General features: G+C 63.3%; 43 protein-coding genes. 37 read left to right on the top strand and 6 right to left on the bottom strand.

Annotation, left to right across the window (positions count from 1 at the left end):
• From ACIQ7H_RS14005 to ACIQ7H_RS13975, 7 genes are all read left to right on the top strand, one after another.
• On the top strand, nt 1-508 hold a 508-nt coding region (locus ACIQ7H_RS14005), incomplete at its 5' end, for an RNA-guided endonuclease InsQ/TnpB family protein (RefSeq protein WP_395792513.1).
• Nucleotides 509-531: 23 nt separating this feature from the next.
• A complete protein-coding gene (locus ACIQ7H_RS14000) occupies nt 532-990 on the top strand; it encodes a hypothetical protein (protein WP_395792511.1) in 459 nt (152 codons plus the stop codon).
• Nucleotides 991-1217: 227 nt separating this feature from the next.
• Nucleotides 1218-3059: a PRTRC system ParB family protein gene (locus tag ACIQ7H_RS13995; protein WP_395792509.1), complete on the top strand. Its 1842-nt coding sequence runs from the start codon at nt 1218-1220 to the stop codon at nt 3057-3059.
• Nucleotides 3060-3080: 21 nt separating this feature from the next.
• Nucleotides 3081-3611, top strand: a complete 531-nt coding sequence (locus tag ACIQ7H_RS13990; RefSeq protein WP_395792507.1) for a hypothetical protein — start codon at nt 3081-3083, stop codon at nt 3609-3611.
• A gap of 5 nt (nt 3612-3616) precedes the next feature.
• The gene (locus ACIQ7H_RS13985) at nt 3617-3847 is read left to right on the top strand and encodes a PRTRC system protein C (RefSeq protein ID WP_395792505.1); all 231 of its coding nucleotides are present in this window, start codon (nt 3617-3619) and stop codon (nt 3845-3847) included.
• On the top strand, nt 3844-4332 hold the full coding sequence (locus ACIQ7H_RS13980) for a hypothetical protein (RefSeq protein WP_395792503.1): 489 nt from the start codon (nt 3844-3846) through the stop codon (nt 4330-4332). Before ACIQ7H_RS13985 ends, ACIQ7H_RS13980 begins: the two co-directional genes overlap by 4 nt.
• Nucleotides 4333-4459: 127 nt before the next feature.
• On the top strand, nt 4460-5542 hold the full coding sequence (locus ACIQ7H_RS13975) for a WGR domain-containing protein (protein ID WP_395792501.1): 1083 nt from the start codon (nt 4460-4462) through the stop codon (nt 5540-5542).
• 287 nt (nt 5543-5829) lie between these two features.
• On the opposite strand, the gene ACIQ7H_RS13970 is transcribed toward ACIQ7H_RS13975, so the two are convergent.
• Together ACIQ7H_RS13970 and ACIQ7H_RS13965 are read right to left on the bottom strand one after the other, a co-directional pair.
• Complete coding sequence (locus ACIQ7H_RS13970) at nt 5830-6045, bottom strand: hypothetical protein (protein WP_395792499.1); 216 nt, start codon at nt 6043-6045, stop codon at nt 5830-5832.
• Between the two features lie 225 nt (nt 6046-6270).
• The gene (locus tag ACIQ7H_RS13965; protein ID WP_395792498.1) at nt 6271-6603 is read right to left on the bottom strand and encodes a hypothetical protein; all 333 of its coding nucleotides are present in this window, start codon (nt 6601-6603) and stop codon (nt 6271-6273) included.
• Nucleotides 6604-6748: 145 nt separating this feature from the next.
• On the opposite strand from ACIQ7H_RS13965, the gene ACIQ7H_RS13960 reads away from it, so the two are divergent.
• The 4 genes from ACIQ7H_RS13960 (at nt 6749) to ACIQ7H_RS13945 (ending at nt 9737) form a co-directional block, all read left to right on the top strand.
• Nucleotides 6749-7210 carry a hypothetical protein gene (locus tag ACIQ7H_RS13960; RefSeq protein WP_395792496.1) on the top strand — a complete coding sequence of 154 codons (462 nt, stop codon included), beginning with the start codon at nt 6749-6751 and terminating at the stop codon, nt 7208-7210.
• Between the two features lie 137 nt (nt 7211-7347).
• Nucleotides 7348-7548: a hypothetical protein gene (locus ACIQ7H_RS13955; RefSeq protein ID WP_395792494.1), complete on the top strand. Its 201-nt coding sequence runs from the start codon at nt 7348-7350 to the stop codon at nt 7546-7548.
• Nucleotides 7545-8861: a hypothetical protein gene (locus ACIQ7H_RS13950; RefSeq protein ID WP_395792492.1), complete on the top strand. Its 1317-nt coding sequence runs from the start codon at nt 7545-7547 to the stop codon at nt 8859-8861. The genes ACIQ7H_RS13955 and ACIQ7H_RS13950 overlap by 4 nt, the downstream gene beginning before the upstream one ends.
• Before the next feature lie 63 nt (nt 8862-8924).
• Nucleotides 8925-9737: a hypothetical protein gene (locus ACIQ7H_RS13945; RefSeq protein ID WP_395792490.1), complete on the top strand. Its 813-nt coding sequence runs from the start codon at nt 8925-8927 to the stop codon at nt 9735-9737.
• Nucleotide 9738: 1 nt separating this feature from the next.
• Here ACIQ7H_RS13945 and ACIQ7H_RS13940 read toward each other — a convergent pair whose 3' ends face one another.
• Entirely contained in the window at nt 9739-10677 is a 939-nt protein-coding gene (locus ACIQ7H_RS13940; RefSeq protein WP_395792488.1) for a replication protein RepA, read from the bottom strand.
• 514 nt (nt 10678-11191) lie between these two features.
• On the opposite strand from ACIQ7H_RS13940, the gene ACIQ7H_RS13935 reads away from it, so the two are divergent.
• The 18 genes from ACIQ7H_RS13935 to ACIQ7H_RS13850 all read left to right on the top strand — a co-directional run bounded on the left by ACIQ7H_RS13935 (nt 11192) and on the right by ACIQ7H_RS13850 (nt 32108).
• Nucleotides 11192-14296, top strand: coding sequence for a helicase-related protein (locus ACIQ7H_RS13935; RefSeq protein ID WP_395792486.1), 3105 nt, complete (start codon nt 11192-11194; stop codon nt 14294-14296).
• 4 nt (nt 14297-14300) lie between these two features.
• Nucleotides 14301-14597, top strand: a complete 297-nt coding sequence (locus tag ACIQ7H_RS13930) for a hypothetical protein (protein WP_395792484.1) — start codon at nt 14301-14303, stop codon at nt 14595-14597.
• Nucleotides 14598-14698: 101 nt separating this feature from the next.
• Complete coding sequence (locus ACIQ7H_RS13925; protein ID WP_395792482.1) at nt 14699-15835, top strand: AAA family ATPase; 1137 nt, start codon at nt 14699-14701, stop codon at nt 15833-15835.
• A gap of 152 nt (nt 15836-15987) precedes the next feature.
• The gene (locus tag ACIQ7H_RS13920) at nt 15988-16425 is read left to right on the top strand and encodes a hypothetical protein (protein WP_395792480.1); all 438 of its coding nucleotides are present in this window, start codon (nt 15988-15990) and stop codon (nt 16423-16425) included.
• Between the two features lie 87 nt (nt 16426-16512).
• A complete protein-coding gene (locus tag ACIQ7H_RS13915) occupies nt 16513-17346 on the top strand; it encodes a PRTRC system protein B (protein ID WP_395792478.1) in 834 nt (277 codons plus the stop codon).
• Nucleotides 17346-17966, top strand: a complete 621-nt coding sequence (locus ACIQ7H_RS13910; protein WP_395792476.1) for a PRTRC system protein A — start codon at nt 17346-17348, stop codon at nt 17964-17966. The genes ACIQ7H_RS13915 and ACIQ7H_RS13910 overlap by 1 nt, the downstream gene beginning before the upstream one ends.
• A complete protein-coding gene (locus tag ACIQ7H_RS13905; RefSeq protein ID WP_395792474.1) occupies nt 17966-18787 on the top strand; it encodes a PRTRC system ThiF family protein in 822 nt (273 codons plus the stop codon). The genes ACIQ7H_RS13910 and ACIQ7H_RS13905 overlap by 1 nt, the downstream gene beginning before the upstream one ends.
• A gap of 31 nt (nt 18788-18818) precedes the next feature.
• Nucleotides 18819-21383: a TerB N-terminal domain-containing protein gene (locus tag ACIQ7H_RS13900; RefSeq protein ID WP_395792472.1), complete on the top strand. Its 2565-nt coding sequence runs from the start codon at nt 18819-18821 to the stop codon at nt 21381-21383.
• 2 nt (nt 21384-21385) lie between these two features.
• Nucleotides 21386-22780, top strand: coding sequence for an ATP-binding protein (locus ACIQ7H_RS13895; RefSeq protein WP_395792470.1), 1395 nt, complete (start codon nt 21386-21388; stop codon nt 22778-22780).
• A gap of 6 nt (nt 22781-22786) precedes the next feature.
• Nucleotides 22787-25084, top strand: coding sequence for a DEAD/DEAH box helicase (locus ACIQ7H_RS13890; protein WP_395792467.1), 2298 nt, complete (start codon nt 22787-22789; stop codon nt 25082-25084).
• A complete protein-coding gene (locus tag ACIQ7H_RS13885) occupies nt 25063-25743 on the top strand; it encodes a uracil-DNA glycosylase (RefSeq protein ID WP_395792465.1) in 681 nt (226 codons plus the stop codon). The genes ACIQ7H_RS13890 and ACIQ7H_RS13885 overlap by 22 nt, the downstream gene beginning before the upstream one ends.
• Before the next feature lie 77 nt (nt 25744-25820).
• The gene (locus ACIQ7H_RS13880; protein WP_395792463.1) at nt 25821-26969 is read left to right on the top strand and encodes a hypothetical protein; all 1149 of its coding nucleotides are present in this window, start codon (nt 25821-25823) and stop codon (nt 26967-26969) included.
• Nucleotides 26970-26984: 15 nt separating this feature from the next.
• On the top strand, nt 26985-27620 hold the full coding sequence (locus ACIQ7H_RS13875; protein ID WP_395792461.1) for an RES family NAD+ phosphorylase: 636 nt from the start codon (nt 26985-26987) through the stop codon (nt 27618-27620).
• A 152-nt stretch (nt 27621-27772) separates the two neighbouring features.
• On the top strand, nt 27773-28414 hold the full coding sequence (tmk, locus tag ACIQ7H_RS13870) for a dTMP kinase (RefSeq protein WP_395792459.1): 642 nt from the start codon (nt 27773-27775) through the stop codon (nt 28412-28414).
• A gap of 131 nt (nt 28415-28545) precedes the next feature.
• On the top strand, nt 28546-30297 hold the full coding sequence (gene xseA / locus ACIQ7H_RS13865) for an exodeoxyribonuclease VII large subunit (RefSeq protein ID WP_395792457.1): 1752 nt from the start codon (nt 28546-28548) through the stop codon (nt 30295-30297).
• Between the two features lie 81 nt (nt 30298-30378).
• Nucleotides 30379-30591, top strand: coding sequence for a hypothetical protein (locus ACIQ7H_RS13860; protein ID WP_395792455.1), 213 nt, complete (start codon nt 30379-30381; stop codon nt 30589-30591).
• The gene (locus ACIQ7H_RS13855; RefSeq protein ID WP_395792453.1) at nt 30588-30782 is read left to right on the top strand and encodes a hypothetical protein; all 195 of its coding nucleotides are present in this window, start codon (nt 30588-30590) and stop codon (nt 30780-30782) included. Before ACIQ7H_RS13860 ends, ACIQ7H_RS13855 begins: the two co-directional genes overlap by 4 nt.
• Nucleotides 30783-30938: 156 nt before the next feature.
• Nucleotides 30939-32108, top strand: coding sequence for an ATPase, T2SS/T4P/T4SS family (locus tag ACIQ7H_RS13850; protein WP_395792451.1), 1170 nt, complete (start codon nt 30939-30941; stop codon nt 32106-32108).
• Between the two features lie 230 nt (nt 32109-32338).
• Here the strand turns inward: ACIQ7H_RS13850 and ACIQ7H_RS13845 are convergent, their stop codons facing one another.
• Nucleotides 32339-32560, bottom strand: a complete 222-nt coding sequence (locus ACIQ7H_RS13845; protein ID WP_395792449.1) for a hypothetical protein — start codon at nt 32558-32560, stop codon at nt 32339-32341.
• A gap of 434 nt (nt 32561-32994) precedes the next feature.
• Between ACIQ7H_RS13845 and ACIQ7H_RS13840 the strand changes: the two genes are divergently transcribed.
• From ACIQ7H_RS13840 to ACIQ7H_RS13810, 7 genes are all read left to right on the top strand, one after another.
• A complete protein-coding gene (locus tag ACIQ7H_RS13840; RefSeq protein WP_395792447.1) occupies nt 32995-33273 on the top strand; it encodes a DUF1778 domain-containing protein in 279 nt (92 codons plus the stop codon).
• Nucleotides 33274-33276: 3 nt separating this feature from the next.
• Complete coding sequence (locus ACIQ7H_RS13835) at nt 33277-33774, top strand: GNAT family N-acetyltransferase (RefSeq protein ID WP_395792445.1); 498 nt, start codon at nt 33277-33279, stop codon at nt 33772-33774.
• A gap of 146 nt (nt 33775-33920) precedes the next feature.
• Nucleotides 33921-35015 (top strand): bifunctional nicotinamide-nucleotide adenylyltransferase/Nudix hydroxylase, encoded by a 1095-nt coding sequence (locus ACIQ7H_RS13830; RefSeq protein ID WP_395792515.1) that lies wholly within the window; start codon nt 33921-33923, stop codon nt 35013-35015.
• A gap of 80 nt (nt 35016-35095) precedes the next feature.
• Entirely contained in the window at nt 35096-36526 is a 1431-nt protein-coding gene (locus tag ACIQ7H_RS13825; protein WP_395792443.1) for a nicotinate phosphoribosyltransferase, read from the top strand.
• A gap of 606 nt (nt 36527-37132) precedes the next feature.
• A complete protein-coding gene (locus tag ACIQ7H_RS13820) occupies nt 37133-37771 on the top strand; it encodes a hypothetical protein (RefSeq protein WP_395792441.1) in 639 nt (212 codons plus the stop codon).
• Nucleotides 37772-38254: 483 nt separating this feature from the next.
• Nucleotides 38255-39193 carry a hypothetical protein gene (locus ACIQ7H_RS13815; RefSeq protein WP_395792439.1) on the top strand — a complete coding sequence of 313 codons (939 nt, stop codon included), beginning with the start codon at nt 38255-38257 and terminating at the stop codon, nt 39191-39193.
• Nucleotides 39194-39534: 341 nt separating this feature from the next.
• Nucleotides 39535-40419: a prepilin peptidase gene (locus ACIQ7H_RS13810; RefSeq protein WP_395792437.1), complete on the top strand. Its 885-nt coding sequence runs from the start codon at nt 39535-39537 to the stop codon at nt 40417-40419.
• A gap of 885 nt (nt 40420-41304) precedes the next feature.
• On the opposite strand, the gene ACIQ7H_RS13805 is transcribed toward ACIQ7H_RS13810, so the two are convergent.
• Nucleotides 41305-41760: a hypothetical protein gene (locus ACIQ7H_RS13805; protein WP_395792435.1), complete on the bottom strand. Its 456-nt coding sequence runs from the start codon at nt 41758-41760 to the stop codon at nt 41305-41307.
• A 25-nt stretch (nt 41761-41785) separates the two neighbouring features.
• Nucleotides 41786-41989, bottom strand: coding sequence for a hypothetical protein (locus ACIQ7H_RS13800; protein ID WP_395792433.1), 204 nt, complete (start codon nt 41987-41989; stop codon nt 41786-41788).
• Between the two features lie 482 nt (nt 41990-42471).
• Here ACIQ7H_RS13800 and ACIQ7H_RS13795 point away from each other — a divergent pair.
• Nucleotides 42472-43207: RNA-guided endonuclease InsQ/TnpB family protein (locus ACIQ7H_RS13795; RefSeq protein ID WP_395792431.1), on the top strand; the 736-nt coding region annotated here is incomplete at its 3' end.

Here is a 43207-nt window from a genome sequence, read left to right as displayed (position 1 = left end):
GCAGCGGGCCGAGATCCTGATCCTCGAAGACTTGGCAGTTGCGGCCATGGGTCGCAGCCTGCACCGCGGTTTCCGCCGCGGCGTCGCCGACGCGGGCCTCGGAGAGCTGGGCCGCCAGCTGAACTACAAGGCGGCGTGGCAGGGCCGGGTCGTGGTCAAGGTCGATCGCTGGTTTCCGAGCAGCAAGACCTGCAGCGGATGTGGACACGTCCACGCCGGTCTTCGGCTGCAGGACAGTCGCTGGACCTGTCCGGCCTGCGGGTCGGAACACGATCGCGACTTCAACGCGGCGATCAACATTGAGCGTGAGGGCCTACGGCTGCTCGTGCCGAGTACCCCGAGGAGCGGGGGAACTGACGCGCAGGGAGAGTCCGCGAGCGCGGCCGGCAAGTCATCGCCGGTCGGACAGCCGAACTCGATGAACTGCGAACAACGCTATCGCGCCGCACCGCGGCGTCCCCGAGCCGGCGCGCGGGATGAACCGCGCGCGAAGGCTCGGGAGGGCTGAGACTCCGAGCTTCCAACCATGCGATGGAGTTGGTCGTCGGCAGCAACCACGACCACGCATGGTTCGACCTCGGCGCGCGCGGTCTGACAGCGCTGAAGCCGCCTGCAGAGACGTTTGGCCAAACGATGGCCCAAATGCTGACGAGCCACCCGGTCTGGCCCGGCCCTCAGGGCGAGCTCTACACCCTGCCGCAGCATGACTTGGCCTGGCGCCCCCGATACCTGCAGATGTCCAGGCTCCAGGCGCGATGCGGGGCGGGCGAATTCGATGCCAACGAGCTGCAACGCCTGATGGCCGCAGATCCAGGTTTGAACCGCATTCGCATGTGGGGCGCGCCAGATCCATGCTACCTGAGCTACCTCGCTGAGCTCGATCGTATGGGAGGCATCGAGATCGAAGGCCCCCGAACGACGGAAGAGCACAACGCCAGGGAAGCGCTCGCCACACGCTGCATCGTCGACGCCGGGTTGGTGCTGACCTGAACCCGCGCTCGTCCCACGAGCGCACGATGCACTGAACAGAAGTCAGGCGAAGGCTACGTCCGCCGCGAAGCACCGGACGCAATGCGACGCGCGCCCCATGCGTCCTAATGCGACGACGCCGTTGCGTTTGGCAACGCGAGAAGCGATCCCAGCCAGCCGATGACGCAAGTTGCCGACCGTCCAAAGCATGGCGGAATGGCATCACGCGAACACACTGGAAGTCAGTCATGAGCGAAAGCGTAAATACCGGCGCAGAGATCCTGCTGAACGGCCAATCTGATTCAACCAACCGCCCCGATGCCCGCATCATTCCCATCGCGGAAATCATGGTCGAGGCGGGACACAACCCACGCAAGCATTTCGCCGATGCCGAGTTCGCGCGGCTGGTGGAGTCCATCGCCGCAAACGGCCTCCTGATGCCCCTGCTGGTCCGACCCGCCGCCGACGGCGAGGGCTACCTGCTGGTCGCCGGCGAGCGCCGTCTGCGGGCTCTTCGGTCGCTCGGCATCACCGAGGCGGCAGTACTCGTGAGGCACCTGAGTGACCAGGAGGCCCGGCGAGCGGCCCTCCTCGAAAACACCGACCGCGCCGACCTCACGGTGCCCGAAGAGGCCATCGCCGCCGCCGAACACATCGCCGCGTTCGAGGGCGACTACGAGGCCGCTGCAAGGGCGCTCGGCTGGGGTGTCCAGAAGCTTCGTCACCGCGTCCGCTTGAACTGTGCGATCCCTGCAGTGATGGACGCCGTGATGCAGGGGACCATCCTGCTCGGGCACGCCGAGCTTCTCGCCACGCTGCCCGAAATCGATCAGGCCAAGGTCTTGGCGAACGTGATCACCAAGAACGCCACAGTCGTTGCGCTGCGCAGCGAGCTGAACAGTTACGCGACGCCTCTTGCGACAGCCTGCTTTGACCGCACAGAGGCCGGCTGCACCGGCTGCCCGTACAACAGCGAAGTGCAGCGGTCGCTGTTCGACGAGCACATCGACGACGCCAAATGCACCAACCGCGCGTGCTTTGGGGAGAACACCGCCAAAGCGATAGAAGCCATGAAGGTGGCGCTGATCGAGGACTTCCCAGTGGTTGCACTGGTCAGCGAGACGCCGACCCACGCCACGGTAGCGCTGGTCGAGACAGGGGAGCAGGGTGTCGGCAGCATGCAGTACGCGGCGTGCCGGGGCTGCGCGTTCCGGGGCGCGCTGATTGATGACCGCCCCGGCGCCACCACAGGTCGCGTGGAGCAGCCACGCTGTTTCAATACCACCTGCAACGCTGAGAAACGCACAGCCTACGCAGCCTTACGGACCGCGCCTGCCAGCGGTAGTTCTGGAGGCACCCACGAAGCTGATCTTGAAGGTTCGGATGCTGCCGATGCCTCAGCCTCGACACCGCGGAAGCCGGTCGCTTCGCGCAAGGGGGCAGAGGGCGCGGCAGCAGTCCGGGCCATGCCGGGTGCCGTTATGGAGCAGCATGCCGCCGTGCTGCGCCGCGCTGCGGTCAGTGAGATCAAGCAGAACGGGCAGGTCGTTCTTGGGCTCGCGCTGTATGCACTCACTCGGCTGATCGCCGCCGAGAGCGGTGGCTCAGTTGGCGAGATCAGCAAGCTGCTGGGACTGAAGTTTCTCAAGCGCGGGCACGGCAAGGACACCGCCCAGCTTCCGGCCCTGATGGCGCTCGACGCCGCCGAGCAAAAGCGAGCCATCGTGGATGCCGCTGCCCTCCTGTTCGACAACGAGCCCACGCGCAGCGCACCCGGCGGACAACTCGACCGGCGCGCGCTGGCTGCGCTGCTGGTCGAACAGGGACAGGTGAACCTCATGCCACACGTTCGGATCGATGCGGAGTACCTCAAGACCTACACCCGAGCTGGCCTCGAAGCCCTGCTGGACGAGTCGGGTTTCACCGCGTGGCTGAAGGGCCAGGAAGAGGGTGAGAAGCGCCTGCGCAATTTGCTCGGCCAGAAGAAGGATGCCCTCATTGAGCAGGTGCTGGCAGCCGGTTTCGACTTCGCCGGTTTCGTCCCCTCGACCCTGCGTACGCAGGCCCGCGACTGGCGCAAGAGCGCCTAAGCGTTCCCAAGGAGCATTCGGATGAACTTTCTCGCGTCCCTCGTGCCGCTGCTTGGCGGCAGCAAAAGCGTGTCCCTGACCCTCTCCCGCGAACCCACGGGTGAACTCGCCGTCCTGATCGTAAGCACGCTCAGCACCTTCGACCCTGACGCTTCAGATCCTGCCGTTTCCACTCTGCAGGCTGCGCTCGCCAAGCCGTTGCGCGTGGTCCTCCCTGCCCAGGACCCGGATCGAGCGTTCGTTGAAGCTCTGACCGTCTACGCCGGTGCGCGCACGGGGGTGCTCACGGACCTGCAGGCTCAGCTGGACGCGCTGGCACAGGCGCAGCAGGCGGCGAAGGATGCCGCTACGAAGACACAAGCCGAAACCAAGGCCAAGGCCAAGAGTCCCAAGGCGACCAACACGCCAGCGACCGTAGAAGGCGGCGGCGCGACGGACGACAATGTGGGCGACGATGAGCGCGACGAAACACAGCTGGAGACGCGTCCCAACGCGCCGACTCCCGCCGCAGCTGTCCCTGCAGCCGCATCCTCCCTCAACCTGTTCGGATGATCGCGATGAATCCGCATTCAGTGACTACCCTGACCCGCAAATTCAAACTCGGCGCGACGGTGCTCGACGATCCTGCACCTCATCTGCCGCCGATGCAGGCACTGCATCTGTACCTGCCCAACTACCCGTTTCTTGCCGCCGCTACATTGAGCGATCCGCAGGTTGATGGCGACTGCCTTGTCTACACGGCGCGCAAGCCCGAGGTGCATACCAAGGGCAGCTGGGGCACGCCATGAGCGGCGGATCGCTGGACCGGTTCTTTGGACGGTTGGAGTACTTCGCCGAACGCGTGCGTGCGCTCGCCGAGAGGGATGGAGCCAGTCAGGCCGAGCAAGAGGCACTGCTGGGTGTCGCGTTGGACGCGGAAGCTTTGGCACCGCGAGCCAAAGCCGTCGAATGGTGGTGCGACAACTGCGTGGCCGCTGACCTTCTGGAGGTCTGCACGCCAGCTCGGCTGTGGCGGGCAGAGGGCGCACCCGCGCAGCACAGTCACGGGATGAGCGACACGCAGGACGCAATCCACCCGGCAGCCGAAGCACCCAGCTGGCAGGTTCAACCCGAGAACGGAATCGCGCAGCATGCCAAGGCGTGGTGGGAATCTTTCCGACCCACGGGATGGACTGTGGAGGAACACCTGCGAAACCCCACCATCAACACCTCTGGCGAGTCAGAGAAAGCGCTGGCAGCGGCCGTCGCGCGCTGGATCGAGGCGGATCGTTAGCCGGCAGTACCAAGCGTCGCGATCTGCGCGCACCCGCAGACTGGTGGCGGCTCCCGGCGGTCGCAACGAGCGCTGAGAACTTTCGACGGCAAGCGCGGGTTCTCAACAACTGGACGAGGACAGAACTATGCAGGAATCGATCACGCTCTTCTTTCGCGAGGGCGCGAGTGACAAGCAGTACCAGGCCCAACTGCTACAGGACGGCGACCAGTGGAGGGTCGAGTTCCAGTACGGTCGCCGGGGCTCAGCGCTGACGAGCGGCTCCAAGACCGTGACTCCCGTGCCCTATGCGCAAGCCAAGCGCATCTACGACAAGCTCGTCGCCGAGAAGCAGGGCAAGGGCTACACGCCGATGGAAGGCGGCGCGGCCTACACCGGCACCGAGCACGCGGGCCGCGCGAGCGGCTACCGGCCGCAGCTGCTGAATCCTGTCGAAAACGCTCCTGAACTGGAGTCGCTGCTCAGTGACCCCACGTGGGGACTGCAGGAGAAGTACGACGGCGAGCGCAGGCTTGTTGTCATTGAGGGCGATGTCGTCGTCGGCACAAATCGCAAAGGGCTGACGGTCGCGCTGCCCGCCAGCATCGAGCAAGCCGTTCGCACGAAGATCCACGCGCGCGGAGTCACCGTGATCGATGGCGAGCAGGTGGGAGAGTCATACCTGCCTTTCGATCTGCTGGTCTGCCATGGCGTCGACCTGCGTGATCGACCCTACGCTGAGCGCCTCGACGCACTCGAAGCACTGATCCTCAATATTCCGGGATGGCCGCGGCCCCTCACCTACAGCACCTACGAGCAGAAGCGCCGGGTTCTGGACGAGTTGCGCGCAGACCGCCGGGAAGGCGTGGTATTCAAGCGCATGGATGCGCCATACACACCGGATCGGCCGAACTCTGGCGGTGCTCAGCGCAAGTACAAGTTTGTGGAATCGGCGACGTGCCGCGTCCGTGCAGTCAACGTCGGCAAGCGCTCAGTGCAGCTGGAACTCCATGACCCGAGCACCGGGGCTTGGACCTACGTTGGCAACGTGTCCATCCCCGCGAATCGCGTTGTGCCGGAGATCGGCGAACTGGCCGAGGTCGCCTATCTCTACGCCTTCTCCGGCGGCAGCCTGTTCCAGCCGGTCTATCTGGGGCCGCGTCTCGATCTGGTGCCGGAGGATTGCAGCGTGGCCCAGCTGAAGTTCAAGCGCGAGTCCGAGGCGGCCTGAGCCCTTGCCAGCCGGAGCCGCTGCCCCGTGCAGGCGGTTTCCGGCCGCGGCGTTCCAAGTTGCGCTCGCTCGCTCGCCTGCTGAAATGGGTCCACCCACTTTCAGAGGAAGCCCGCCATGTCATCGCGCCGCGCGTGACCGGGACGGCCATGGCCTAGAGGCAACGACTATCCCTGGAAAGCCGATTGTGGTTCGAGGAATGTCGAAAAGCGAGTTGGCGATCGCCGGCAGGCGTCACGGTCAAAATGATTCGGTGGGCCGCGAGGTCGAGGGTCAACGCAAAACGGTCACCAGGCCTCGATGTTGGCCGCGTCTCCATTGCCGGATCGCATGCGTTTCACGGTGGTCACCGTGCCGCGAATGTCGCCGCGGGTGACCCAGACGGGCGACTCGGAACCATCATCGAAAGTGATCGCGAACGTAGCATCGCTGACAACAAGAGCGCGCCGGGCTGCGAGGGTCGATGGCAGCGTGATAAGGGCGGAAGTGTTCGGGGGCGTCATGGTCAAGCTCCTTCGGTGTGCGTGGTTGCCGCTGCCGTCGTCGGAGCGGATAGATCGGTCGAAGCCCCGCCCCGATCAGCTGCTATCCCACGCGCGCATACGAACCGCGGCAGCAGTGTTACACCACGGCGTAGCCCAACTACACCCCCAGCCGCACGTCTACCGGCCCCACGACGGTGTTGACGGACTTGCTCGTGAAGTGGACGCAGCGCTTGAGCGCTGCGATCAACCTGTCGGGCGGAATCGCGGCCAACATGCGAGGGGGATTGGCGTCCGGCCCAGCCCCTCATAGATCAGCGCAGTTCTGCGCGGCGGAGCGGCTGCCTCGTCGACACCCGGCCCGCGCCAGCGACCGCCGGGCGAGAGCGCCGCGGCCAGGTCGACGAACGATCGATCCGCGGCCAACAGCGCATCCGAACTCCCGGGCTGATCAAACAGCACGAGGTCCGAATAGACCGACGCCAATCCGACACGAACCCCCAGTTTCACGGCCTCATACTCCGTGCAGGTCGACAGCAGCCGGTTTCCATCCAGAGGTGCCAACTGCACGAACTGCATCGTGCTCGACAAACCGCACACGAAAGCCGCGCCCCTAGGCCGCTTCGCCCACCCCTCGCGGTCGCCGACCAGTGGGCCGTAGATCCGCCCACCTCCTCGCCGCCGTCCACCAGGACGGATCGGCAACCAAACGAGAAGATTTGAAATGAAGTCGAATTTGACGCCGGAACAAATCGCGATTAAACGTGCCGCGGGACAGAGGAAGAAGGATAGAAAGACGGCGAGGGCGGTGGTTGCCAAGAGCGACAAGAGGGGAAAAGGCAATATCACTGGGCGCGGAGAATCCGAGACGCACGCAAGAGGCCTTGACATTCTCGGGGACGAGAAATCCGCAACTGCGCTCTACCTGGAGCACAACGGAAGCAGGTTTGGGGCATTGCTTATTGACTCTGGTGGTAGCTATTGCATCTACGAGATTGATGCGGACAAGGGGCCCGCCGGCTTCGAGTTTTACGATGACCTTGACGAGGCGCTTCGCGATCTACTCGATTGGGAAGACGACGCACTGGGTGCCCGGGGCGATGACGTGCGAGTGGTCGCCGCAAGCGACGAATGGTCCGTAAAGCTCGCAAGAGCGCGCGAACGGTGGGAGGGTGGCTATGGGTGACATGTGTTCCGCGACGAATGTCCTGCGATCGTCGATAGCCGACGCATGAGGCTTCGGCCGGTGACCTGAACCCTGCACCAAGTTGCGCGCAGCCGTAAGCCTGCTGAAGTGGTGGCAACTCCGCTGGAGATCGAACCATGCCTCGCCGCACGAAGCCAAACACGGCCACGGACCCGAACCTGCAGGCCGCCCTCGACGCGCTCGAAGCATGGAGCGCTCCGCGCACTCCGCTGCCCGCGCGGGATCATGGCTGGCAGGGCGTTGCTCAACTATGCGCGGCGGTGCTGGAGCGCCCCGCACGACCGCTGAGCGACCCCCTGCTGATCCCGATGGCATGAGCACAAGTCTGCTCACTCTTCCGCGCACGGCGTTGCGCGGCGCAGGCTTCGTGCCGGATGGCTGTCATGTGGCCCTGCTTGCCCCTGTCCATCGCGAGCGCGTCCGCGCGGCGCGCGCGCTGCGCAAGGCGGTGGCTTCAGGCAGGATCGATTCCGCAACCGTAACTCGTGCAGTCGCCGCCGGCGACGCGGGAGTGGCTGCGTTGTTCCAGGCGCATGCAGCGACACCGCCCCGCCCGCGTATCAAGCCAGACACCATTGACCTGCGAGGGCTGGACACGGCGCCAACGCCCGACGTATGCGCAGGGCTTGCCCGTCTCATCGAGACACTCAGCACCGACGGCGACCTTACCCGCGAGGCGCTAGCAACGGTGCCGGGCCTGCGGCCGCGGGAGCTTGCCGTATGCCTCAATGCCGCCTGGACGCGCCGGGTCGAGCGCGTGACGCGCGGCCTCCGTGCGCTGCTGCCGCATGGCACCGAGATATGCGCCACGCACGTTGTCTACCCTGCCGCTCTCTACAGTCTCTTCCAGCAGCGCAACGGATGCATTGACGACCAGGCCTCCGATCTGTCGCAACAGGACGCGATCATCGGGCTGAACTCGGAAGCGTGCCTCTGGGTGGGCTCCGAGGCAGACGGTCGCGAAGACTCGCGCGCGCTTCGTGCGGCGTGGAACGCGGTCGTACGAAGCCTGACGACGGGCACACTCGAGCCCTGGCACACAGCGGCGGACACCGGCTACTTAGCCTTCGCCCTCGAAACGCTGATCGACCTCGCGCTCAAGTGCGAGTGGGAGGGTGACGAGCCGCTCGTAGAGCCCGATCAGCTCGCTGTGGCCGCTGAGGAAATGGGCGAGGACGCGTATGACGAGGCCCTGCACGAACGCATGCGAGCCTTCATGCGCCAGGCCCGCGCCGAAAAGGTCGATGGACCGTGGACACCACGGAGCAAAGGTTTCCGGGCGTGGCAAGCTTCGCAGTCCGGTACGCCGACGGGAGTCACGGTTGAGCGGTTACTGGCGGTCGCGCGCTGGGCGCGCAAGCATGCGTGCCCGGACAGACTCAATGTCTCCAACGACGACGATGAGGGCCTCTTCAGCATCACACCTGTGCATCGGGCCACGGGCTTCGGCGATAGGGCGTTCGACTTCATGTGCGAAGAACAGTCCCAGGTCGGATGCGCGCTGCTGAGCTTTGGCCGCGAACCGGGGTCGCAGCTGTCACTGGGTCAGGTGCTGGACGCCCTCATCGCCGATGCGGCAGTTGCCGGAGCGGCGTGGAGCATTTTCCTTGGCGACCAATCGCCGACGTGACGCAGCTGGACGCCGACCAAAATGGTGATGAACTCGGAGGCCTCAACCAGGAGCCCCCGGACCATGAGCGCCATGCCGCAAGAAGTCACCAGCATTGTCGAAGCCTGCAAGTCAGCGACCGCGCGTTACCAGGAAGCAATGGTCCTCACCCATCAGGCTCAGGCGCTGACGCCCGGGCTGTCTATCTGGCTGCGAATCGAGGACGAACTCGTTGGCGCCTTCCTCGATGCCGAGCGCAACGCGGCGAAGGCGATTGCAGAGCATATGCGTCGTGTCCTCGGGCCGCGTGGCCTTCCGCTGCCGGCGGATACCTTTGTCGATCTAATGCCGGAACCACTGGATCGGCAGGAGCGCCGCGCCCTCGCACTGCGGATGGTGAACCGCTCCGAGGAGGCACCCACCACCATCGATCTCGAATCCCTGTGGCACGCAATGCTCGCACGCTTCCCCTCCGAGGAAGCGGCACACGACGTCGCTCGCTTTGCGCTCGCCAAGCGATTCCGAGAGGCTTTCTTCGGCCGCAGATACCCGGCGCCTGAACCCCACCGGGATGGCATCAAGATGAAGCTCCATGCCAGCCAGGATGGGTACTGGCTGAAGCAGATGCAGTACAGCGATTACAGTGCCAACCAGCTGTTCGCCGGTCTCGATCTGATTGCAGCGATCGCCGAGGACGCCGGCCAGAGTGTCCCGGTTGGACGCGTTCGCGACTGGCGGCATGAGCGGCCCTACCTCCCACACCAACGCCTGGACATAGGCGCGGTGCAGGTGGTGTGTCGGAAACACTACTTCGAGCTTCAGTTGGCGCGGGATCTGTCGCGCGCGGTCAACCTGTTCCTGGCTTCGCACCCGCCACACGCCGCGGAAGCGGCCTGACTCAGGCCGCAGCCAGGAGAGCGGGGGAGGGCCGCAGACGCAGGCCCGTATCGCAGACGTCGACCCGAGCACGTTCGTAGAGCCGCAGTACATCGCCAAGGGCACGCAGGAACGCGGCCTTGAACTGGCGCGGTTCCTTGTACTCCGCCCCGAACTGCATGGCCAACGCCTGCCACGGGATGACGACGTCGGCCTGCAGGCAGTGCAGGCGATAGGGCAGCCAGATTGCGATGTCGATGCGAAGCGGGGACTTCTGCAGGTGCTTCAGCACTCGCCAGTCGAGCGGCACGGCGCTCTTCTGGATCTCGTCGAAGAACTTCTGGCCGAGCAGCAGCCTGGATTCGAACAGTTCCTGCTGCCTGGTGTTGGCATGCGGCTGCCACCACGTCGCGCTTTCCTCGATCGGGTCCCAGCCCTTCGAGACGGCGTGCACTTCGGCATCGCGGTAGATGACTTTGAAGGTCGCGTGCGTGAGCCGGTGCAGCTGTTCGCGCAGTCGAGTGATGGTCCCGTTCTTGCCGCCGGTCATGGCCATGCCGAGTTTGTCGCGCATGAACTCGCTGACATTCCGGCCCAAGCTGATCTCGCGCGAACCTGTGCGCACGACCTCCGAGGTGATCCAAGCGAGCAGCAGGCGGGGCAGGGAGCCGTAGGGCAGACCGCCGGCATCCGATGTGGTCGTGACCACGAGGGTGAGGTTGCCGTTGGTGCGGCTGTACGTGAGGCCGTTGGGCTCACTGTGGGGCAAGGTCGCCTGAGCCAGGACGCGCGCCATGTACGCGAGGCTTCCCGACTCGCGCGCGCTCGTCGTCCAGATGTTCGCAAGCTCGGTGCTACGGCGGGCAATGACGACAGATGCGCGATCGCGCTTCGGGCGTGTGGGCAAGGAAGGCGGGTCAGCAAGGGTGTTCAAGGCAATGGCGAGGGAGTCGGGGAACATGCGACTCACTCTAGGTGCCGCCCATCTGCCCCACTTTCAGAAGGGTGGCGGGAAACGGGAGATTTCGGGCAGCTCGCCTGGCCACGCATAAACGGTGACGCCAACCTCCGCCCGCGCATAAACGGTGACGGATGAAGAAGTCGCTGCGCATAAACGGTGACGGCCACGCGCCTCAGCGGTCGCGCATAAACGGTGACAGTTATCCACCGGAGCCTGTGGACAAGTCGAGTTATCCACGCATCAACGGTGACGGCCCACCCCATGGAGCTGCAGCCCGCGCCGGTGCTGGCGTTCGCGGGATCGGTGCAGGAGTTATCCACGCATCAACGGTGACGGCGCTACGCATAAGCGGTGACGCAAATGCGCATAAACGCTGACGCTCACCTCTCTGAAAGCGAAGCAGCACAAGGCTTTCAGCCACCTCCCATATAGATACCTGTAGTTCTACCTATAGGCTCCTGTAGTTGTGCTCGCGCATCTCGACAACTTCGGCGGCTGGGCGAAGCTCTTGGGCATGACCACGCCCATTTCCGCCTCCTGGTACACCCTCGCATCCCTTCACGGCCGCGGCACCCGTGTTCGCCCCGGCTCACTCGCTGGACTCGCTGCAGCGCGCCGCGAGAACCTCGGCGCCTTCTACACGCCCCCTGAGGTCGCAGCGATCGCCTGGGCCGCCGTGCGGCCCTATCTCGACGCAGTGGCAGCGACAGGCCGCCGCGCGCAGCTGCTGGACACCAGCATCGGCACCGGTCGCCTGCTGCAGTGGGCGAATCCTGAGGCGCACGCCATCACCGGCTGCGATGTCGATCCCGAGCCGCTGGAGGCGCTGGGAGCGGCGCTCAAGGCCGCGGGCTTCGACTTCGAGCTGCGGCAGGCCGGCATGGAAGTCGTCCAGGCTGCCGGATTCGATGTCGCCCTGATCAACCCGCCGTTCTCGTTGACGCTGAGCAGCCCGGTGATGGCCTACAACGCGGCCTGTGCCTATGGCCCCTACGGCCCGGGCACACAGGCGCTGTCGCACCGCTACGCCTTGCAGCAGGGCCTGGCTGCGGCACGCGTAGTGGCTGCGATCCTCCCCCGCACCTTTGCTGAAACGCTGCCAGGCGAAGACGGCGCCGAGCGCTTGGCCGCACTGCTGCACCTGCCGACAGGTGCGTTCGAGGGCGAGGGTACTGAGGTCGCCACGAGCATCGCCGTGTACGGCAGCGTGAAGCACCGCAGCGACCTCCAGAGCATCGTTCTGCGACGCGGCCAGCCCATCCCCAGGCTGGCACTCAATCTCGGCGCGCCAGCGACGTGCACACGGACTCGCTTTGTGGTCGACGGCGTGGACCACTCGGAGCCCGCCATCACACGTCCCGTCACCGGTGACGCCTCTGTGCGGATCGTCCACAGCGGACGCAAGCTCTGCTTGCAGTTCCAGTGCGGTCTAGTCGAGGCCAAGGTCCTGAACGCACTGATGCGACATCGCTTGCAGCCTATCGAAGGCCTGCGCCGTCCCGCCGGTTGGATCTATGCGGGCCAAGGGGTGTACGACCTTGAGGCCTACCTGGTCCAGCCGGACCCTGTGGGCGCGCTGCGTGCGGTGGCCAACCAGATCCGAGAGGCGGGTGGAGCGCCCAAGTACGCGCCGGGCCTCCTTGAGCATCTGAAGCGCCGTGCTCGCCGCGTGCGTCGCGAGAAGACACCCTTCCGACTGGAGGTGGCGAGCGCCTTCGCTGAGGTCGGGCGGGTGCAGGCAAAGCCACGGCGGCGGATGCAGATCGATCCGGATCGCTGGGGTAGCGCGGTGCTGCGGCCGTCCGAGGTCGTCGAGTTCGAACGTCAGGGCAGCCAGTGGGTGCATGTGAACGCCAGTGGCGAGCGACTGGTGCTGGAGGACGCGGCTCTTGCCGCGGCCTTCAACGTGCAGGACAAGGCCAGCGACGGCCCGGGCTATCGCGTCGTTCACGCCGGACGCGAGGAAGCGTTCCCGGCGCTGGCGCGACACATACGAGCCGAGATGGCGCGCCAAGGCGTTTCACCCGTCGTTTCCTGGGGCTACCAGGCCTCCGACCTCGTCGAGCTGCGCATGGGGCGCGGCGGTGTCGCTGCATGGGAGATGGGGCTTGGCAAGACGCGGCTGGCTATCGCACTTTGCCTGATGGGTGGCCGGCACAACCTGATCGCAGTGGAAGCGCATCTGGTGCCTGAGTTCATGGATGAGCTCAAGGCGACAGGCCTGCCGGAAGACAGTTGGCAGGTGATCGAGTCGCCAGCGGATACGGAAGCCCTGCGCCGCATCAACCTGATCGCCTACACGCGACTGCGGCGACCCCTGCACGCAGGCCACCGAAAGACCTACGCACAGGCACTACGCCGTCGCATCTCGACCCTGGTGGCCGATGAGGCGCATCTACTCCGTTCACCCGACACCGCCCAGACCCGGGCGTTGTGGGCACTGTGCCCACGTCGGCGCTACGGGCTCACCGGAACGCCGGTCCCGAGCTACCCACGCGATCTGCTCTACCTGCTCCGCTGGGCGGGGGGTGATGGCACGGCACTTCAGCCCTACGGCCTGGCCCGCGCATTCATGGAGCCCGCTGTGCTCTCCGGACTCGGTCGCCTTGAGCGCGGTGTCGATGTCTTCCGCGATCGCCACGTCGTGCTGGAGTGGGTGACCCACGAGTTCGAGGACGGATTGACCCGCGGCGGCAAGCGCGAGGTGCCGAAGCTGGCCAACCCCGATCTCTACCGCGCCTGGGCTGCGCCCCTCGTGAAGCGCCGCACTCGCGGCGAGCCGGACGTGCGGCGTCACATCGCCATGCCTGAAGTGGAGCATCGCCTGATCGAGTGCGACTTCGATCCAGCCCATCGGGCTCAGTTCCTCGGGGTCGCAGACGAGTTCGCGCAATGGTGGCGCGACCGGCGTACTGCCGACGGCGCCGATGCGCGACGGGTCAACATGGTGAGCCTCTTGGCACACATCGGCGCCGTCGAACGTGCCACGAATGCGCCGCAGATGGACATTGGCCAGTGGGGCCGGCTTGCCGGAGCAACCAGCAAGCAGCGGCTGGCCGGCGAGCGTGCCATCGCGTGGGCGGAGCGTGGCCGGAAGGTGATCGTGTTCGCCCAGTCGCCGACGTGCCTCAACGCAATAGCCGGCGTGATCTCGGCGAAGACTGGCGAGCGGCCGGTCATGGTGACCGGTGAGCGGGACATCGAGACCCGCACGGAGGAGATCAATGCCCGCTTCCGTCGTGGCAGCTGCCCCTACCTGCTCGCGACCTACGGCGCCGCGCAAACCGGACTCAACCTGCCCGAAGGCTCCGTGGTGATTCGCGCCTCACGTGCCTGGACCCACAAGACCGAGGAGCAGGCCGCCGCGCGCGTGATGCGCCCGCAGCAGCGTGAGCGAGTCGTCATCGAGGACCTGGAGTTGCGCGGCTCAATCGACCCCTACCAGCGGCAGATGACCGCGATGAAGGCCGCGGCTGCTGCCAGTGGCATCGACCATCTGGACGCTGATGATGAAGCGGAGTTCGAGCACCTGCAGACGATCATCGATCGCTTCGTGGAAGCCGTCGAAGCCGAGACAGGACTGAAGCGCCAACAACTGAGGGAACGCAATGCAGCCTAATCGAATGCAGTCCCTGATCCTGACCGTAGGCGACGGGTACGTCACCGTGCGCAGCCGCCGCGGCAGTCGCGCGCGCGTCGCCCGGATCCTTGGAGATGAGGCGACCCGAGAGGGTGGCCGCCGCATCACCCTCGACCGGCTGATCCATGCGTCGGATGACGACGCGGAGGATTTTCGGCTTGAAGGATGTGTCGTCACAGTCCTGGTGCGCGAGAGCGACCGGCGACCTGGTGATGGTGGTGAAAAGCACCCATCTGACAGAGCCTCCGTAAATTACGAAGTGCCCGAAAAGGCTTCGTAAACCATTTATTACGCCAATACCGACCGTGCTTGCGCCTCTGCTTGGCGCGGGATAGATTGATCTATCCGTAAATTACGGGAACAGCAGAGAGGGAGCCGTAAATGAACAACGCCGTCTTCCATCGGCCGCAGTTGGCTGCCGAAGTCGTGAACCTCGCGCTGGGCCGAAACGCCTTGGGGCGCGCGGGTGCTGGGGTCTTCTTGGCGGGCCAGCGACGCATCGGCAAGACAACCTTCCTGCTCCAGGACCTCACGCCCGCCCTTCAGTCAGAAGGTGTCCACGTCATCTACGTCGACCTGTGGGCCAACAAGGAGGTCTCGCCCTCCGAGCTGATCGCCAACGCCATCGCACGCGATCTCGCAGAAGCCCAGGGCGCGGTAGCCAAGATGGCAGCGGCGATCAAGGCGGTCACCATCCACGGCGTCAGCTTCGACCTGCAGGACGTTGGCAGGAAGGCAGGCGCCTCGCTGGCTGACGCGTTGAAGGAGCTACAGGCGTCGCTTGGGAAGCCGATCGCGCTCATCGTTGACGAAGCCCAGCATGTGGCGGCAGAGGGCAAGTCGATGGACGTGATGTTCGCCTTGAAGTCCGCCCGCGACACACTCAACGTCGACGGCAAGCGCAAGCTCTTGCTCATCATGTCGGGGTCGGATCGCGACAAGCTCCTGCGCTTGGTCAACACACCGCGCGCACCATTCTTCGGCGCTCAGATCCACGACCTGCCGGCGCTTGGCCGCGAGTACTCCGCGCACGTCGCCGGCCGACTGGTTCAGGCCCACCCGAGGCTGAAGATCAGCAACGAAGCGATGGATGCGGCCTTCGAGCGCTTCGTGCGAAGGCCGGAGCCCTTCGAAGAGGCTATTGGGCAGGCGGCGAACCCCTTGGCTGGCCCAGATGCGGACTTTCACGCGCGTCTGAACTTCGAGGCAGACAAGTACGAACGCAAACTCGATGAGGAGCACGAGGAAGTTCTCGAAGCGTTGTCACCCCTGGAGGCCGCTGTGCTGCGCTGGGTGCTTGAGCACGGCCCAGGCGCTCGCCTTTTCACGCAGAATGCGTTGACATTCTATGGGCAGGCCGTCGGACGTTCAGTGGGGGCGGGCTCCGCCCGTGATGCTGTTCAGGCTCTCCGCAACATTGAACCACCTGTGCTGTGGAAGTCAGACCGCGGCGACTACGCGCTGGAGAACACCGACATGCTGCGCTGGTACCGAAAGCGGATGGACGCTGGAACGTGACGACGAAGGGGCCATGGACCCCGATGCCCCCGCCGGCTTGAGCCAAATACGTGCATACGCAGAATAGCTATGCACACACCGACCAATAGCTTGCATGGACTCACGCTTCGGTTGAGACGTGAACGTTCGCCCTATCAAATCAGGATCAGCGCGTGCCCCCCGAACAGAGACTGGTAAACGAGTTGCTGCGTCTTCTTCAGGAGGTCGAGGACGCCTGCAACAAGGACGCTGAACGGCTCGATGGGATCACACCTTCACCGGAGTGGCCAACGACGCATCCAGAGATCACCCTTGAGCCATGGCCGACCGAGCTGACCGAAGGCGTAGAACTGATCTATCTGGGCGCAGCTGACCTTGTTCTCCTCGCAGCGACCCGCTGCGGCATGGCCGATCTTGTCGAAGCCGCGCGTAAGGCAATATCTGCTGAAGAGCGAAGAAGAGAAACTGAAGCACGCGCAACGGAGACACTCAACGCCCACGTCGACGCTCTGTTGAAGAGCGACAGAGCCGAACGCAAAGCGAGAGAATTGAAAAGGGCTTTGGGACGAGCTTCAAAGGAACCACGGACGGCGACGGCCCGGCCGGCCTGATCCGCCTTTGGGCTGAGGTTGGCGCAAGTTGCTGCGCGACGGTTCTATGGCGGAATAGCTGTGTCTCCTACAGATGAGCACAGCACAATGGCAACGCCCGATCCGGCAAGGGATAGCGAACCTCTCCTCGTAGATCTCTACGACACGGAGGGCGTGCTCCGCGCGATGCGCGACACACTGCGCACGACGCATGCAGTGTTCTTCCATCAGCGAGATCGCACCCTCGCCCTCACGACCGTGCACCCTGTCACCACGGGTACGGATGGCGTGCCGGAGATCGGCCCAGGACGCCCGCTCAGCTACGAGGACGAGCAGTCAATCCTGGCCTTGCTGGGCAGCCGGGCCGATGAGGAAGTGATCGACATACTCCCCGATCGGGTTCTGCACCGCGATCCCTCAACCCTGATGTGGTGGCTGCCGGCCGCTGTCAGGCCGATGCACCTACGCACGCTCACTGAAGGCCTGTGCACGGTTCAGGCGCACTGGCCAGCACTGGTCATGATGGTCCGTGAGCGCACCCTCTACGTCGCTGCGGTGCTCGGGGCAGAGCGCCCTTCAGCCGACACAGCGCTCTATCACGCTCCGCTCGGCAACATCTATGCCGACACCTCAGTCTGCACGGGGTCTGCGCGCTTGCCGGAAGGGCCTGAGCCTCGTCACCTCGCAGGCTGGGAAGCGGTGATAACTGACACTGCTTTCACGCACACGAACCATGAGGGGACCTTCCTTGCTGCCGAGGGTGGCGGCAAGCGGCGCAAGGGGTGCGCCTTCATCAACGCCGATGCAGCCTTCTGGATGAAGCGCGACGGGATGGGGATTCTGCCGGCCGAACAATTCAACCCGCTAGGGGTTTCACTTGGCCAGTGGCTGCCAAGGGTGCGCGCGCGGGATCTCAAGGGCGGCGGCAGGAGGGAGCTGTGATGCGGGACGGAAATCTGATCGACGCGACCCTGTTCGCAGGCGTACCCCTGCTACCCGCGCCGCGATTCGGCAGCCTGCCTGCGCTGCTGCCCGGTCAGAAACGCTTTCTCGCGGCCATGGACGGCATTTACGTCGAAGCCTGCAGTCACGCCATGAGCGTCCGCCTCAAGGTAGGCGAGGGGCTGCTCCCGTACGGATCGCTGTCGAACGAAGTGCGCCTTAGCGCAGGCCCCGTCCCGCGCGCGCTCTTGCGCGAGTTTGTCGAGCGCGCTCAGGCCCAGTCGGACTGCGAGATCGCTGCGGCAGTGGTGCTCGATAGCGAGGGTGTCTATCGGCTGCACTGGCCCAAGGTGCATCAGGCGAGTGCCGCGCATGTGCGCTATGCGGATCAGATTGACGATGACCGACTGGTGCTCGACCTTCACACGCACGCAACGGGTCCTGCGTTCTTCAGCGCGATGGACGACGCCAGTGATCGCTCCCGGCCAGGCCCCTACTTCGCTTGCGTGGTGGGCCGGTGTGATCGGGACGACCCAGAACTGGTGGCGCGGGCCGTGCTGGCGCCCTATCTGCAACCGCTCGCTATGCAGTGGCTTCAAGACCATGGAGTGATCGCCTGATGGCCGCCTTGCAGTTCTTCCTCCCCGAAAGATGGGCCGATCAGCAGGTGAGAATCGCCGTCGTCGGCGCCGGCGGCACGGGATCGCAGTTTCTCGATCAGCTCGCAAGCTTGGAAGCAACATTGACCCGACTCGGGCACCCTGGCTTCGAGGTGAGCGTCCATGACGGTGACACCGTTTCGTCAAGTAACATCGGACGCCAGCGCTTCACAGCAGCTGATGTTGGGTTGAACAAGGCGAGCCTACTCGTTCACCGGATTAACCTTTTCTACGGCCTGAACTGGACCGCCGTGGCGCGTCACATGGACCCTGAATGCGCACCTCGGGTTGACCTCATCGTCACCTGTGTCGACAAAGCGCTTTTTCGCGCTCGACTCGGCGCAGCATATGCTGGCCGGGACACCGCCGCGCTCTGGCTGGACTTTGGCAACGGTCCGGATCGCGGAAACGTAGTTCTCGGTCATCTTGGAGTTCCGGGGACGAAGTCGCTGCGGCTTCCCAACGTGGTGGATCTCTATCCAGAGCTTGCGACCATGCATGCGGCAGACGCCGAAATGCCGAGCTGCAGCGCGGAAGAAGCGATCCAGCGTCAGGCGTGGCCGGTCAACCGTGTGGCGGCACTGCTGGGAGCTGAGTTGCTCTGGACCCTCTTTCGGGAGGGCCGAATCGAGACACACGGGGCGTTCTACTCATTGAAGCCCGTGCTCGTAAAGCCATTGCAGATCGACCCCGACGCTTGGGCATTCATGGGTCTGCAGAGGCCATCGTGCATCGAGTATGGTGACGCAGCGACCGGCGAAGAAGTCGCCGATTCGGATTGATCAGAACCCATCTGGGGATAGGGCGACGAGAATGGCCAAGGGCGGCGGGAACTTCGGAATCGGTGCGCTCATTGTCGTCCTGGCCATCCTCGTCTGGATACCAAAGGAGGTCTGGATTGCTGTGCTCGTGCTGGGTGCCATCGGTCTGGGCATCTATTTCATCCAGAAGAAAAACGCAGGCGCACCCAAGGCAAAGCGCGGGCAGACGCACTCAGGAGGATCGGACAACACGCTCGCCCAGCTGATGGCTGACCAGAAGCGTTTCTCCGACTCGGTTGGCGGGGTAGCTCCAAAGAACAAGCCGACCGAAGCATCGCGGACATCTGCGACAGATTCGAGCCAGCCAGAGCTGGTCACCACAATGACCCCGAGCGGCGGTCGCAAGGTGACCCTCACCATTGACCTGAACGAGATTGTGACCCGAGCCCTTGACCGAAGTCGCGAGGGTGAACCCACTCCTTCGGGAGATGATGGGTTCGACGGCGAAGGAAGTGAGTTCGACAGTCGCGCTCATCTCACCGAGGCGAATAGGGACGCTGGACTGAAATGGATGCCCTTCGACACGCCGGTGCAGACTGATCGATTTTCCATCGGTCGCGGCGGTTTCTACGTCTGCCACCAGAATGTCGGTTTTGATGCTGCGGTGGATGTCCGTCTGCCGATCAGCAAGAGATCGCCGGATTGGGCAGGCCAAGGCATCTACTACTATCCGCGCTACACACAGCTCAGCCCTCAGCAGCGAGAGGCCTTCCTCGGGTTCTTGAACGGGACGCGACGCGAGGGCCACCTCAATCCCGGCTACGTCTGGCTCTACATCTACAATCTTGAACGGCGCGCGTTGGTTGATCCCCCGGATGCGATCTCGCAGTCGGAGCGCGCGTGGCTGCTGTTTGAACTTGAAGAGCTGTTCGAGACCTATGGGGCCGGTGGCGATGAGCATGCCTACCAGGCGCTTTCCTACGGCCGCTATCTGCCGACTCTCATCTCGGTGGCTCGTGTCCGTCTGCTGGGGCGCCCTGCCTACATCGCACCGCCTTGGCCGCCTGGCCGCCACCTGGAAACAGGGCCGGTCCTGCTGGGTTTAGGGCGCGCCACCATGGAGACGCACTTGGCCGCAGAGTGGGCCTATCAGTGGGCCTACGCCAGCCACCCACCCGTGTCGTACGCCCCCTGGAAGGTGGTCGAAGACGAGCTGAGAACCCTCTTCGTCAGGCGATATCGAGAGCGTCATGCTGAGGGCATTGTTCTGAAGCAGCCGGTATCTGCACGTGCCCTCAAGCTTGAGCATCAGTTCGCTTACGACGGTGGTCAGAGCTGCCGTGTCGATGCACTGGTCCCTGACGTCAGCAAGCTGACTCGCCCGGTGAAGCCACTGCTTGACCTGTTGCATGAGGTCATGGCCGAACTGGAGCCGCTCCGCAAAGCGCGACGCAGTTCCACCGCCACACGGGAAATGGTCCTGGCGGCCTATCCTCCCTCGCTCGTTGAAGCGGAGCTGCCCGAGCAGCTCGGTGAAGCCTTGTCAAAACTGGAGATCAGTTTCGAGGGGCGCACCATTGCCCATGTGCCTACCGAGGAGGTCTACAAGGCATTGGGCTTAACGCTTCCCAATGGTCCCGACAAGCGAGCTGCGGCTCGGCTCGGTCACATCCTGGGCCTGGTCCGTGTGGGCATGGAGCCCGATCCTCGCTACGAAGGACCGACGCCGGGATCACACGTTGTTCTGTTCAAACTTCAAAGCATGGGTTCCAGCGGCCCTACGCCTCGCTACGGTTTTGCCCTGCTGCTCGCACAGACCGGCAGGCACTTGGCCGAAGCCTCCGAAGGAGGGTCTATCGCAGAGCGCGACACCTTGTTCAACCTGGTGCGCACGCGCTTCGACCTCACGCCGGACGAAGCCGCGCGGCTAGAGGCGCACATAGCCTTCGTCGACACCCACGCACCCAAGCTTGCCAAATTGGACAGTCGAATACGTGCGCTGCCCGAGGCCGAGCGACACGCCCTGGCCAGGGCGCTGCTGGAGATCGCCGCCGCTGACGGCCGCGTCGATCCCGCGGAAGTGCGTGCCCTGGAAAAACTCTACAAGTCGCTGCAGATTCCAGCGGACAGTCTCCACGCTGATTTGCATGCGGTCCTGTCGGGCGCATCGCCTGATCGAAGCAGAATGCTACCCGCCACGCCGGGCCAACTGTCGGGCATCCGCATCAGCGAGGAGAGTCTCGCGCGGAAGCTCGAGGAGACCGTGCGCGTTCAGGCCATGCTTCATGAGATCTTCGCGGAGGAGGAAAGTGCCCCCGCTGCTTCACCGGACATGTCGTCCGTAACGTTGCCAGAACCTTCGTCGCTACCTACGCTGGAGGGCTTGGCCTCGGTAGCTGCGGGAGCGCTTCAGGCTCTTCTTGCGACCCAGCGGAATCAATGGGACCGCGCAACTTGGGATCTGCTGTGTGAGCAGCACGGCGTCCTGCCGGAAGGAACACTCGAGGCGATCAATGAGTGGGCGTTCGAAAGGGCAGGCGAAGCGCTGCTTGAAGGCGATGACCCCCTCGAACTCAACGAGTTTGCCCGCGACGAGCTGGGCCTCCAGGAGCACTGAGAATGTCAGTCGAAAAACGCATCAGTCCGCGCGACAGGGACAGCGTGTTGCAGGCTCTGAGGGCGGGCGTGGTGCCGCGCCGTGGCATCCAGCACATTCAGGTTGGCCGGGAGCCGGAGGTGCGCGCCTTGCTTCGGGACATCGAGCGGGTTGCAGAGGGTGGGGCGGCCATTCGATTCATCGTCGGCAGCTATGGCTCCGGCAAGACCTTCTTCCTACAGCTGGTGCGGACCATTGCTCTGGAAAAGGGCCTGGTGACCATGACCGCAGATCTCAACCCGGATAGGCGGTTGTTTGGCTCAGGTGGCTCCGCCCGATCCCTCTACACCGAGTTGGCGCGCAATGTTTCGACGCGTACCAAACCCGACGGCGGCGCGATGGCCAGCGTCGTAGAGCGGTTCGTCAACACTGCTCTACAGGAGCACCAGGCGCACGGGCGACCGATGCGTGAGGTCATCGACGAACGTCTACAGCGCCTCTCCGAGCTGGTCATGGGCTTTGACTTTGCCACCGTGATTGAGCGCTACTACCACGGCCACGATCAAGGCAATGATCAGCTCAAGAACGATGCAGTTCGCTGGCTCCGCGGCGAGTTCTCCACAGTCACCGACGCGCGCAAGGCGCTGGGTGTTCGCGCCTTCATCGACGATGACAACATCTACGACGCACTGAAGCTCTTCGCCCGTTTCACACGACTCGCGGGGTATGGGGGGGCGCTCATCGGTCTCGATGAGCTCGTCAACCTCTACAAGCTCCCGAACTCGCAGAGCCGGGCGTCGAACTACGAACAGATCCTCCGCATCCTAAACGACGCACTCCAAGGATCGGCAGAACATCTCGGCGTGCTGCTGGGGGCAACACCCGAGACGATCAGCGACCCGAGGCGCGGGCTGTACTCGTACCAAGCGCTGCAGTCTCGACTGGCTGAGAACACCTTCGCCGCCAAGCACGGGGTTGCCGACTTCGGCGGCCCTGTCATCCGGTTGGCCAACCTGGAGCCTGAAGACCTCCTGGTACTGCTGATCAAGCTGCGAGATCTCTCCGGCGCCGGCGTATCCCAGGTCACCAACGACCACATCAGAAGCTTCCTCGCCTTTTGCAATGATCGCATCGGCGCAGCCTACTTCCAGAGCCCGCGAGCGAGCGTCCGCGCGTTCTTGGACCTGCTCGCCGTGGCCGAAGCGCGCCCGGACATTCCGATGAGCGCACTGTTGGAAGGCGTTGACCTCGCGGATGATGGCGCAGCACAGGAGAAAGCCTCGCCATCGGACGATCTCGAATCCTCGGACCTGCAGAGCTCGCTTCCCACGCCCTCTGCGCCGGCTGGGGTGAGACCGCCCGGTGCTGCTGAACAGCCTCCGCCCGCCGCGGATGATCTCGCCAGCTTCAAGCTGTAGCGTCAGATGGCGGGCTTCGATTCACTCGATCGCGCGGTTCAACAGTGGATCTGGCAGCAAGGCTGGCGACGCTTGCGGCCGATCCAGGAGGAAGCGATCGAGCCTATCCTTGCGCGCAAAGGGTCAGTGGTCATCGCCGCGCCAACCGCTGGGGGCAAGACCGAAGCAGCCTTTCTCCCGATCGCGAGCCGGCTTGCACGCCGCGACGGTGAGGGAGTGCTTGCGCTTGCCATCTCCCCGCTGAAGGCTCTCATCAACGACCAAGCGCGTCGGCTTGAGCACCTATTCGAGAGCGTGGATCTCCGCGTTCAGCCCTGGCACGGCGACGTCTCCAAGGGGCGCAGCCAGCACTGGAAGAACCCTGCACAGGTTCTTCTGATCACCCCAGAGAGTCTGGAGGCGATGCTGATGCGTCGAGCCGGCAACGTGGCGCAGGTGTTCGCACGGCTTGAGTACGTGGTGGTCGACGAGCTTCACGCTTTCATGGGCACCACCCGGGGAGCGCAGATGCTCTCGCTCTTGCGCCGTCTCGAATGCCTTGCCGGCTGCCGCCCGGTGCGCGTCGGGCTCTCCGCGACCTTGGGCGACCTGAGTCTTGCCGCGCGCTACCTGGACCCGGGTGCCGTGCAGCCTGCACAGATCATTCGAGGTGAATCCGCAGGGGCCGATGTTCGTATCGGCATGCTGACCGTGGTGCATGAAGATGATGCCGCGGCCGAGCCCGACGCGACGCGCACAGAGACGGACGACGACCGTGAGCCGTTCTCGCCCAGCCCACCGCCTGCAACTGCTGCGGAGGCAGAGGCACTCGCGCGCGCGCAGGCTGCCGCCGAAGAGGGAGCGCTTCGCGATGGGTTGTCGCGCATCGCCGACCACCTCTTCGCAAAGACGCGTGGCCAGACCAACCTCGTGTTCGCGAACGCACGAGCTCGAGTGGAGCTTTTGACCGACGAGCTCGTGTCTCGTTCGGAAACGATGGGGCTCCCAGTTGAAGCGTTCGCGCATCACGGAAGCCTGTCGCGCGAGCACCGTGCAGAAGTCGAGACGCGCCTTCGTGAGGGCCAATTGCCGACAACCGTCGTATGCACATCGACGCTGGAACTTGGCATTGATATCGGCGATGTCGACACGGTTGCTCAGGTAGGCCCGGCACCGACGGTTTCATCGCTCAAGCAACGCGTGGGGCGGTCGGGTCGCCGCGCTGGACAGGTCCAGACGCTGCGCCAGTACGTCGACCTCACGCGCTATGCCGGCCGCTACGAAGTCCTGGCGTCGCTACGTCTTCCCCTCCTGCAGAGCATCGCGACCGTGGAAGGCCTGCTGGAGGGGCAGTTCGAGACCCCGAACGATCGAGATTGGCATCTCTCCACGCTCGTGCAGCAGATCCTCTCCCGGATAGCGCAAGGCAACCGTGGGGAGCGTGCCCAAGGCCTCTACAGTGAACTGTGCGCGGCCACCGGGCCCTTCGGGTCGATCACGATCGCACTGTTCTCCGAGGTTCTGCGTGCCATGGGGGCAAGCGAGTTGATCGAGCAGATCAGCGATGGCTCTCTTCTGCTCGCGCGCGCTGGCGAGGCGCTGACTTCCCACTACAGCTTCTACGCCAGCTTCCTCACCCCGGAGGAGTATCGCGTCATGGCCCAGGGCGGAAAGGTGCTGGGCTCGCTGCCAATCGAGATCCCGATTTCCGAGGGGCAACTCATCGTGCTCGCCGGACGGCGCTGGCGCGTGCTGACCATAAACCCTTCCGAAAAGTTGCTGACCGTCGAGCCCGGTCCTCGTGGGCGGCCGCCGGGTTTCGGGGGAGGGGCAGGTGCGGTCGGTGCGTGGGTCCAGCGACGCATGCGCCTGTTGCTCGAGTCCATCAGCGTACCTGCGTTCCTCGACCCGACAGGACGCGATGAGCTGGCGTCCGCTCGGCGCGCCTATGACCTTGTGGAACTGCGGCATCGACCAATCCTCCATCAGGGTGACAGCGTGGCCGTCTTCCACTGGGCCGGCTCCGCCACAGGAGCGGCGCTTGCCGCGCTACTCGCTGATCGCGGCCTAGAGGTGGAGCAGGCCGGGCCTGCAATCATCACGCACGGGGCGACGTGCCAAGAGGTGATCGCCGGATTGATGCAGGTGCGGGAAGAGCTGCCTGGCACAGCCGAGGAAATCGCCGAAGTTTTCGTGCCTTTTCCAGAACACAAGTTCGATGAGTTCCTGACGGCCTCGCTTCTGCAGCGCAGCTACGCACGCCGCCACGTTGACCTCGAAGAGCTGCGAACAGCACTTTCGCAATGTCTTCGCTCCGAGCAGTAGGAAAGCCAATCATGTCTATCGACCTCGCAAAGAGGCTTGTTGAAGCGCTTCCAGCTGGCCGCCCAGGTCTGTTTAACCCATGGCTTGACCGTTGCACATTTGATACGCCGGAGAACGGCCCGGAGGCGAGATTTGAGCGCCTTGCAGCGCACTTGAACTGCGAGGCCCGATGGATTCTCGTAGGCGAAGCACCTGGTTACCAAGGGTGTCGATACAGTGGCGTAGCCTTCACAAGCGAGCGTCTCCTGCTCGACGGCGAGGTGCCACGGCAAGCCAATCCAGGGGCGAGGCTGTCACGGCGAAATCGGCCCTTTTCAGAGCCGAGCGCGACGATCGTCTATCGCGCGATGAAACGTGCAGGGATTGAAGGGACGACCGTGCTTTGGAACGCGCTCCAACTGCACCCCCACCTGCCCGATCAGCCATGGACAAATCGAACGCCAGCCCCCCATGAGCTCGCGTACGGCGCAAAGGCTCTGCATCGTCTTGTCGAGGCGTACCCCCGCGCGCGCGTGGTCGCCGTCGGACGCAAGGCCGCAGAACTCCTTGCCGGCAGCAGAATCGCAGTGGTCGCTGCGATCAGGCACCCAGCAAACGGTGGCGCGGCGCTGTTCACTGGAGGACTGATGGCTACGACAAACCACGTGGGCCAAGGATGAACCTTGCGGACTACTCTCCTTGCGTACCGGACGGACCGAGCGTAACGTTCGTACCGCTGTCCTAGGAAGCCACGACCATGCCCGAGATGCCCCCTTTCGCCGTACTCAAGCTCAAGACGGGTGCAAAGCTATCGTCCGATCTGGACAATGAGAACCGACCAACGCTGCGGAGCTTTCTCGGAAGCACGGGCAGTAAAATTGATACGGTGACCATTGGGCGTACCGAAGAAGTTGCGCACAGAGTCATAAATGCTTCCTCGCAAAAGACGGGAAAAATCAGTTCCGCCTTTGGGCAAGCTCCGTCCAACTTCTCTGTCTATGAGATTCATTCGGAAATACTGGGAATTCAGGTTCTAGGATACTGGTCCGGCCAGAAGGGTGGCCAGACATCAGGGCAGAAGTCGGCGCGAGTAACGGGAGACGATATTCAGGTTCGAGTCTTCTCGCCAGGTCAGAAGATTGGCAATGCATTAGTGCCCTCCGGAAAGCGTATTGCTCATACTGGGATGAGGGCATATATTATGGAGTCGATGCTCGCCAAAGTGCATCTGAGGAAACATCTTTCCGATACTGAGGTGTTTGACTATCTGATCAATAATCTGGTTAGCTCAGAACAAAGTGACGGTTCTGCATTTGATGATGATCCAGAACTCGAAGCTGTCGAGTTCATTGTTTTAGAGCATTCAGAACATGGCAACCTTCTTGCCTCCAACTTTATAGATGAATCTGAGGAAGCCGTCACCGCTTTGCCATCAGCCGATTCAAGCGGTTTGGAAGCATGGCTTTCGCAAGATGCTCCGGCTCCGGCGAATCTGGCCGAAATGCGCCTTCAGGCTCGAAGCCGTTTGCGAGATGAGATACTTCACAGTGTAAGATTGTTCAGCGCTAAAGAAGTAGCCAAAGCCTGCGGTAATTCCACAGAGAATCCGAGGACGTTTGGCCAGCGCCTTCGAAAGGCAGGCGCCTTAGCAGTTCGAGAAGCCAATGCGTATAAGTTCCCAGCTTTTCAGTTTCAGGCAAGTGGACGGTTGAGCCCCTGCATGAAAGACGTTCTTACGGTCATCAATTCTGGGCGTTCAGACGAAGAGCTCAGTGACGGATGGCCTGCACTGATTTGGTTCTACGCACCCTCCGGGTTGCTCGCGGGGGAAAGGCCGATGGACGTGTTTGAGAAAGAGCCAGCTCGGGTTCTGGAAGCCGCGAAAGTGCGATTTCAAAGGGATTGATAGGACACCGAACGGATGATCCTATGCCCTCACATTCCCACTACAATTCCCACGCTGGAACTAACAACTATCAAGAAAGACCAAGCACTTTTCCGTGTGGGTATAAACATCTTCCCAGCAAATGCATGGGATTCCCGCTCTTTTCCGCTTGCCAACTATCGATTTAGTCCACTTGTCGATTCGACCGGAAGCCTGATTCCGGTGAGCTATTGCGGAATCACACCAGAAGTCGCGATCCTTGAATCGGTCCTTCGTTTTGAAGTGTCTGGAGGCGTAGTCGAAGCCAGCGAGCTGGCGGGGAAGTTCTTGGCCGAGGTAGTGCTCACCCGAGATATCTGCCTAATCCCACTTGAAGGTCCGGCAGCACGTGCTCTGGGCGAAGGCACAGCAGCGGCAATTGGACATTGCCCAGCGTCCGAATACATGAAAACGCGAGATTGGGCGTCGCAACTCTTGGCGGCTCACCCGCAAGCGGATGGAATTTTGTGGATCAGCCGGCAAGAGCTGAAGAATTCGGCCCTGATGATTTGGAAGCGAGACTCTGAGGAAACCGCTCCGCTCAAGGTCACCGCGCAAGTGAGCTTCGACGACCTGCGAGCTCAAGCTCAGTTCCAGCGCTTGGCTGCCCTAGTGAATGTTCGCGTAATCTGATGTATCTGCGGAGTTAGCGTTCCCCCGATAGTGCCAAAGGTGACAAGCCGCCGCTGGAGTTTCTTCGGAGAAGAGAGCATGACTGTTTTCAACGTGAAGATACTCATATGTGTTGCCTGAAGCGACACATAGAGCAGCCCGGATACCACGCAATGACTGGATTCAAGCATCTACTTTCTGGCACGCTGGTAGTGGTGGAGGGGATCGATGGGTCGGGGAAGAGCACGCTGGTACGTGAGATTGCCTCAGAAACCTGCTTCGTTCTAACCAGGGAGCCGACGTCGGGCCCGCACGGCACCCACCTTCGAGAAGCGTTTGCAGCCGGCATTCGGCTCCCCTTAGAAGAGGAACGCCGCCTTTTCGAGTTGGACCGGCGCGCCCATGTTGCCAGCGTCCTCGGCCCAGCGTTGGCGCGCGGGGACTGCGTGATTTGTGACCGCAGCTACTACTCCACCGCAGCCTACCAAGGCGTCGATCCCGATGACGTGCGACGCATCGTTCGTGAGAACGAAGCTTTCGCTCCTCGTCCCGACGCCGTCCTCTTCCTAGACCTCGACCCCGACATAGCGCTCACGCGGATCCAGGCGCGAGGTGAAGCCCCAACGGCGCCGGAGACCTATGTCGCGCTGCGTGACTGTGCCGCAGGATACGAGGCCATATGGGCGGATGAAGAGTTGATGCGAGGCGTTTCTCTGGTGCGTCTCGACGCCAGGATGCCACTGAACGAGATCGCTGAAACCGCCCGTCGCTCGATTGCGAGCGCTCTCAGCGGTGTGCAGAGACGCCGTTCCTAATGCATAGCTTAGATTTGCACCGCCACGGCCGATTCCCCGCACTCGTTTAGGAGGTGACTGAGCGGTGCATCAGGACGCCACGTCCCCTCGGTGTAGGTTGCGCTTCGCTCATACCGTGGCATCGTTGCCGCATGAACACACCCCTGTCTGTCCCCTTCAGCCAGAAAGACCAAGCCAAGGCACTCGGTGCCCAATGGGATGGAGCCAAGAAGGTCTGGTACGTCCCCGAGGGTGTTGACCTCGCACCTTTCGCGACTTGGCTACAGACCGCCGCACAAAGGGGCAGCGCATCGTCGTCCCTCAGGGCAACTGCGCCGACCCGTGGCGCCGGTGTCGACCAACCATTGCCCACGCCCGAACCCGCGACGAGTGCGCCCGATGTAGCCATCGGCTTGCCGCTGTCCAGCTACCTGCAGGGCATCGGTGCAGTGGTGAAAGCGCACTGCTCGACTCCGACGTGGGTCATCGCGGAGCTCAGCGAGATCAACAGGAAGGGCGCGCACCTGTACATCACGCTCGCGGAGTTCGACCAGCGCGGCAACGCCGTGGCCAAGGTCACGGCCAAAGCCTTCAGCATCGAGAGCCGAAGCTGGTGGCAGCGATTTGTCGGGCTCGTCGGAGGACCGCCGCAGGTGGGTATGCGCTTGCTGCTGCAGGTCACCTCGGAGCTCCACCCCACCTATGGCTTCGGCCTGACCGTCTGTGACCTGGACGCGTCGTTCGTCCTCGGCGAGCTCGCAGCCAAGCTCAAGCGATTGGTTGCACGCCTTGAGGCCGAGGGCCTGGCGGCCCGCAACAAGGCGCTGCCGGCGCCGATCGATTTCACTCGCATCGCAGTGATCGCGCCCGAAGGCGCCGCTGGCCTTGGCGATTTCATGCGCGACGGGGAGATCCTGCAGGCGCTGGGCCTTCTTGAGATCGTCACCATTCCCGCGCTGTTTCAGGGTGCAGGCGCGGCAGTATCTGTGGCCAATGCCCTGACTACGACGTCGGTGATCCACCAGACGCAGCCCTTCGACGCCATCGTCCTGATCCGCGGCGGCGGTGCTCAGCTCGATCTGGACTGGCTCAACGCCTACGAGATTGGCAAGGCCATCTGCGAAGCGCCGGTGCCGGTGATGGTGGGCGTGGGCCACGAGCGCGACAGTGGCCTGCCGGACGAGGTGGCCTGCCTCGCCTTCGACACGCCCAGCAAAGTCATCGGCCACATCCGCCGGGTGATCGTAGAGCGGGCGCGCAGCGCACTTGAGAACGCCAGCAAGATCCAGCGGATTGCCCGCGGCAAGGTCGAACTAGCTCGGTCGCGACTTGACGCGCAGCAGCAGCGATTGGCCCAGTCTGCGCGCGGCAAGTGCGACCATGCGGGGACGCAGGTCGAGGCGCTGCGCACGCAGGCGGAGCGCAGGGCGCGCAGCCTCGCAGTCTTGGCAGCGTCGAACCTCGCGAGCTTGCAAAGCACGCTGGAGCAGACGGCGCGCATGCGCTTCGCGCAGTTCGAGGCCAATCTGGTGCGCCAGGGCACCGCCTTGCTAACCCGCGCGCAGGCGCGGCTCAGTACTGCAGGGCAGGGCTTGGAACGTGCACGCGCGCAAATGGAGCAGCGGGCGCGACAGCGTCTCGACCAAGCGCCTCTGCTGCTGGAGCGGGAGTTCGGGCGGCTTCAGCCCCTGGTTCGGACGAAGCTGGCCGCAGCACAGCTGGGACTGTCGCAACAGCACGGAGAACTGAAAGCCTTGGATCCTCGTCGCATGCTGACGCGCGGCTTTGCGCTGGTTCGGGACATGCAAGGCAGGGTGGTGAAGACCGCTGCCGAATCGCCCGACAACGTGGTCATCCAGTGGATCGACGGTGCTCGCGACGCTGCATTGAAGCGGAACGCCTGAGCGCGTGAGCCTGTCCTTACCGCAACTTGATGAGAGCGGTTGCCGGGGAAATACTGCAGCACCCCTGAAGCGGAGTGCCCCATGAGCGAAGTCTCCGAAACCCAGCGCTTCGATGCGCTGTACAAGACGCTGGCAGGCTGCGTGAGCAAGCTCGACCAGCTGCCACCCGAGGCCATCGACGAAGCACTGGCCTTCGCTGAGCAGGGCCAGGCGGCCTACACCGAGGCCAAGGCGCGGCTCGAGGCTGCGACCCAGCGACTCGACGCGATGTTCGCGCAGCCGGAATCGGCGTGAGCGCGCCGGCAGACAGCAAGCCGGCTCTCAAAGCGCTGGAGGGCGGCCGCGTTCTGATCGAGCGCGACATCGTGCATGCATTGGCTGTCGGCGACGATGCGAAGGCGCTCGCTGCCATGGCCACGCTGGAGAGGCGTGCGCAACTGGAGTCGCTGCCTGCAGGCACTGCTGACGCCAATCCTGATGCGTAGCTTTGCTTCGCGGCGCCGGCACCGAGGTTGCGTGGCTGATGGGCGAGGTGACTGAGCGATGCCTGTCAACCCCGCGCCATTGTGCTGCGTCCGGTAGCCTGATCGCAGAACGCCCGAGGCCCCGACTTATCCTGCAATACCACCTTGAGAAAACCCATGATTGATGAGGAAATCCCGTTTGATATCTACTACCTGCTGTCCCCGCTGACCGCCGCGGATTGGCCGCTAGTCAGGGATATCTTCCTCCGCGTTGAAAAGAGCGTGGTAGGAGACAATCAGACCCTCAGCCGTGCTTTGGTGAAGTCGGGCATCGTGTCCGTCGGTGAGTCAGGAGCCAAACGACTCCGGAACGATGACGACACGACCATTTGCGAGAAGCTCTTGCCAATCATCTCCATTGCCCAAGAGCGTGTGGCGGAAGGCTTGCAGCGATTCCGGATCGATCACGCTGGTCTGGCGTTTCGGGTTGAGGTAGGGCGCAATGCCGCGGGGCACACTTTGATGCTGCGCGTTCTTCCGCACGAAGCGCCCAGTCTGAAGCAACTCAAATTGCCGCCCAACGTGCAAACCCTTTTCCTCGGTCGAAGCATGCTGGAAGGGGGGTTGATCCTGATCGCGGGTCACTTGGGGGGAGGAAAAACGACCACCGCAAGCGCGATCGTACGCTCGCGCCTCGAAGTTTATGCTGGCCATGCCCAGACGGTTGAATATCCATGCGAGCTCCCGCTCCAAGGTGTCTGGGGCAAGGGTGTGTGTATGCAGCGCCCGGTGGAAGCCATCGACGCCTACGAGCCCCCGAGCGACTCCTTCTTCCGCGCGTTGATTGGCACGCTGCGCCTGTTTCCAGCGATCCCATGCGGGACGATTCTCATGGCGGGCGAGATCCCGGACAGCAGGACTGCCATTGAGATCCTGAAGGCGGCCGCCAGCGGTCACCTGGTCATTGCAACAATCAATGCCCGCAGCGCGGTCGACGCCCTACGCATTATGGCAATGCTGTGCGCCCCTGGTGGTGACAACCTAGATCCAGAAGCCGCACGCGAGATGCTCGCGGTCGCGCTCAAGGGCGTCTGGTGCCAGCGCCTGTCCTGGCACAACCAGGGCCCGGACTGGAACCGCTGCGAAATCAGTGGAGACCTGATCTGGAGCGGGGAATCGGTTGCCCGCGCAATCCGTCGCGGCAACTTCGAGTCCCTTGATAACATTGCGAAGAAGCAGAACGATACCATCGCAAACATGCGTCAGGATCGTCCTCTGGGCGCAGAAGAAATCGAAAAACTCCTATGGAGAGCTGAGACTCCGAAACTCTCTCTCGATCGGGGTTGACTGGGCTTTACCCGACCCACTGCGAGTCGCCCCGATCCGTGACCACAGATTGATCGACTCAGATCCAAACAATGCGACAGCGCTGGACGCGACACCAGGTTGGGCGCGGCCAGTTCTCGCTGCTGCTTTGCATATGAGCTGGCCGCACAGGCCGCCCCAGCTGCGAGGGCTGAAACTGGAAACCTGAATTGAAAAAGGCCGACCTCGCGAAGAGGTCGGCCTTCAGGTTTCTAGCGGTTGAGACGCCGGGCGACGATGGCGTCGACTTCGGCGCGGGCGCCGAGCTCCTCGCGGAGCAAGCGCAGCATGAAGCGCAGGTCGCGCGCCTCCTCAGTGCCTTGTGTCACAAGGCCCAGCATTCGATCGATGCTGGAGCGTTTGTCGGCCAGTTCGCTTCGACTGGCCGTGTTCAGAAAGCGTCGAAAGGCGCGGATCTCGTCGTGGTCAAGCATGTGCATCTCCTTTAATGAAAAAGGGGACGCACATCCCCCGAAGGGGACATGACGTCCCCGTTGGGGTGTGGTGTGGCCTGAAGGCCTGTGTGCCGGATTGACAGCCCGGCGAGCTGATCGCCCGAGGGCGAATTGCCCCTGAGGATGCACACGAAGAGGCGGCAGGATCAAGCCGGTGACATCGCTCCTTTAGGCTCAGAGATCTATGCCACCCGGAGCCTTCGCGTGCGGTGCGTCCCGCGCGCCGGCTCGCGGACGCCGCGTTGCGGCGAGCTAGCGGTGTTCGCAGTTCACCGGGTTCAGCTGCGTGACCGGCGATGACTTGCGGACCACGCATGCAGTCCGCAGCCAAGCTACGCGTTGACCAGCAAAGTGCAGTCAAGTACAGTCAAGGATGTGCGCACAATGTATGGCGCTCATCTGGAGCCGGAGTCATGGCCACCGCAACCCGCGACGTCAAGATCAACATCCGCACCCACGCCTTGGCGAAGGGCCTAATCGATCGCGGCGCGGAAGCGCTCAACACCTCAGTGTCCAGTTTCATGATCGAGGCCAGCTTGCAGCGCGCGGAGACTGTCCTCGCTGATCGAACGCAGTTCGCGCTCTCGACGGAGCAGATGCAGGCGTTCATGGACGCCTTGGACGCCCCGCTGCCGAATCCGGCCGCGCTCAAAGCCCTCTTCGAGCACCGAGCCCCCTGGGACAAGGCGTAAAGGTTGCCGTATACCCGGCCTGAGCCACTGACGTCCACCCACGTTCTCGCCGGCTTCCAGTGCCAGCACGCGTCGCTGTCCGACTGGCTCCTCAAGCGTGCCCTTGCCAACCAAAGCAGCCTCGCATCGAAGACGTTCGTTGTCACCGATGGTGAGCGCGTGGTCGGCTTCTACGCGCTTGCAAGCGGTAGCGTCGCCCTCGAACGCGTGCCGGGTCCTATCCGCAGAAACATGCCGGCGCCGGTGCCGGCGATCGTGCTGGCACGGTTGGCTGTTGACGAAAGGCATCAGCGACGGTCTCTGGGGCGAGGCTTGCTGAAAGACGCAACACTCCGGGCCATTGTTGCCGCAGAGACCGTTGCCGCCCGAGTGCTGCTTTGCCATGCGATTGACGAAGCCGCAAAGGCGTTCTACATCCAGAACGGCTTCGTCGCGTCGCCAGTCGACCCGCTCATGGCGATGCTGGATCTGAAAATTGCGAGGGTGATTGCAGCACGGTGAGGAACACCATGCGTTCGGCGCGCTAGGGCGGATTTCGCAAGCAGTTTCAAGCGAAGTTGGCTGCGCAGACCAACTTGACAGCAATTCACTGAAGCGTATCGTTTGCCCTAAGCCGCCGGACTGACCAGCGGTACCCACCCTGAGGGATCCTCATGGACTTCGACTACGTGGTCTTCATTGGCCGCTTCGAGCCGTTTCACAACGGCCATCTCGCCGTCGCCCGCCACGCCCTGCGTCTGCTCCGGGGCAATGCCGACGGAACAAACATGCAACCTGCCAAGCCTGGCAAGCTCATCCTGCTGATCGGTTCGGCCGACGCGCCGCGCACGCCGCGTAACCCATGGACTGCCGCTGAGCGCCGCGTGATGGTGCAGGCCACGCTTGAGGATGCTGCCGAGCAATTGATCGTGCGCCCGCTGCGCGATCACCTCTACAACGAGGCGCAGTGGATCGCCGCCGTGCAGCGCACGGTCGCTGAGGCCATCCGCGCCGATGGCGGCGCCGCGGATGCGCGCATCGGCCTGATCGGCCAGCGCAAGGACGCCAGCAGCTACTACCTGGAAGAATTCCCGCAGTGGCGGCTGATCGATGTCGGTCACACGGAAACCCTGTCGGCGACGGATCTTCGCCGCCATCTGTTCGAGACTGGCCCCGGCGACTACGGCAGCCTGATGCTGGTGCGAGCCAATGTGCCCGAGCCGACTTTCGCAATGCTCGATGCCTTCCGAAAACACGATCCGGCCTTTGCGGGCCTGGTCGAGGAGTACCGCTTCCTGCGTGACTACCGCGCGGCCTGGGACGCAGCGCCCTACGCGCCGACCTTCGTCACCACCGATGCGGTGGTGGTGCATTCGGGCCATGTGCTGCTGATCCGCCGCCGCAGCGCGCCGGGTAAGGGCTTGTGGGCGCTGCCGGGCGGGTTCATCCGACCCGATGAGGCCCTGCTGGACGGCTGCCTACGCGAGCTACGCGAAGAGACCCGCCTCAAGCTGCCGGCGCCGGTGCTGCGCGGTTCGCTCAAAGGCGGTCACGTCTTCGACCACCCCGAACGCTCGCTGCGCGGCAGAACGATCACCCACGCCTTCCATTTCGAGTTCCCGCAGGGCGAGCTGCCCGGCGTGCGCGGTAGCGACGATGCAGACAAGGCGCGCTGGTTCCCGGTGGCCGAGGCGCTGGAGATGGGCCCGCGCCTGTTCGAGGACCACCTGCACATCCTCGAGTACTTCATCGGCCGCGGTTGAACACCGCACCGCCCGTCATCACCCCACACCCACCGCCGGCGGACAGACCACCGGCATCCGACGCGAAGGAGTTTCACGTCATGAACATTCGTCACCCGTTCGACAATCTGATCCTCAACACCGACAGCTACAAAGCCAGCCACTGGCTGCAGTACCCGCCGGGCACCGACGCCAGCTTTTTCTACGTCGAGAGCCGCGGCGGCATCCATGACCACGTGCTGTTCTTCGGCCTGCAGGCGATCCTGAAGGCCTACTTCAGCACGCCGATCACCCATGCCGATGTCGACGAGGCGCGCGATGTCTTCGCCGCCCATGGCGAGCCCTTCAACGAGGCCGGCTGGCGGCGCATCGTCGATGTCCACGGCGGGCGCCTTCCGCTGCGCATCCGCGCCGTCCCCGAGGGCCATGTGGTGCCAACCCACCAGGCCCTGGTGACCATCGAATCGACCGACGCGGAAGCCTACTGGCTGCCGAGCTACATGGAAACGCTGCTGCTGCGCCTGTGGTATCCGGTGACGGTCGCCACGATCAGCTGGCAGGCCAAGCAGACCATCCGCGACTACCTTCTGCGCAGCAGCGACGACCCGGAAGGCCAGCTGCCTTTCAAGCTGCACGACTTCGGCGCCCGTGGCGTGTCGAGCACCGAGAGCGCCGGCCTCGGCGGGCTTGCTCATATGGTGAACTTTCTGGGCACCGACACGGTGTCGGCGCTGATGGCTGCGCGCGCCTGGTACGGCGCCGACATGGCCGGCTTCAGCATCCCCGCCGCCGAGCACAGCACCATCACCAGCTGGGGCCGCGAGCGCGAGGTCGACGCCTACCGCAACATGCTCACTCAGTTCGCCAAACCGGGTGGCATCGTCGCCGTGGTCTCCGACAGCTACGACATCCACCGCGCCATCCGTGAGCACTGGGGCCAGACGCTGCGCCAGGAAGTCATCGACAGCGGCGCCACCGTGGTGATCCGCCCCGACTCGGGCGACCCCCTCGAGATGGTGCTGAGCTGCCTGGAGGCGCTGGACGAAGCCTTCGGCCACAGCGTCAACAGCAAGGGCTACAAGGTGCTGAACACGGTGCGGGTGATCCAGGGCGACGGCATCGACCCGGTCAGCCTGAAGCTGATCCTTGAACGCTTCACGCAAGCCGGCTACAGCGCCGACAACGTCGCCTTCGGCATGGGCGGCGGCCTGCTGCAGAAGCTCAATCGCGACACACAGAAGTTCGCGCTCAAGTGCTCGGCCGCGCGCGTCAACGGCGAATGGATCGACGTCTACAAAGACCCGATCACCGACCCCGGCAAGCAGTCGAAGCGCGGCCGCCTGACCCTGATCCGCCACACCGAGTTCGGCAGCTGGAAGACCGTGCCGGTGCCGCACGAGATCAAGCGTATCGAGGACATGACGCTCCCCGCCGGCTGGGCGCATGCGATGCAGACGGTGTGGGAGAACGGTTCGCTGGTGAGTGAGTGGACGCTGGACGAAGTGCGGGCGCGTGCGGCGCGAGGGCTGTAGGGCCGCAGCGAAACTGCGATGCTGAATCCCGGAAGTCCGGGCAGTGCGGGCGCCGTTCAAAGCCAAGGGCCGCGAAAGCGTCCCTTGGCGTGTCTGGGGAACTCAGCCCCGCCGCCACGCAGATCCGCTCTATGCGGTGCTGGAAGCCGGCCCGCTCGAATCGGCGCGCCCTTCGAAGTGGCGGCCGACCTCGTCGACCACAACACCCACAGCTTAAACGGCTGACCGATGCGGGGCCTTTTGCGCAAGTTGCTCCCAGCCAATCCTGTCCCATTGTGGATCTCAAGCGGTGAGACCGACCGGCGCCGGGGCAGGAAGCTCAGCCACATGGATGTGGCGCGGCGGGTCGACCTTCGGGCTCCAGGATGGAGCACACGCCAGGAAGGCGCTGACGAGGGAAGGGCAGGGATGCCCCGCCGTGTCTGTCGGATATGTCCTCGATACACGTGGCATTTCGTCACTGGAGCATGCAACGGCCAACTACCGTGGGCGGTATGGAAAGCGAATCTGGGCAGGGACGCCCGGCCCAAGCAGGAAGGTTGAAGGAGCCAGGATGCCAACCGACGACGTGCGGCAAGCGCCTCGCTAACCCAGGAAACCCACAAGATGATTCACACCGTAGAGACGGTGATCCAAGCGATCGAACAGAAACTAACGACGCAGATTCGAATCCTGCGGGGCAGGCTCGGGCGCAAGCAGAACGCCTGTGACCGTGCGTTCACAGCAGCGGGCAATCGCCGCGGACGCCGACTCCGCACCTGGTTCAGCGGCTTGCCGGCGAAGCTGAGGCAGGACGGCGCATCGGACATGCCCACTTTGGATCGGCGCGACAGCGCAACTCGTGACTGGCCGAAAGTGGAACCAAATGTCGACTTGGATCCAGGGCCAAAGGGATGGCCGAGGGATGTGTTGGGGCAGGCCGAAGGGTGGAATTCGCCGGATTCTGCTGTGCAGCGCGCGCTGATTGGGATGCAGCAGCGAGCGCGTTGGACGGCGATTCATGGGTGGCTGGGGCCGCAGGTCGGCGGGTACGGCCAGGTAGATGCCACCATGGTCAGGCGCGAGGATGGGGGAACGACGTACGCCGAGCTGGAACGCGTAGTCTTCCTTGAAATGCTCGACGACGGGAATTGGCTCGCCGAAATTGCGATGGGCAAGGTCAACGGCCGTTCTTGGGCGAAGGACGGCATGCGGTTGGTTCTCCATTTGGCCGAGATCTGGCCGCCTGTGTCCCACAGGTGCTGATAGGAGCAGGGGTATGTTCGATTTCTTCGATCCACGCAGAATCAGGCGCGAATCCCTATGGATTGTCGGCGGTGTCATCATGGTGCTCGGGGCTGCGTGGATAGCGCCGGCCCACTGGGCCGGATGGGTGGGCTTGCTTTGCGCCATAGTGCCTACGCTCGCTATCCTCAAGGCCGCCAGCCGCAGTCTTCTACCCGCAGCTCTGACTGCGTTGATCGGCGCCTTTCTGGCTATTGAAGTATGCCTACTCGCACTAGCGCTCTTGCTCATCTTTGGAATCAACTCGTTACCGCACGGTGCCGCCAACACGAGACTCGACAGCGATCGGCAGCACGGATAAGGACGCCAAGCCTTCACTAACTAAGGGAGTAGAGTTAAGAATGGTGAGTAGAAAAAGTAGTAAATCCAAGATGCCAGGCCTGCAATAAAATTGTTGCACAGATATGCTGTTCAAGTCTTTCCATCAAATTCTATGGGGGGTTAATGAAGATTAAAGACGTTATCGGAGAATATCTTTATAGAGGTGACTGTGTTGAGCAGTTGAAGCGTATCCTCCCTGACCGCTTCTTTCGAGCCTCCCTCGACATGGAGTTCGCCGGTCCACTTTGTCACACAGATCTCAATGACATGAAGCGCGAGGCCAGATCGAACGGTGCTCAGCACTTTCGCATTTCTTTCTGGGAGGATTTTCCAACGGCGCTTACTAGGTATCCATTTAGTGCGTCTCCATCTGCTCTGCTCAGGTTTCGGGTGGATGATCTTCGTGACAGAGGATTTCGATTTACGGTGGATGAGTACACCGGAGAAGGTGGTGTTATTGCTTCTGTGATCGACAATGTGAAGAAATCTGAAAGATTCCTCAAGGAGTTCTCATGCTGCGGTATCCCGCTTGAGGCAATAGATGTCCTGTGCCCCGACCTAAAGTGGAGATCACTGGACAAGTCTGGAATCCTAGACGATCGGGACATCTCTACCTCAGCTCATCGCTTCGAGTTGACTTTTGGTGAAGGGACGGCTCGGGGTTACGGTTGGTGCTTCGAGCGGAGCCAGGTGATGTACGTTCGGCAACACTGGACCGATGGTTGCTACCTGACCAACGACGTTTCGCGTGCACTTACTGCAGCAATGGCACTGTCTCAAGCCTTCAACTTGAATCACCCCGAGAGATACCTCTGGATCTTCGAGGTGGAGTTAAACGATTTCGATAGGTCCGCCCAAGAAGCTAATCTGAAGCCTGCGTCGCGGACACTCCGCCAGATCTTTTCTCGCGGGTCTCCGAAGTACTCCCTCTTCTTCACTACGCATCGTCGAGGAAAGCGCGACGCTTGGCTGGAAGACCTTAACCAACCAGAAATAATCGCTGGCCAATGGCGATGGTTGCAACCAGTGCGTAAGGCTGCAGCAGATTTGGCGATCACCTAGATCGCTTACCCTCCGTAACGGGTTTCCGGCGTGCTTCGTGGCCCAAGGTCATTGAAGCAAGCATTCAGGAACTGCTCCCAGTCTCACCGAGCTGTCGAATCTACTCATGCCAGAATCTCCACGCCACCCGCTGTCGAACCAGTGGGATCCGCTTGTCGCTTCGGAGCCTGGTCCAGCACCGTCACCCCGGCATCCGCCCGAGTGCGAGTTGTCCAGGCGCCTCAGCCATCGAGATCCAACGATTCGCATGGCCGCGCTGCTTGAAGCCTTGAACATCTGTGCAGATGGCTTTCCCGAGCTCGAACGCGTCAGAGATATGATCCGCCCCGGGAGTCAGCGCGGTGTTTGAGTCTTTGCATGGCGTGCAGCTGGCCCTGGCCCTGAATCCCGTGCTGACCATTGTCTGCGCTGCTGCGCTGGGTTGTCTGGTGGGTAGCTTTCTCAACGTGGTGATCTTGCGGCTTCCTCGCAGGATTGCGTGGGAGTGGAACCGGGATGCCCATGAGCTCCTCGACAAGCTGTTCGAAGAGCCAGCGCCGCCAAACTTTTTCCATGGGCGTTCCGCGTGCCCAAGCTGCGGACATCGCATTCTTTGGTTTGAGAACGTGCCTGTTCTGAGCTGGTTGGCCCTGCGGAGACGGTGCCGAGCCTGCGGTACAGCGATCAGTGTCCAGTACCCGCTGGTCGAAGCTGGAACCGGGCTGCTCTTCGCTCTTGTCGTCCACCACTTCGGATCCACGCCGGCCTCTGCAGCGGGCCTCGTGCTTACTGGGTGTCTGATCGCGGCCAGCGGCATTGATCTTCGCGATCAGCTGCTGCCGGATGGGATCGTGCTGCCGTTGCTGTGGGTCGGCCTGCTGCTATCGATCTCTAGCCTATTCGTGCATCCGGACCAGGCGATCTTGGGTGCGGCGGCAGGCTACCTAAGCCTGTGGTCCGTGTTCTGGCTGCACCATCTACTGACAGGGCGGGAAGGATTGGGATACGGCGACTTCAAGTTGATGGCTGTCGCTGGGGCCTGGTTCGGGCCGCACGCCGTCATGCCTATCCTCTTCATCGCGGCCTGCCTGATCTCATTCTTTGGTCTGATCCATCTGCGAAGGACGGGGCAGGGCGCCCAGACGCCTCTGGCCTTTGGGCCGGCCATCGCATCGGGCATCTTCGCCTGGATGCTGTACGGCCCCAGTCACCTCGGCCCATGGGCACGCGCGCTGGGTTTCCCCTGATCGGCGAGTGCTTCCCGATATCTCGCCCAAACCGACACCCAAGTGACAACTCGCGGCACTACTGCGCCCGCACACTCTCGGCCATGAATTCGAACTGCTGCCGACTGTCCTGAGATGGATCTTTCCGACCCGCCCCCCTGGTGCACAGAGGTTGGCAGCGCCGCTGAGGGCCTACGCAACGGTGGGTTCTCATGCGGCCCGTTCGCCGTACACCGGTTGCCTCGATCCGCAGATTGGGTGGAGCTGGCACTCGCGGGGCGCTGTCGCGAACTCTGGTTGCTGATGCAGCCGCGGCCCGGACAGCAGATCAGCGGCTTTGCGCAGGGCAAGAATCACGAATGGCTTCCACTAGACGCCGCGGGGGCACCGCGGGTAACGGAGCGTGTTCGTCGCTGCCCCATCGGCGCGCCGGGCGATGCGTTTTGGGTCGCCGAGTCTCACTGGCGGGTCATCGATTCCTCGTTCCAGACACTCGTGAACGCAGTCGATGGCTGCACCCGCGCCGGCGAGGACACTCGGATCTATGACGGAGCGGCCTGCCTCTCAAGGGTCCCGGCAAAGGCCGTTACGCGGGAGCTGTGGTCGTCCATGCCCATCTGGGCTTCCAGGCTCGTTCTACGCACGCTGGAGAGCACGCCGCGTCGGCTCCACTCGATCACTCCCGAGGAAGCAAGAGAGGCTGGTTTTGGTGGGCTCGGCGTTTCGCCGAGGATGCGCTTTCTCGCTAACTTCGAAACAGCCCATGGCCCGCGCTCGGCCGGTGATGACCCCTGGATGTGGCGTGTGCGGTTCGAGCAATCTACGTTGCGACCTTGACGCTGCGTTAGAGAAAAAGCCCGCGGATGCGGGCCTTTTCTTTTCTTGCTTTGTCCGCCTTAGCCGGTCTCAGCCGCGCACAACCGGGCTTTGTGTGTGATCTTGGAGCGCGACAATGATGTCGTATCCAAGGCGCTTGAACGCACTCGTCATGCGATCTAGCCGGGTCGAGTGCCGTGGATCCAGCAACCGATGAGCGTCGGCTCGGTTTATGTCTAGGTGCCGCGCGAGCTCGGCCTGCGACCAGGCGCGGCTGCGGACGATGGCGTAGAGCTTTGCTTTGAGCGCCATTTCTGCGGACGGCAAAACGTCGACCGCGCCGTCGACTTTGGAAGCTGGTGGCAGGGGTAGTTCTTCGTCGATGGTGAATGCGATCGCCTCGTCGAGAGCATCCACGAGTGTCTCGGTGAGTTCGTCTTCAGACTCCGCGCTGGTGGCTACCATCGGGAAGTCTGGAAACGTAATCGAAATTCCGTCCGCACCCCGCTCAATAAGAGCGGGATACTTCAGGGCATGTGTATGCATCACACTGCTCCTAATAAATCTATACCTATTCCAGGCGAACACCCAGCTGCTTAAACACATGGCTTAACGTTCCAGATGGGATGACGCCGCGCAGTTTCACAATGGCGAACCTGTCACCGTAATAGACGGTGGCGTGTGAGCCCTTGCCGCGCTTTTTATCGATCCTAAATGAAACGCCATCTTGCTTCGCTTTCTCTTTGAGCTTCTTCAGAAGATCTTGGTAATCCATTTCTCACGGTCCTTAGGGTTGATTTAAACAAATAGTTTTTCACGGACTTCTCCTAGAGTGTTTTTGGCGCTCGCTTGCCGTTCGCCAAGTTGTGCATCAGTGCTTGTGAGCCGCGGCGCGGCACGATCAAGCGGCCCTGCGTGCACTCGCAGAGCCGACATCAGAATACCCAAGACGGTGCATATATGCAACATTGTTAAGAGAGAGGTGAGTGCGTGCGGCTGGCACAGCTCGGCAGGCCGCTCGGTCGTGCGTACAACGAAGGAGCCATGGACGGCGACGACCCCGCCGGCTTGAGCCGAATCGGAGCGTGTCGGTGCGCCGACGGCCGAGCAGCCATCCCGGCGATCACGGCCAGCGAGGCGGGCGACCGGCGGCAGTAGGCGCTGTGTCTCAGCCCGTGCGACTCGGCGCGCGCAATTTGACAACCCGCATCGTCGTGCTGAGCTGTTGGCATGTCCGAAGTCGCACCCACGACCACCTTGGAGCGCGCCTACCGCGTGCGGCTGTCGCCGACCGTGGACCAGGCGCGCACGCTGTGCCGCCTGTTCGGGGCGCGGCGCTTCGTCTGGAACTGGGCGCTGAAGCTCGACCGCACGCTGCGGGCTTCGGGGCAGCGCAGCGACTTCACCGCCTGGTCGGAGGCGCTCACGGCGCTGAAGCGTCAGCCGGACACCGCCTGGCTCGCCGATCTGCCGCGAGAGCCGTTCATTCAGACGCTGCGCGACTTCGACCGGGCGAAGAAGAACTTCTTCGCCGGCCGCGCGCGGGCCCCGCGGCGCAAGCGCTTCGGCACAGTCAACAGCGCCCGCTTCACGCTCGATCAGCGGCGTCAACAGGTGACGCTGGGCGAGCGCCTCGGCGAGGTGCAGGTCGACGGGCTGGGCCGCGTACGATTTCGTCGCACCGAGTCGATGGATGGGCGACTGCGTTCGGTGACCGTGCGCTGCGACAGCGCCGGCCGCTGGTTCGCGACCTTCACCGCTGATGGAGTGGCAAAGCCGATTGCCCGCCCAGCCGAGCGCACCGCGCTCGGCATCGACCTCGGCCTACGCCAGACCGCGACCTGCAGCGACGGCCGGGTGTTCACCGCGGCCAAGCCGCTCAAGGTGAAACTGGCCAAGCTGCGCCGCTACCAGCGCCGGCAGAGCCGTCAGCTGGCGGCACAGATGCAGGCGCAGGGCCTCGATCCGACGAAGCCCTGCCCCAAGGGCACGC

This window comes from Aquimonas sp. (assembly GCF_044377145.1).
In the GTDB taxonomy this organism is placed as follows: domain Bacteria; phylum Pseudomonadota; class Gammaproteobacteria; order Xanthomonadales; family Xanthomonadaceae; genus Aquimonas.
This window is presented reverse-complemented; position numbering and strand designations above follow the sequence as displayed.

Excerpts from the sequence above, each read along its gene's own strand:
- ACIQ7H_RS13945 (WP_395792490.1), top strand. The coding sequence starts at position 8,925 with ATGAGCGCCATGCCGCAAGAAGTCACCAGCATTGTCGAAGCCTGCAAG.
- ACIQ7H_RS13965 (WP_395792498.1), bottom strand. The coding sequence starts at position 6,603 with ATGCAGTTCGTGCAGTTGGCACCTCTGGATGGAAACCGGCTGCTGTCG.
- ACIQ7H_RS13860 (WP_395792455.1), top strand. The coding sequence starts at position 30,379 with ATGAGCGAAGTCTCCGAAACCCAGCGCTTCGATGCGCTGTACAAGACG.
- ACIQ7H_RS13950 (WP_395792492.1), top strand. The coding sequence starts at position 7,545 with ATGAGCACAAGTCTGCTCACTCTTCCGCGCACGGCGTTGCGCGGCGCA.
- ACIQ7H_RS13815 (WP_395792439.1), top strand. The coding sequence starts at position 38,255 with ATGAAGATTAAAGACGTTATCGGAGAATATCTTTATAGAGGTGACTGT.
- ACIQ7H_RS13895 (WP_395792470.1), top strand. The coding sequence starts at position 21,386 with ATGTCAGTCGAAAAACGCATCAGTCCGCGCGACAGGGACAGCGTGTTG.
- ACIQ7H_RS13885 (WP_395792465.1), top strand. The coding sequence starts at position 25,063 with ATGTCTTCGCTCCGAGCAGTAGGAAAGCCAATCATGTCTATCGACCTC.
- ACIQ7H_RS13995 (WP_395792509.1), top strand. The coding sequence starts at position 1,218 with ATGAGCGAAAGCGTAAATACCGGCGCAGAGATCCTGCTGAACGGCCAA.
- ACIQ7H_RS14000 (WP_395792511.1), top strand. The coding sequence starts at position 532 with ATGGAGTTGGTCGTCGGCAGCAACCACGACCACGCATGGTTCGACCTC.
- ACIQ7H_RS13955 (WP_395792494.1), top strand. The coding sequence starts at position 7,348 with ATGCCTCGCCGCACGAAGCCAAACACGGCCACGGACCCGAACCTGCAG.
- ACIQ7H_RS13915 (WP_395792478.1), top strand. The coding sequence starts at position 16,513 with ATGGCAACGCCCGATCCGGCAAGGGATAGCGAACCTCTCCTCGTAGAT.
- ACIQ7H_RS13825 (WP_395792443.1), top strand. The coding sequence starts at position 35,096 with ATGAACATTCGTCACCCGTTCGACAATCTGATCCTCAACACCGACAGC.
- ACIQ7H_RS13925 (WP_395792482.1), top strand. The coding sequence starts at position 14,699 with ATGAACAACGCCGTCTTCCATCGGCCGCAGTTGGCTGCCGAAGTCGTG.
- ACIQ7H_RS13910 (WP_395792476.1), top strand. The coding sequence starts at position 17,346 with ATGCGGGACGGAAATCTGATCGACGCGACCCTGTTCGCAGGCGTACCC.
- ACIQ7H_RS13935 (WP_395792486.1), top strand. The coding sequence starts at position 11,192 with ATGACCACGCCCATTTCCGCCTCCTGGTACACCCTCGCATCCCTTCAC.
- ACIQ7H_RS13850 (WP_395792451.1), top strand. The coding sequence starts at position 30,939 with ATGATTGATGAGGAAATCCCGTTTGATATCTACTACCTGCTGTCCCCG.
- ACIQ7H_RS13890 (WP_395792467.1), top strand. The coding sequence starts at position 22,787 with ATGGCGGGCTTCGATTCACTCGATCGCGCGGTTCAACAGTGGATCTGG.
- ACIQ7H_RS13800 (WP_395792433.1), bottom strand. The coding sequence starts at position 41,989 with ATGGATTACCAAGATCTTCTGAAGAAGCTCAAAGAGAAAGCGAAGCAA.
- ACIQ7H_RS13990 (WP_395792507.1), top strand. The coding sequence starts at position 3,081 with ATGAACTTTCTCGCGTCCCTCGTGCCGCTGCTTGGCGGCAGCAAAAGC.
- ACIQ7H_RS13805 (WP_395792435.1), bottom strand. The coding sequence starts at position 41,760 with ATGCATACACATGCCCTGAAGTATCCCGCTCTTATTGAGCGGGGTGCG.
- ACIQ7H_RS13940 (WP_395792488.1), bottom strand. The coding sequence starts at position 10,677 with ATGTTCCCCGACTCCCTCGCCATTGCCTTGAACACCCTTGCTGACCCG.
- ACIQ7H_RS13900 (WP_395792472.1), top strand. The coding sequence starts at position 18,819 with ATGGCCAAGGGCGGCGGGAACTTCGGAATCGGTGCGCTCATTGTCGTC.
- ACIQ7H_RS13845 (WP_395792449.1), bottom strand. The coding sequence starts at position 32,560 with ATGCTTGACCACGACGAGATCCGCGCCTTTCGACGCTTTCTGAACACG.
- ACIQ7H_RS13930 (WP_395792484.1), top strand. The coding sequence starts at position 14,301 with ATGCAGTCCCTGATCCTGACCGTAGGCGACGGGTACGTCACCGTGCGC.
- ACIQ7H_RS13975 (WP_395792501.1), top strand. The coding sequence starts at position 4,460 with ATGCAGGAATCGATCACGCTCTTCTTTCGCGAGGGCGCGAGTGACAAG.
- ACIQ7H_RS13840 (WP_395792447.1), top strand. The coding sequence starts at position 32,995 with ATGGCCACCGCAACCCGCGACGTCAAGATCAACATCCGCACCCACGCC.
- ACIQ7H_RS13875 (WP_395792461.1), top strand. The coding sequence starts at position 26,985 with ATGATCCTATGCCCTCACATTCCCACTACAATTCCCACGCTGGAACTA.
- xseA (WP_395792457.1), top strand. The coding sequence starts at position 28,546 with ATGAACACACCCCTGTCTGTCCCCTTCAGCCAGAAAGACCAAGCCAAG.
- ACIQ7H_RS13970 (WP_395792499.1), bottom strand. The coding sequence starts at position 6,045 with ATGACGCCCCCGAACACTTCCGCCCTTATCACGCTGCCATCGACCCTC.
- ACIQ7H_RS13980 (WP_395792503.1), top strand. The coding sequence starts at position 3,844 with ATGAGCGGCGGATCGCTGGACCGGTTCTTTGGACGGTTGGAGTACTTC.
- tmk (WP_395792459.1), top strand. The coding sequence starts at position 27,773 with ATGACTGGATTCAAGCATCTACTTTCTGGCACGCTGGTAGTGGTGGAG.
- ACIQ7H_RS13905 (WP_395792474.1), top strand. The coding sequence starts at position 17,966 with ATGGCCGCCTTGCAGTTCTTCCTCCCCGAAAGATGGGCCGATCAGCAG.
- ACIQ7H_RS13820 (WP_395792441.1), top strand. The coding sequence starts at position 37,133 with ATGATTCACACCGTAGAGACGGTGATCCAAGCGATCGAACAGAAACTA.
- ACIQ7H_RS13985 (WP_395792505.1), top strand. The coding sequence starts at position 3,617 with ATGAATCCGCATTCAGTGACTACCCTGACCCGCAAATTCAAACTCGGC.
- ACIQ7H_RS13960 (WP_395792496.1), top strand. The coding sequence starts at position 6,749 with ATGAAGTCGAATTTGACGCCGGAACAAATCGCGATTAAACGTGCCGCG.
- ACIQ7H_RS13880 (WP_395792463.1), top strand. The coding sequence starts at position 25,821 with ATGCCCGAGATGCCCCCTTTCGCCGTACTCAAGCTCAAGACGGGTGCA.